The organism is Spirosoma spitsbergense DSM 19989 (assembly GCF_000374085.1).
GTDB lineage: Bacteria > Bacteroidota > Bacteroidia > Cytophagales > Spirosomataceae > Spirosoma > Spirosoma spitsbergense.
On the sequence record NZ_KB893561.1, the window covers coordinates 1 to 57,671 of the forward strand.

Genomic DNA, 57,671 nt, shown 5'->3' on the forward strand with positions numbered 1-57,671 from the left:
TGTCTACTTCCCGGAAAAAATCCTGTATGCGATTTTCATTGGAGGCTAACTTGACTTTGTCGTTCAGATGTTGTGCAATCTCACAAAATTGTGTATTTCTGCTTTTTATGAGCCCAATAATAAACTGAGCGACGAACTTTTTACGGGCTAAATTGGCTACAATTGGTGCTTTATGCAGGAGTGTTGTAATTTGGTCAATGAAGTTCTGCTTCATGGGAAAGGGGGATATTTGGAGCTTGAGAACTACAAAAATCCAACTTTCCCTTTTTCATCCCAATTTTAGCAGGGTACAGTAACCATACACTAAAAACCATACACTTTACCTGTTCATCATCGACTCAATCTCGTCGGCTTCGACCGGAATAGTTGCCATCAGGTCAATATTACCGGATTCCGTTAGCAGCACGTTATTTTCCAGCCGAATGCCTAATTTTTCCTCGCGTATATAAATACCCGGCTCTACCGTAAACACCATCCCCGGTTCCATTTTCCGGTACTTGTTGCCCACATCATGCACGTCGAGACCCAGGAAGTGTGAGGTACCGTGCATAAAATATTTTTTGTATAAAGGGGCATCGGGGTCCTGTTTTTCCACTTCTGCCTTATCCAAAAGGCCCAAACCGATTAGTTCGGACTCCATCACCCGGCCCACTTCCCGGTGGTACTCGTCCCACAGGTTTCCGGGCCGCAGCATCTGGGTGGCTTCCTTCATCACCCGCAATACGGCATCATATACCGCCCGTTGCCGTGGAGAGAATCGACCGTTAACGGGCACTGAGCGAGTCATGTCAGCATTGTAGTTGGCGTACTCCGCGCCAATATCCAGCAGAATAACATCTCCATCCTGGCACTGAGCACTGTTATCGATGTAATGCAGTACGCAGGCATTGGCACCGGAGGCAATAATCGGGCTGTAGGCAGTGCCGCGCGAACGGTTTTTGAGGAATTCGTGCATCATCTCGGCCTCAATCTCATACTCCCAAACACCCGGTTTGATGAATGCCAGCAGTCGGCGAAACATCGTTTCCGTTGTGTCGATGGCCGTTTGAATGAGGGGTAACTCCTGCGGCTGTTTGATAGCCCGCAACTGATGCATGAGCGGAGCCAGCCGTTCCAGCCGGTGGAGCGGGTACCTCTGCCGGAATTCATCTACATACCGGGCATCCTGGGTTTGCACCGCCACGCCCGCCCGGGTATGTTCATTGGTATTCAGGTACACAAAATCTGCCTCATAGACCATCTGGATAAAAATGGTCTCGAACTGATTCATCCAGTAAATCTGCTTCTGCGGGATGCCGGTCACCTGTTCCGCTTCGGCCTTCGTTAGTTTGTGTCCCTCCCAGATTTCAATGAGTTCGCTGGTTTCGCGCAGAAAAAGCAGTTCCCGAAACTTCGGGTCTGGATGTTCAGGAAAAAGTACCAGCCGGGTTTCTTCCTGATCGACACCACTGAGGTAGAAAAGGTCGTTGTTTTGCCGAAAGGTCATCGTACCGTCGGCATTAGTCGGCATGATGTCATTGGCATTGAGTACTACCAGTGATTTTGGTTTCAGCAGTTGAGTAAGACGCTGACGATTGGTAATGAAAAGCTGATTGTCAATGGGCAAATAACGCATGCGTCCGACGGTTGAGGCTGATTTTCTGTTTAATTTTGCAAATAAAGGCAAAAGCCGTAACAGTATCTACGGGTTTTTGTGTTTAGTCTGTCAGCAGCTTTTTGCCGAAAGCCCCTGCTCATTTTCTGCCTAAACCTATTCTGATGCGTCAACTAACTATATTCTTCTGCCTTTTCATTTCGTTTGCAGGGGCCCAGCCTGGTGCGGCCCAGCCCAACACCCCTAAGTACTGGGTGTTGCTTCGTGATAAAGAACAGACATCGACTCCCGCCCTGTCGAAGCAATCCCTTCTTCAGCGCCAACAGCAACAGTTACCGCTGGACGAAACGGACTTGCCGGTATCAACGGCCTATCTGAACCAGTTAAAACAGGCGGGTATCCAGCCCGTTTGCCAGTCGCGCTGGCTGAATGCGGTGTCGGTTCGGCTCACCACAGATCAATACGCACGGGTGTCGGCTTTGCCTTTCGTCGAACAAATTCTGGCCATCGACCCCGCCATTGTTGTTACATCTCTCGGGTTACCGGTCAACCCGCAGATGGCTCCCGTACTGACCCAGATTCAGGCCCCCGACTTTGTTCAGGCTGGTTTGACGGGTCGCTTCGTTAACATTGGCATTATCGATGCCGGTTTTTTCGGGGCCGATTCGGCCAGTGCGCTCAAGCATGTATTTGCCCGCGATGGAGTGAAACGGGTACGGGATTATGTCAATGAAAAGAAGACGCATGGCAACCTGTTCCGCACCCTCGAAACCATGTCCGACTTCCACGGAACGGAGGTCATGGCGGCCATTGCGGGGAACGACCCAACCGAAAATATCCAGTTTGGCATGGCTACGGATGCTACGTTTTACCTGGCCCGCACCGACCAGGGAAACCGCGAGTATCGGGGCGAAGAAGATTACTGGGTATCGGCCATGGAATGGATGGACAGTCTGGGTGTGCGGCTTATAAACACCTCGCTGGGTTACGCAAAGGGCATGAGCAACCCGAAGGAAAATTACGAACCCAGCCAGATGAATGGCCACACGAGCCTCATTAGCCGGGCCGCCCAGATTGCCGCCGACAAAAAAGGCATCCTCATTATTGTATCGGCCGGGAATGAAGGCGAAGACCGGTCGTGGCGCATCATCAGCACTCCCGCCGATGCACAGGGTGTACTCGCCATCGGGGCCACCAACGGGCGGCTTTGGAACCGCATTGGCTACAGCAGCATTGGACCGGAAGAACTCCCGTATCTAAAACCGAATGTATCGTGCTTTTCGCTGTACGGTACGTCCCTGTCGGCACCGGTTATTACGGGCTTTGCCGCCTGTATTATGCAGGCAAACCCCAAACTAACCAATAAACAGGTGATGGACATCATCGAAAAATCGTCGCACCTGTACCCCTACGGCAATAATTACATTGGCTATGGCGTGCCGCAGGCATCGCGGGCACTGGCTCTGCTCCGGAATCAGGATTCACCGGCAACGGCCCGGTCGGTGAAGGCTACCGGCAAAACGCTGACGTTACCCGTTGAGACCACGGAAGCCATCGTTTCGGTCTTCCATAAGAAAGATGCCACGCACGTACTGCAGCAGGAAGCGGGAAAAGTGGCCAACGGCAAACTCACCCTGCGCCGGTCGAATGGGGAAAAACAGACGACGGTCGACTTGAAGAAAGAAGTGATTGAGGTGATTTGGGAGTAAGAACAACCTGACGGCTTATAAATACGCCCCTTTGCTCAGGTAATTTTTTACGTAGTCAGCGATACCATCTTCGAGCGAGAAAAAGTGCTTCTGATACCCGATGGAACGAAGCTTGGACATATTCGCCTGCGTGAAGTACTGGTATTTATCGCGTATATCGACGGGAGTATCGATGAAGTCGATTTGGGGTTCCAGATCGAGGGCGTAAAACGTGTTTTTAGCCAGATCGAGGAAGGTACGGGCTTTGCCACTGCCGAGGTTATAAATGCCGGAGTTCCGCCGGTGGTGCATCAAAAACAGGCAAATGTCTACTACGTCTTTTACGTAAACGAAATCGCGCATTTGCTCCCCATCGGCAAAATCAGGATTGTGCGAACGGAATAACTTCATGCCCCCCGACTGCTTAATCTGATTGTACGCGTGAAAAATCACGGATGCCATTCGCCCTTTGTGGTACTCATTGGGGCCGTATACATTAAAGAATTTCAGGCCCGCCCAGAAGAAGGGTTTCCGCTCCTGCTCCAGCACCCAGTTGTCGAATTCGTTCTTCGAGTCGCCGTACGGATTGAGCGGTTTCAGCTGCGGAATAAGTGACTCATTATCATCATATCCCAGTTCACCCAGGCCGTAGGTAGCGGCCGAAGAAGCATAGACCATGGGTATCTGATACTCGATGCAGCGGTGCCAGATTTGCTTGGAGTATTCAACGTTCAGGTGCTCAAAAATCTCCCGGTCAAACTCGGTCGTATCGGTACGGGCACCGATGTGAAAAATGAACTCTACCTCCTGATAATTCTGGTCGAGCCAGTCGAAGAAAACCTCCCGATCTACCCGTTCCTGAATACGTTTACCGACCAGATTTGCTTCCTTTTCGGGATAAGAAAAATCATCAACGGCAATAATGAAATTGAAGTTTTCCTGATTCAACCTGCTGATTAAACAGCTCCCAATAAAACCGGCGGCTCCCGTAACGATAATCATAAACTGGTGGTCGTAAACGTGTTCGTATTGATAACTAGCTAAGTAACACTTAAAACTAAGTAAAACAGGGTGTAAAGATACAGGTTTTATCTCGGAGAATAGAATAGCGTATTTAGGGATTAAATTGTACATTTCCAATACAAAACACAATACAATTTATCTTCATATATATACATAGACTTTTCTATTTTTACGGAGGGTCATTCCATTCGTATCTTTGTCGCTGAATCTTTCAAACCGGCGTTTCTGGCAACCGCCCCATCTAAACCAGACAAATGGTCTATATCAATCGAATTGAACATTTCAACGCGGCCCACCGGCTTTATAATCCAGCCTGGTCGGAAGAGCGGAACAAAGAAGTTTTTGGCCCCTGTGCGAACATAAACTGGCACGGTCATAATTTTGAACTGATCGTAACGGTCAAAGGGCAACCCGACCCCGATACGGGGTTTGTGATCGACCTGAAATTGCTGGGCGACATCGTCAGGCGGGAAGTTATTGAAAAGGTAGATCATAAAAACCTGAACCTCGATGTCGATTTTATGCACGGTAAAATGGCCAGTTGCGAAATCTTCATCATGGAGATATGGAAGATTCTGGAACGCGCCCTCGAGCCCGTTACGGATGCGCATCTGCACCAGCTTCGGCTATACGAAACCCCGAAGAACTTTGTCGATTATTTTGGCGAGTAACCTTTATTTGTCATTGACGGTCATTAGCTTCGCATTATAAAATGGTCATTGATTGTCAAAGAAAAACGACTGCGCGACGATGGATGACGAGAAGCTAATGACTAAAAATGACGTACTATTTGATAGCTGGTGAACGCTCCGGCGACCTGCACGGTGCTAACCTGATCCGGGCTATTCACGCCCACGACCTACAGGCCCGTTTCCGGGCTTACGGCGGAGACCAGATGGAAGCTGCCGGGGCCACGGTGGTATGCCACTACCGTACCATGGCCTTCATGGGTTTTCTGGAGGTTGTAAAAAACCTGAAAACGATCCGGCGTAACCTGCGCGAATGCCAGGCCGATTTGCTGGCCCATCGGCCCGATGTGCTCATTCTGATCGATTATGCAGGTTTCAACCTGCGCATGGCCCGCTTTGCCAAACGACATGGCATTCCTGTTTTTTATTACATATCGCCCAAAGTGTGGGCCTGGAACCAGCGCCGGGCGTTGACCATCAAAGCAACCGTAGATCGTTTGTTCACCATTCTACCCTTTGAAACCGAATTCTTTGCCCGCTACAACTTTAAGGTCGAATACGTAGGTAACCCGCTGTTCGATGCGCTGGCTGAATTCCGGCCAGACCCGGCCTTCCGGGAAAAGCTGGGCTTATCGGAGCAGCCGGTTATTGCACTCCTGCCCGGTAGCCGTCACCAGGAGATTACAGCCATCCTCCCCGTTATGCTGCGGGTTACCCGGCAATTTCCCGATTATCAGTTTCTGGTGGGCACTGTCAGCAACCTGCCCGCCATGCTCTACGACGATTTTCTGGTCAATTACCCCACCGTGAAACGCGTTGACGACGCAGCTTATGATCTATTGCATCTGGCAACAGCCTCGCTGGTGACGTCGGGAACCGCCACTCTCGAAACCGCCCTGCTGAACGTACCGCAGGTAGTATGCTACAAAACAACGGTAGTTTCCTACGCCATTGCCAAACGGTTGATTGCCGTTCCGTTCATCTCGCTGGTCAATTTGATTGCCGATCGGGAAGTAGTGAAAGAGTTGATTCAGAATGAACTCACCCCGGAACGAATAACGACCGAGTTACGCGCTATTTTACCGGGTCAAACGGGTCGGGAGGAACAACTGGCAGGTTACGCCGAAGTACTGCAAAAAATGGGAGAACCGGGTGCGTCGGAACGGGCGGGAAGGCTAATGGTGGAGGAGTTACGGCAGATAGTTTCATAGCCTTTTCCAGGATGGAAAATCCTGAGTGCGATACGACTGCTGCCGTATCGCTTTCCGCTGTAAAAGCCAGCATACTAAAGCATTATTATTTTATTTCGCATCAACTGCACCTGACCATTTTTCTCCATTTGCTTCAGCAAACGGGATATTACTTCGCGAGAGGTAACTAATTCCTGGGCAATGTCTTCGTGGGTGATAGACAACACGCTGCACTGGCAGCTGGCCACCTTCTTTTGCAGGTAAACCAATAGTCGCTCATCGAGTTTATGGAAAATTACCTCATCTATGGTTTCGAGCAGGTTGTCGAATCGTTTCTGGTAGGTTTGAAAAACAAACTGCTTCCAGGTCGAAAAGCGGCACATCCATTCATCCACTTTCTCAACGGGGATACTGATCATCGTTGTTTCTTCCTCAACAACGGCCGTAATTTCGCTCCGTTTAGTTCCCAGGCAACACGTGAGAGACATAGCACAGGCATCCAATCCCCCCAAATAATACAGTAAGGCTTCACGACCTCCCTGGTCGGGCCGCATGATTTTAACGGAACCCGTAAGAATGATGGGAACGGAACGGATAAACTCGCCGGGTCGAATGAGGTATGACCCAACCGAAGCATTTTTTAACTGACCAGCCTGGGCCAGTTCTTCCAGCAATGTGTACTCAAAACGCCCCTGAAAAATTTCCTGTAGATATTCAACCGATAGTTTCATGTTTCAACAGAGGATCGTTACCCAATAGCAGACGGGTAAACGTTTGGCGTAATAACCGTTTAGGCTTCAGTTAGATTCATAAACGCCATAACTAACCGATGGCAAAAGCAGAAAGGCTCTAAAAACGATTGGCGAGACAGGTGTCTTGCCAATCATTTTTAGAGCCTTTAAACGTTTACTGGCCAGGGTCTGTATCCAGGAAACCGTTGTTGCTTTCGGGAAAACAACAGGCGTATGAGAGCTACTATTTATTAAACTCCCGGTGGTAAGCCGCTTTGTAGAGCTCCTCTTCGGGCAGGCTTTTAAAATAATCGTACGTAATGCGCAGCCCCTCCTCACGAGTTACTTTAGGCTCCCAGTCCAGGATGGCTTTTGCCTTCGTAATGTCAGGCTGACGCTGTTTTGGATCATCGGTAGGCAGGTCTTTAAAAATGAGTTGCTGCTTCGTACCGGTAAGTTTGATAATCTCTTCGCCGAATTCTTTAATGGTAATTTCCGACGGATTCCCCACATTGACCGGATAGGCGTAATCACTGAGCAGCAGCCGATAAATCCCTTCTACCAGATCATCTACGTAGCAAAACGAGCGGGTTTGACTGCCATCGCCAAAAACGGTCAGATCTTCTCCCCGCAATGCCTGTCCAATAAAAGCGGGCAATACCCGGCCATCATTCAGGCGCATACGAGGACCATAGGTGTTAAAAATTCGGACAATGCGGGTTTCCACGCCATGATAGGTATGGTATGCCATGGTCATGGCCTCCTGAAAACGCTTGGCTTCATCGTACACACCACGCGGCCCAACGGGGTTTACATTACCCCAGTACTCTTCATTTTGTGGGTGAACCGTTGGGTCGCCGTACACTTCCGACGTGGAGGCAATCAGCACCCGTGCGCCTTTCACCCGCGCCAGACCCAGGCAGTTGTGGATACCCAGTGAGCCAACTTTCAGGGTTTGGATGGGTATTTTGAGGTAATCGATTGGACTGGCCGGCGAAGCGAAGTGCAGGATGTAATCCAGATTACCCGGTACATGGATAAACTTGGATACGTCGTGATGGTAGAATTCAAAGTTAGGCAGATGAAACAGATGCTCAATGTTACGGATATCGCCCGTAATGAGATTGTCCATCGCTATCACGTGGTATCCTTCTTTAATAAACCGGTCGCAAAGGTGCGATCCCAGGAATCCGGCCCCGCCGGTGATTAGTACTCGTTTCATTTTTTAGGTTTATGGTTTACAGTTTATAGTTTACGGTTTATATCGCTCCGGTGGCCGGGCATAAACTGTAAACCATAAACCGTAAACTGATTTATACTTTCTGCTCGACCGGTGCCAGCACCGCTTCCCGGCCGACGCTGTAGTAGGTATAGTTCTGTTCGCGCATCTGCTCAAGCTCATACACGTTCCGACCGTCGAAAATCACCTTGTTTTTCATCAACAGGTTCATCTTGTCGAAATCAGGTGTGCGGAACAGGGGCCATTCGGTAATGATGAAAAGCGCGTCGGCATCATCCAGAGCCGCGTATTGCGTATGGGCGTAGGCAATGGAATTACCCAGTTGATTACGAACATTGTCCATCGCTTCGGGATCGTAGACGGTAACTTTTGCACCGGCTTCGAGCAGTGCCCGGATATTGTCAAGTGCGGGTGCTTCCCGAATATCATCGGTGTAAGGTTTGAACGCCAGCCCCCAAACGGCAATGGTTTTCCCCTTCAGGTCACCTCCGAAGTGATTCAGAATCAACGGCATCATCTTGATTTTCTGCTCGTAGTTCACTTCCATCACCGATTTCAACACCTTAAAATCATAGTTGAAATCTTTAGCCGTTTTCGCCAGTGCCTGCACATCTTTGGGGAAACAGCTTCCACCGTAGCCAATACCTGCAAACAGGAATCGCTTGCCAATGCGGCTATCCGTACCAATACCCCGCCGAATATCGTCGACATTGGCACCGGCCCGTTCGCACAGGTTGGCAATCTCGTTCATGAACGTGATTTTGGTGGCCAGGAACGCGTTGGCAGCGTACTTGGTCATTTCGGCAGAGCGTTCGTCCATAAAGATAACGGGGTTTCCCTGCCGCACCAGCGGAGCATAGAGTTTATTCATAACGCCCTTTGCCCGCTCCGATTTCGTCCCAATTACCACACGGTCGGGTTTCATAAAATCTTCAACGGCCACACCTTCCCGCAGGAACTCGGGGTTCGAGACCACATCGAAATCAACTTTGGCGTTATCGGCAATGTGCGCATGAACTTTCTCGGCGGTGCCAACGGGTACCGTGCTCTTATCGACAATAACAGCATACTGGCTGAGAATAGGGCCAAGATCGCTGGCTACTTTCAGAATGTATTTCAGGTCGGCAGAGCCATCTTCGCCCGGTGGGGTGGGCAGGGCCAGAAAAATAACTTCCGCGTCTTTAATCCCTTCTTCCAGATTCGTCGTAAATATGAGACGACCTTCTTCTACGTTCCGATGAAACAGGGTTTCCAGTCCTGGTTCGTAGATGGGCACAATTCCATTATTTAGTTTCTCAACTTTTCGCTCGTCAATATCAACACACGTCACCTGGTTACCGGTTTCGGCAAAACACGTACCCGTAACGAGACCCACATATCCAGTTCCAACTACAGCTAATTTCATATCGATCGATTAACTAAGAATTTTACAACAATAATAACAGACGGGCAGACTTATCTGATGTCACAAAAATAGAAGTTTTTTAATAACCCCTTCTACTTACTTATCAATAGTGACTTATCGGTATCTTGTTACTTTATCAATCGAACCGGTTTTACACACGTTAAATTATATTGTACTCACTAAACCAATTGCAGGCGAAAGAATCTAAGTAGTTACGAAAGCCCTGTTTTTCACCACTTTAAACCCCTTGACAGCGAAAAAAAAAAGCTAAAATAGTCAATAGGTTCAGACGGTGAAAAAAGCTGAGTTTAATTGCTTACTTTGTATAAACCACAGATAAGACATTTCATCAGATTACTTTTTTCATGACAAACGAAATTGTAGAAAACCAAGAATTAATAGCCCAATCAGTACATGACCTGGGTGAACGGCTCATTAGGCCCAATATCCGACAATGGGATGAAGATCAGCACTTTCCAGTTGAGTTATTTCAACAGTTAGGGGAGCAGGGGCTAATGGGCATGCTGGTTCCTGTTGAATACGGCGGTACAGGTCTGGGCTATCGTGAATACGTAGCGGCTATTGTTGAACTGTCCCGAATCGACGGGTCGGTTGGTTTATCGATGGCAGCTCATAATTCCCTCTGTACCAATCATATTCTTATGTTCGGTAACGAGGACCAAAAACAAACCTACCTGCCCCGGTTAGCCACCGGCGAATGGCTGGGGGCCTGGGGCCTTACCGAGCCTAACACCGGTTCTGACGCGGGTAATATGCGAACAACGGCGGTTCGGGATGGGGATGGCTGGGTGCTGAATGGGGCTAAAAACTTTATTACGCACGGTAGAAGTGGAAATGTAGCCGTAGTGATTGCACGAACCGGAGAACCAAACGCCCCCCACAATGCCACGGCTTTTATAGTAGAACGGGGAACCCCCGGCTTTACGGGTGGCCGTAAAGAAGACAAATTAGGTATGAGGGCCTCGGAAACAGCGGAGATGTTGTTTCAGGATTGTCGGATTTCAGATGCTCAGCGGCTTGGTAAAGTGGGTGAAGGATTTATTCAATCGCTCAAAATCCTTGATGGTGGCCGGATTTCGATTGCGGCCCTCAGTCTGGGAATTGCCCATGGGGCTTATGATGCAGCCCTGGCGTATGCTAAAGAGCGGGAACAATTCGGAAAACCCATCGCCAGTTTTCAGGGAATCAGCTTCAAACTGGCCGACATGGCTACTGATATTGAAGCGGCTAAACTCCTGACCTATCAGGCTGCTGATTTGAAAGATGCCGGTAAACCCGTGACCAAAGAGTCGGCGATGGCGAAGTTGTTTGCCTCCGAAACAGCCGTTCGAGTGGCCAATGAGTCGGTACAGATTTTTGGTGGCTACGGCTACACGAAAGATTATCCGGCAGAGAAGTTTTATCGGGATGCCAAACTTTGCACTATTGGCGAAGGAACCAGTGAAATTCAGAAACTGGTCATTTCCAGGCAGATATTGAAGTAATAACGAGGGAGGTCAAGAGAAAAGAGGAAGCGAAGGAAAATGGCTTATAGCCATTTTCCTTCGCTTCCTCTTTCTTGTTACTGCTTATTTACTTTACACCGCGCTGCTGCGTCCCTTTATCAGCGCAGCAATACCTAGAATAATCACTGCACCTACAAAAGAAGTTAGGATTTGGTCAAAAATACCACCGTCACGACCAAAAATCAGACCGGCAACAAACCCACCGGCAATACCGAGCAGAATCTGAACGATGAGCGAGAATGAAAACCGCTTAAAAACAAGGTCAGCCAGCCAACCGGCAATGGCGCCTACTAAAATTGACACTAAGATTCCCATATCTGTTGCGAGTAAAATGAAAAGTTGTTTAAGAAACAGCAACCTAACGTCCAATAAGGATACATTGTTTATGTTTTTAGACCAATAACCGCCAGCATCCTGCCTGTTTGCCCATTTTCGGCCCGGTACGAGAAGTAAGTATCATTATTCAACACCGTCGAAAAAGGCGATACGGCTATCTGATTCAGTGGAATTCCAAAGTCGATTAAACAGGCCGCGTTAGCCCCTTTCAAATCAATACAATCCTTTCCTATACTCGACTTAGTTTGTTTGTACGGTGAGGCAAACTGTTCGGCCACCTCCGGCCCAACCTCAAACGAGCATTCGTCTATACAGGTCCCGACATAGGCATAACACGACCCCGCCAACGTACCAAACCGTTGCTGCATCATAGCCAGCGTTTTCGTAACTATCTCTCCTACCGTTCCCCGCCAACCCGCATGGATAGCAGCAACGGCCTGATGAGCATGGTCATAAATCAGGATGGGTACACAATCGGCAACGGTAACACCAATCAGCAAGCCTGGTCGGTTCGTTATCAACGCATCGTAGCCATCGAAACGACCTGCTTCGGTCGCCTGTAACACTTTCGTGCCGTGTACCTGATAGGCAGACGCAAAAGAATGCGTACCGGCACCGATTGCGTCGAAAAATCGCTGTCGGTTTTCAGCTACATTCTCTGGCGTATCCGCCGTGTTGATTCCCAGATTGAGCGAGTCGAACGGGGCCGGACTAATTCCCCCGTGTCGGGTGCTTTCGGTGGCAATGAGGTCAGGGAAATCGGCAAAGATGGAGAGAGCACGGTATAAATTGCTCGCTGCCTGAGTCTGAATGGGCATATAAGTGTAGCTGTAAAGCAAATTTGCGACTTAACAAGCATCATTCCAACTAACCGTTTCCTCAGCCATCCCTATCTTTTTACCATTCATCCAATGTAAAAACCGTTCCGGTAGTTTGCCATACATAGTACCAGCCACCACCTATATCTTTGTTTCACCAATCGGGAAGAACCCGACGGAAAATCGAAACAATCAAAAAAACATAATCACCATGAAAACGCTTATCAAATCCCTCGCATTAGCCCTTTCACTAGCTGTTGTTACCTCATCGGCCACTTTTGCCGAAACCAATCCTGGTGGTAAAACAAAAACAGTGGCTACCTACAAAACCGGTATGTACATGACGCAGGCTGGCAAACTGAGCATTGCCCTCGACAAAGAAAAAGGAGGCACCGTATCAATTAGTCTGAAAAGTGCCGATGGTCGGATACTGTACAACCGGCACCTCAGTAAAAATGACCAGATCTACCGTACCCGTTTGAATTTAAACCAACTGGAAGATGGCGTGTATCAGGTAGAAATTACCAATGGGGTAGAAACCACCACGCAGAGTGTAACCATCTCGACCCAACAACCTGCTACGCCTAACCGGCTTGTCTCAATCAGGTAAACCCTCATTCATAACACTGGAAAAGCCCCTGACGTGGTGCCGGTTTTGAGAAACCGGCACCACGTCAGGGGCTTTTCCAGACCGGGTATTTTTTATTTATCCAGCCCGACGTTCAAGAAATAAAGGAGTGTAGAACAAGTTAAAAGCAATAGCCCTGAAAGGTCGGACGGCCGAAACCGCGAAATCCTGACAGTGATGGTTATTTTCTGACAATTCTATCAAGATGACACCCCGCAGGGACTTAGCAAACAAACTTGTCCTGGGCCCCAAATGAAGTTATATCATCAGGCCCAAAAATTTGTCTGTAATTTTGCCAAACAAGATTATCAGTACGTTCCCCTACCATTATTATATTACTAACTCCAATCATGGTGAAGTTTATTCTGCTTCTAACACTGCTCGTAAGCAGGTCACTGTTTTTTAGCGATACGCACCTGAGCAAACAAAATCCAATAGACGGGAAGTCAGCTTCAGGAGCGGACTTTTGGTCGAAAAAAGACTCAACCGTCTATAAGTCGGAAGATCTACGTATTCAGAAGTTCTCCGATCATGTTTACGTTCATACATCCTTTTTGAATACCGATAGTTTTGGACGGGTAGCCTGCAACGGAATGATTATCATTAATGGCAATGAGGCCGTTATTTTTGATACGCCCGCCGATAATAAAAGCTCGGAAGAACTGATTCAGTACGTAACCGGGGTGCTCAAAACAAAAGTGAACGCCCTCATTCCTACCCACTTTCATGCCGATTGTGTGGGTGGTCTGGAAACGTTCAGTGAGCATAACATTCCTGCTTACGCATCCAATAAAACGATAGCACTCCTGAAAAGTAAGGGACAAAAATTCACTAAACCCATGAAGGGATTTGATGGCACCCTTACCCTACCCGTTGGCGATAAAAAAGTATACGCGGAATATTTCGGTGAAGGGCATACAAAGGATAATGTAATCGGCTATTTTCCGGACGGTAACGCGCTATTCGGGGGTTGTTTGATAAAAGAAGTGGGCGCAACGAAAGGAAATCTGGAGGATGCCAACGTAGTTGCCTGGCCGGGTACGGTAAGTAAGCTCAAACAAAAACATCCCCAGGCAAAAATTGTCGTTCCGGGGCATGGCAAATCAGGCGGAACGGAACTACTGGAGTATACGATCCATCTATTTCAGTAAAAGCACCAACCATAATTATTTGGTAAGCTCAAGCCCCAAATTGGTCCATTAAAAGCTACCCTTTATGCTCTCGTCCCGCCACCTTATTTTTATGGAAGTGGCCCGTTTACTAAGCTTCACCAAAGCCAGTCAGACCTTGTTTATCAGTCAGTCGGCCATTAGTAAGCATGTAAAATCGCTGGAGTATTTTTACAAAACAGGCCTGTTCGAGCGGCATGGCAACCACATCAGCCTAACCAAAACAGGGCAGGCACTATACAATAAGCTACTGGAGGCAAGCCAGTTACAGGAATCACTGCACCAGGAAATTCAGCAGATCAACGAAACCTTCCGGCCACCCACCAAACTGGCTATTGGTGCCAGTACAACCATTAGTTTATACGTGCTGCCCTCCGTGTTGTCTGCTTACCTTCGGCAGTACCCCAACCTTCAGATCAATGTGCTCAATCGAAACTCGGACAACATTCAGAACGCCCTGCTGGCACACGAGATCGACGTGGGCATTGTAGAGGGATTGACGCAGGTAAACACGCTGACCTATAGCCCTTTTATGACCGACGATGTGCTGGCGGTATGTTCGGGAAAAAGCCCCTTACGCGGGCGAGCGCTTATTGTTGCCGACCTGCCCACCATTCCGGTGGCTCTGCGCGAAAATGGGTCCGGTACGCTGGCGGTTATTGACGATGAACTGGATAAAAGAGGAATCAGTCTGGCCTCATTACCTGTATTGATCCGACTGGGCGGTACCGAGGCCCTGAAAAATTTCGTTTTGGCCGATACCTGCCTGGCGTTCCTGCCCAAACGAGCTATCATCAAAGAACTGGCAGCGGGCGAACTAGTTGAAGTGCCCATTCGGGACTTGACCTTACGACGCACGTTTTACTTTATCCAGCGCAAAGGAACGGAGAGTAACCAACTGGTCAACACCTTTATTCAGTTTACAAAGCGTCATTATTCCAACAGGGAATAACTCATATCAAAATGCTATTTGCTTCATGCGTTGATTACCGGGACTTTTCGGAAAAATACAACCATGAACACCCTCGCCACTTCATCACTGCTGGAAGACCTGCACTGTTCGCACTGCGGCTCCATTCATAACGCGCTCGTGCGCCAGACCTTGTCGACCTGCTGTCAGGCCCCGCTACTGTGTCAGTACGGGCTGGATACGGACACGTTATCTCAATCGGCGCTACAGAATCGGCCCAAATCCATGTGGCGATATGAAGAGTTTTTGCCCGTTATTCAGCCCGAGAACCAACTCACACTGGGCGAAGGGTTTACACCCATTTTACCGTTGAACCGACTGGCGGCCAAAGCGGGCTTCGCTCAACTCAGCCTGAAAGACGAAGGCCTGAATCCAACCGGGTCATTTAAGGCACGGGGACTTTGCATGGCCATTGCCAAAGCGAAGGAAAACGGTGAGCGGGCCTGTATTATTCCCACTGCCGGCAACGCTGGCGTAGCTATGGCGGCCTATTGCGCCAGAGCGGGTCTGGAAGCGATTGTAGTGATGCCCTCCCATACGCCCGACGCGTTCAAGGAAATGTGTATCGGTTATGGTGCCACGTTGATTTTGGTCGATGGACTCATCAACGATTGTGCCGCTAAAGCGCATGAACTGAATCGGGATGGGCGTTATTTCGACGTTTCGACCCTGAAAGAACCGTACCGGCTGGAAGGAAAAAAAACGATGGGCTACGAAATAGCCGAACAGTTGAACTGGCAACTGCCAGACGTAATCATGTACCCAACGGGGGGCGGAACCGGGCTAATTGGTATCTGGAAGGCGTTTCATGAACTGAAAGCACTGGGATGGCTGAGTCCCGAACAGCGGCTGCCCCGCATGGTAGCGGTGCAGGCCGAAAACTGCGCGCCCATTGTAACGACCTGGCAGGGAAAGCAACTCAACAGCAAACAATACGTGGGTAAAGCCACCCTGGCCAATGGTCTGGCTGTGCCGCGCCCCATTGGCGAGCCGCTGATGCTGAACGTACTCCGCGAATCGGGCGGAACGGCCATTGCTGTTTCGGAAGACGATATGCTGGACGGGGTCAGCGAACTCAGCCGACACGAAGGCCTGTTTGTGGCCCCAGAAGGGGGTGCAATCTGGTCCGCAACCAGGAAACTACTGCACCAGAACTGGCTCCAGCCGCATGAACATGTACTACTGCTGAATACGGGAGCAGGCCTGAACTACCTGGAAAACCTGAAAGGAAAATGGCGTGACTAATCAAAAAAAACTCTAGCCATCAACTCATTCGCTAATCAAACGACTGTCCGTTCGTTGCCCCTGTCGACTTTTGAATCCCTGTACGGGTGAGTAGCCCTGCGTTTGTTTGCCGTAATACCCCGTGCCATCGTACGGGCGGAGGGAAGGATCCTCTTTGCAGACATCCGTACAGGTGCCCCCGTGCTCATGACCACAGGTTTCGCAAAGTGTAATGTGGTTATTACAAACCGGGCTGGCGCAATTTATCATCCGACTGGTGGGAGTACTACACCGGTAGCAGGTCGATACCGTAACCGGGTTTATGTGATTGACCGGTACGGTTACGCGGTTATCGAATACATAGCATTCGCCATCAAAATCTTCGCCCCCCGTTTCCAGCCCGTAGCGGATAATACCCCCGTGAAGCTGATATACATTTTCGAAACCCTGCGCCAGCAGGTAGGCCGATGCTTTTTCACATTTGATACCGCCCGTGCAGTAGGTAACTATTTTTTTGCCCGTGCCGCGCAGGTGATCCAGTTCGGCCATGTGTTCGGGAAGTTCGCGGAGGTTCTCCATGTCGAACGTAATGGCATTTTTGAACTTTCCGACCTCGTGCTCGTAATTGGATCGCATATCGACCAGTACCACATCGGGGTCATCTTTGAGTTGCCGAAATGCGTCGGGTTCAAGATGGATACCCGTTTGCCGGAGCGGATCGACAGGGAGTTCAGAATGCACAATTTCCGATTTTACCCGAACGTGTAATTTTTGAAAGGTATGCTGGTCCGTTCCGTCTACCTTAAATTCGACCCCCGCAAAACGGGGATCGGCCCGGAGCGTATCCATGTAGGCGTCGCAATCGGCGGTGAGCCCCGATACAGTTCCGTTCAGCCCTTCGGGTGCAACGATGATACGGCCCAGCAAATTGAGCCGCAGACACAGCAGATGATGGTCCTCCCGGTATTGATCCGGGTTTTCGATGGGTGAGTAAATATAGTATAAAAGGACGCGGTACGGTTTCATGGCTTCAACAGTAAAATCGGATGGCCAATGCAACGCAGACAGCCGGTCCGAAACACAATTTCGATGACAAAATTAAGCAAAATGGGCGTGAAAACGTTGTGATTACAGACATACCGGCGCAGCCAGCGATGATATGCTAGCCATTTAAACACACTCAATCAGCACTCAGTATGCACATTGCGATTACGGGAAACATTGGCGCGGGTAAAACGACGCTGGCCGAATTACTGGCGGCCCACTATGGCTGGGAGGTGCTGTTTGAAGCCGTAGAGGGAAATCCTTACCTGGCCGATTTTTACGAAGACATGCCCCGCTGGTCGTTCAACCTGCAAATCTATTTCCTGAACAGTCGCTTCGCGCAGATGAAAAAGATTATCAGCCGACTGCAACTCGAACACGCAACAACGCTGGTTCAGGATCGAACCATCTACGAGGATGCGGCCATTTTTGCCCGAAACCTTAAACAGAGCGGCTTCATGACCGAACGCGATTTTGATACCTATCAGGATTTGTTTACGAACATGATGAGCATCGTGCGGCCACCCGACCTGATGATTTATCTGCGGGCCAGCCTGCCCAAACTTCGCCAGCAGATTCAGAAACGGGGTCGGTCCTTCGAGCAGGCTATAGCCGATCAATACCTGACAAATCTGAACAAACTCTACGAAGAATTTGCCGATTCCTACGCACTGGGGGCCCTCCTGATTCTGGACATGGATATCCTGGATTATGCCAGTCGGCCTCAGGATTTCAGGGAAGTTATCCGGCTGGTAGACATGCACCTACGATCGAATGAATAGCGCAGACTCAGGCTAGTTTCCACCGCTTGCTCAATTCCTGAGCCAGTGATTTTAGTTGGCTCAGGGAGAGTGGCTTTGTCAGGAACTGATTAGCCCCTAACGCCAGTGAGCGTGAATGTTCGGCTTCGGTAGCTGAGGTGGTAAGCATCACAACGGGCAGGTGCTCGTACTTGGGTAAACTGCGCAATTCTTTAAGCGTCTCAAAGCCGTTTTTAAGCGGCATGTTGATGTCCAATAGAATCAGGCGGGGTAGTTCGGTGCACTCATCCAGTTTGGGGAGTAGTTCAACACCATCATTGAGTATCATAACGCGAATGGGAGGCTGGCCACTCTCAAATGCGGAGCGTATAAATAGCTGATCGTCTTCGTCGTCATCAACGACCCAAACTGTTGAGGTAGTCATTTGTGGTAAACTGGTAGGATGACAATCTTTGGACAGGAACGAAAAGCTTCACAGCAATACTACTGGATAAAAATTTCCTATCCAAGTACTTACCTTTTAGTGCGACACCTATCTACTTGTGTCTCAAGAGAAACAGATTCGAATTTTTCCGGGAGAAGTCTACGGAGCAGCGTCCTACCTTATTTTTACAACTGGAAAATAGAACAGGCAGCCTTTTACTTTGTTTCCACTAATAAAATAACGCCTGAATGACTATGAACCAGACAATACTTGTAGCCGATGACGATGATGAAGACTTCCTGCTGCTGAACAATCATATTCGAAAATGCCATCAGCACATGATCCTGACGTACGTGCCAACCGGCGAAGAAGTAATCAAAAAATTACAGACCCTTCCGCTTCCCAACCTTATCATACTAGATGCCAAAATGCCCCTGATGAATGGCTATGAAACGGTAACGTTAATACGCGCTTCACCAAACTACCAGCATATCCCTATTTTGATCTGGTCCGGCTCACTCTCCAATGATGATATCATACATTTTTACCAGGCTGGAGCTAATTCGGTGATACTCAAACAGAGTATGCTCGAACAGATCGACATATTCTGTAAGTACTGGGTGGAGCTGGTTGAGTTACCCATTATGCAGTGACCGTGCCATCAGCCAGATAAATTTCTCTCAAAAGATACAGTGGAAAAAACATGAAAACTACCTACGAATGGCTGCTCCATAACATGGGCAATGAGGCCAATTACCTAACAATCCTGAACGTGCAGCAAACGAACGAATCCGGTATATCCCGGATCGACGTAATGGCCCGCACTAAAAACTTTAAGGTAATAAGCCTGATTATCAGCCCTGGAGATATAGATAACGGGTCAGACCATACGTTGGTAGACACAGCGAAAGAATCGATTTCGGGCAGCTACTTTTTTGACAATGAGCAATCCGTGATTACGTATTTATCGGAAGGCCAGACAGACGATAGGGGTACAACCGGATCAGGTATCCGGGTAATATTACTGGAGCCAGCCGATGGAACGGGAGAGATCGCCTTTCCACCAAAGCGGTAGAGAGTGGCTTAAAAAAAGAGCGCCCAGCCCAATCCTGCCGTCAGCAACAGGGTAATGAACAGTACAGTAAACCAGGTGATGGCGTTCAGCAGGCTGAAGGAAGAAGTGTTTGCGAGTTTCATCGTATTGATAATGGACAAATACACATTTGTGACTGACAGAATGACGTTTTGACGCTACTATGCACATACGTCACATATATAGGTCAGGATTTCAGTACTGTAACTTTTTTTTATATAAAAATAACAGGAAAAGAGTTTTTGCCCTATTTTCACAAAAAGGCGTACGGAAAGGTGAATTATGGAGATAAAACCCATCAACATGTTTGGGGATTAACTCTATTTTTCTCCTTTTTCCCCGGAAAGAGGCATCTATAAATTAAGAGGAAATTTACCGGTGCAGGCCAAACTTCCGGGTGTAGTCGACTTAACATTAGCGTGTGAGTGATTCGTTTACACAGTACCATGGAAGAACCTTTCCAATTCGCTGTACATCCTGGCCACCAGTTAATTGGTAAGGCACTGGCCAATTAATTACTACTGTCTTCGGTTAACTTTTTCCATGTTGCGGTACCGACAATACACCTGACTCAACACGAGTGTAGTATGATACCCCACTTGCCGTGTAGAAAATCATATACAAAACATTTTCTATCAAAATAATTGTATTAATTCTTTTTATTTACCAATTTTGTCCTACTTGTTGCTATGGCAATAGACAATATTGCTTTTTTCAATTCAGGTTGTATTCAATGGGAAAGGCTGGTCGCTCTACGACCAGCCTTTTTTTACGCTTTATTAGTCTTCTAAACCGCATAGCTTGTACCTTTGCGGCTTCAATCGACCGCGTTACCTGATGCCGCTGATTGCCCCGTCAAGTTATGAGCCGCCTGCCCGTTTATGGAATGGCCACCTGCAAACCATTATTCCCTCGCTATTTCGCAAGGTATCGGTTCCCTACGTCCGGGAACGTATCGACACGCCGGATGATGACTTCCTCGACCTGGACTGGGCTTATTCGAATGATGAATCGAAGGCTAGTCATTCATCATTAAAATCATTAGTAATCCTTACCCACGGCCTTGAGGGCAGTTCTACCAGTCCCTATCTGGCGGGCATGGTGCAACACCTGACCCAACAGGGATTCACCTGTCTGGCCTGGCACTACCGCTCGTGCAGCGGGCAGATGAACCGGCAACAGCGATTTTACCACGTCGGTGAAACGGGCGATCTGGATTTAGTCGTTCAATACGCGCTTGCCAAAGGGTATCAAACAATTTACCTTGTCGGGTTCAGCGCGGGGGGTAACGTAACGCTTAAATACCTGGGCGAAAAAGGGAAAGCCGTTCAAAGTGCGCTGAAAAAAGCCGTTGTCTTTTCGGTACCTGTCGATTTGATGGGGTCATCCCGGCGGCTCGAACAATGGGATAGCCTGGTGTATAACTACCGGTTTAGCCGGACGCTGAAACGAAAAGTACTGGAAAAAGCGGCTGTCATGCCAGGCGTTTTCCCGACGGAAGCCATCCGGAAAGCCCGCAACGTTCGGGAATTCGATAATTCGTTTACGGCACCCATGAATGGCTTTCGGGATGTAACGGACTATTATACACAGAGTAGTTCGCTACCGTTTATTCCGGCCATTACCATTCCTACGCTGGTCGTAAATGCTAAGAACGACCCTTTTTTGTCGCCAGAGTGCTTTCCGGAAGCTCTGGCGCGGGAACTACCCAATGTATGGATGGAGTTTTCTGCGCAGGGTGGTCATTGCGGTTTTCCTTCGCGCACGGGAGGTATTCAGGGAACGTACTGGTCAGAAGAACGGACCGTGGCGTTCTTTAAGGCCAGTGTATAACAAGTACGATTACCTGTTTACATGTCAGGTACACTGTTAACTAAAAGTAAGCGAATGGGTTGCCCGGAGTGGCGGCTATTCAACATAACAACAATATGACTACCACAGAACCAACCCCCGGCCAGCGTGCCGTACCACCGGCTGAACAGCCCTATTACGTCATTGATTTCGACAGCACCTTCACGAAGGTAGAAGCACTTGATATACTGGGTGAAATTTCGCTCGCGGGTCGGCCCGAACGGGATGATGTTCTCCACCAGATAAAAACCATTACCGACCGGGGTATGTCGGGCGAAATATCCTTTACGGAGTCACTGAACCTACGGCTGGATTTGCTAAAAGCGCACCGCAACCATCTGCCTGCCCTAATCGAAAGCCTGATGGGGAAAATATCCGATTCGTTTCAACGCAATAAAGAATTTCTGACCGAACACGCCGATCACATCTATATCGTATCGAACGGGTTCCGGGAGTTTATTTTACCCATTGTAACGTCGCTGGGCATTCAGGCAGAACACGTCTTTGCCAATACTTTTCTGTACGATGAGAACGGAGCGGTCATTGGTTTCGACCCGCAAAATCCCCTGTCGGCCAATGGGGGCAAATCGCAGGTCATTCGGGATCTGAACCTGGGTGGCGAAGTGTATGTCATCGGCGATGGCTATACCGATTACGAAATCCGGGCATCCGGGCTGGCCAACCGCTTTTATGCCTTTACCGAGAATGTTCTGCGACCCAGCGTCGTTGAAAAAGCCGACCACGTAGCGCACTCACTCGACGATTTTTTGTACCAGAACAACCTGAGCCGGAGTCAGTCGTATCCTAAAAGCCGGATTAAAGTGCTGTTGCTGGAGAATGTGCATCCGGTAGCCGTTCAGCTTTTTGAACAGGAAGGCTTTAAGGTGGAGATTAGGAAAGAGGCACTGGATGAGGACGAACTCATTGAAGCCATCCGTGATGTGTCCATTCTGGGTATCCGCTCTAAAACGAACATAACGGCCCGCGTTTTGGAAAATGCCAATAAGCTGATGGCTGTTGGTGCGTTCTGCATCGGTACGAACCAGATCGACCTGGACACCTGTACGCAGAAAGGGATTGCCGTATTCAATGCCCCCTACAGCAATACGCGCTCGGTGGTAGAGCTGGCCATCGGCGAAATCATCATGCTCATCCGCAGCATTGTGCCCAAAAGTAATCTGATGCATAACGGTGGGTGGGATAAATCGGCCAAGAACAGCTTTGAAGTGCGCGGTAAAAAACTGGGTTTGGTAGGGTATGGCAACATTGGTACGCAACTATCGGTCGTGGCCGAAGCCTTGGGCATGGAGGTATATTTCTATGATATTGTTGACAAGCTGGCGCTGGGCAACGCCCGGAAATGCAAATCGCTGGACGACCTGCTGGCCGTAGCCGATATCATTAGCCTGCATACCGATGGCCGTAAGGAAAACAAGAATCTGTTTAGCTACCGCGAGTTTTCGCTCATGAAAAACGGGGTTATCTTTCTGAACTTATCACGGGGGCACATCGTCGATATTCCCGCGCTGGTCGATGCCATTGAGCGGGGAAAAATTGCGGGCGCGGGCGTCGACGTATTCCCGCTGGAGCCGAAAACGAATAATGAAGAGTTTTCGAGTGCCCTGCGCAAACTTCCCAACGTGATTCTGACGCCCCATATTGGCGGCAGTACGGAGGAAGCCCAGGTAAATATTGGCAACTTTGTGCCGGGCAAACTACTCGAATACATCAATAATGGCAGCACGTACGGCAGCGTAAACTTCCCCGAACTACAACTGCCCATGCTGAAAGGGGCGCACCGCCTGCTGCACATCCACGCCAACGTGCCGGGCATTCTGGCCAAAATGAACGCCATTTTTGCCAACTATCATATCAACATTCATGGTCAGTACCTCAAAACCAATGAACAGATTGGCTACGTGATTACGGATGTGGCTAAAGAATATGCACATGAAGTGGTGGAAGAACTAAAAGGCATTGACAACACAATTAAGTTTAGACTACTTTTTTAATTGCAAATGAGTGAATGGGCGAATGAGTGACTAACCGGCGCATGCAGGTCTAGTGCCGAAGTCATTCACTCATTCACTCACTCATTCCTTCACTCATTCAATAATGAAAAACACCTACTTTACACCCGGCCCGGCCGAACTCTACCCAACTATTCACCAGCACCTGCAACGGGCAATGGACGAACAGATTGGCTCGATTTCGCACCGGAGCAAGCAGTTTCGTGACCTATACCGGTTTATGGATGAGCAGTTACGCACCCTGCTGGCCATTCCCGATACACACGGCATTTTCATTACCGGCTCGGCCTCGGAAGTGTGGGAGCGGATGCTGCTGAACTGTGTAGAGCACGAAAGTTTTCACCTCGTCAATGGCTCCTTCTCGCAGAAATTCTACGACTACGCCAATGCGCTGCACAAACATGCTCATGTACTCGAAAAGCCGTTTGGCGAAGGGTTCGACGCGGCCGAGATTCAGGTGCCGGACTATGCCGAGGTCGTTTGTGTAACGCATAACGAAACATCGTCGGGGGTGCAGATGAAACCATCCGAAATTCATAAACTCAAGCGGAAGAATCCGAAAAAGCTGTTCTGTGTCGATATAGTCTCCTCAGCTCCCTACCCCGACCTGGATTTCAGCCTGATTGATTCGACTTTTTTCTCCGTACAGAAAGCATTCGGTATGCCTGCCGGCATGGGAATCTGGATTGCCAGTGAGGCCTGCCTGGCCAAAGCCGAGCGATTACAAAAGAACGATACGCTCACCATTGGGGCGCATCATACGCTTCCTGCGCTCTGGAAACACTACAAAGACTTCGAAACCCCCGCAACCCCAAACGTGCTGTACATCTATCTACTGGGCAAGATTGCGGAGGATTTCAACAAAATCGGGATCGATACCATCCGGAGGCAAACCGAAGAGAAAGCGCGGATGCTGTATAAATTCATTGAGTCGTCGGACGCCTATGAGCCCTTCGTGAAGCAGGAGCGGCATCGGTCACAAACGGTTATCGTAGCCACTACACAAAAACCCTCTTCCGACGTTATTGCGATCGGGAAAGCCGCTAATATGCTTGTTGGAAGCGGGTATGGGAAGTTTAAAGAATCACAAATCAGGATTGCCAATTTCCCGGCGGTATCGCCCGAACAGGTAAACGAACTGATAAATCAGTTGAACAAAATTTACTAGTACACGAACTGTCTTCATCATGGCACCTTCCTCTACATAAGGAAGGTGCTTTTTTTTTTCATCGTTCCCAGCGACTGTAATTTGCCGGTAAACCTTATGAGGATATTATCGTTAATTAAATGATGGTTTTAATGTATAAACTTAACGGTAATGAAAACGACAATTACGGTCATACTCTTCTCAATGGGACTTTCGGTGGTGAGTCTGGCGCAGAGCAGTACTGATTCAACGAACCAGAATAAACCGCTTATTAACGAGCAGACAAAACAGGACATTCGCCAAACGGCAAATCAGGCTAGTGATAAACTGGAGAATGAAGTAGGAAAATCCATAAGCTATCAGGATGCCAATCAGTTAAACTGGTTCCAGCCCGGCAACATTTTCATTGGCGCTGGTCCTGGTTTTGGCGCCAGCAATGGTCAGGTTTACTTTGATATAAATACGCGCATTGGTTATTTTTTTCAGCCTGGCTTTATGGCTGGCCTTCGCTACGACTCAGACCGGCTCCTGGCTAAAAGTTATCATGCCCGGCAATTTGGCGCGTTTGCCCGCTATTATCCCTTTCGGACCCGTATCAGTAGTTTTGTAGGGGCTAGTCTGAACAGCGGCCGTGAGTTTTCGGACAATATCCCAGCCGATACCAAATCCAAATACACCAGCGTAGGGCTTGAGTTAGGAATAATGGCCTGGATTGCGCACCGCCTGGGTGCCGAACTATCCTTTGAAAGTAATTTCTACAACAAAATAGACCCGGCCGTTAGCCGGGGTAAAGGGGGACGACTGAAACTTGGCGTTAATTATTATTTCGGTACAGTTGGAAAAAAGAAAGCAAAACTAGCTCGGTAATCAACACCCAGTCGTGCTCGGGGCTATGATGGGTAAGTTCTATAGTCAGGGAGTTGTTCGATTAGTTCTACTGTCAAGTCTTACCCCAGGCACCCTATCCAAAACGCATTAACCCCGGATGGCCTGAAAAACCAGTGGATGCGTTCGGAAAATCCCGCATCAGGAATCAGGCGGTTAATTCACCAACGGTTAACAATACGAGCGGAATTAATTTGAAAAATTTCTGCCCGGTTTGAGTATTAAACATAGTGAGCACGACGGTATTAGTCCGTATCCTATTAAATATTCATTAAACAGTTCTGTTTGAATAGTAGCCCGATAATCTCCTCATCGGTGCAGACCGACAAACTATTTTGGATAGCGGTGGTTTCTATTACAGCAATTCTCACCTTATCAATAGATACGATGGAACACATGACCACCTTAACCAAAATAATGGAAGAACTTCGGCAGAAGGGATATACCCACGAGTTCGGCCCCAGAAAGGACTATCTGGAAGAAAAAAGTACCGATACCAAGTTGAAAAGTGATGAGTTCGCGGTCGATCAGTTTTATCGTTTTGAGGGAGAATCGGATCCGGGCGATGAGATGACACTGTATGCGATTACGGCCTCAAACGGCATGAAAGGGGTTTTTGTAGCCGCGCAGGGTACGTATTCCAATGAAGTATCGCCCGAACTGATGGCCAAACTGGATGTGAGCGACCGCCACAATGTCAACACTGATGGAGCCGTTCAGCCGCTGAATAGATAGTAGCGTGTTGCAATAGTCTTTTCGCTGATATTTGCAAGAAAAATCCCAGAAAATTTGACATATTTCGGGATTTTTCTTATCTTTGCGCCCTTTATAAAAAACGCAGCGTTCTTTTCCCTGCTACTATATCATGAAGTTATCCGAGTTTAAATTTGATTTGCCCGAAAGCCTTATTGCTAAATACCCGGTTGAACGGGGTGAATCACGGCTGATGGTTGTTGACCGTAAAGCCAAAACGATTGAACACAAGAAGTTTTCGGATATCCTGAGTTACTTCGACGATGGCGATGTAATGATCACTAATAATACCAAGGTTTTTCCGGCGCGGCTGTACGGTAATAAAGAAAAAACAGGGGCTAAAATTGAAGTGTTTCTCCTGCGCGAGTTGAATCGCGAGATGAAACTGTGGGATGTTCTGGTTGATCCAGCCCGTAAAATTCGGGTTGGCAACAAACTTTACTTCGGGGATAGTGATCTGGTAGCCGAGGTTATTGATAATACCACATCGCGGGGCCGCACCATCCGGTTCTTATTCGACGGTAATCACGACGAGTTTATGAAGGCGGTGGACGAACTGGGCGAAACCCCCATTCCCCGCGCCATGAACCGCGAGGCCGAAGAGGCCGACCGCGAAGATTACCAGACCGTTTTTGCCCAGCACGTCGGGGCGGTAGCCGCACCTACAGCCGGATTGCACTTCACCAAAGCCATGATGAAGCGGATGGAGATCAAAGGTGTTCACTTTGCTCCTATCACGTTGCACGTTGGTTTAGGAACGTTCCGTCAGGTGGATGTAGAAGACCTGACCAAGCACAAAACCGACTCCGAAAACTTCCAGATTTTACCGGAATCAGCCCAGACGGTTAATAAAGCACTCGATGCCGGCAAACGGGTATGTGCCATTGGTACAACCTCACTCAAAGCCATTGAGTCATCGGTGTCCGCCAACAGTCGTCTGAAGCCGATTGACGGCTGGACGGACCGGTTTATTTTCCCACCTTACGAGTTTAAGATTGCCAACTCACTGTTGACGAGTTTGCACCTGCCTGAGTCGATCCTGATTATGATGACCTCCGCCTTTGGTGGTCACGAACTCATTAAGGAAGCCTACCAGGTAGCCATCAAAGAAAAATACCGGTTCTTTAGCTACGGCGACGCCATGCTGATTATTTAAGGCAGGCAGTTGGTCGGTCGGTTAGTTGATTAGTACTTTTGAGGGGCTTTGCAGCCCCTCTTTTTTTATGACTGATTCACTAACCAACGGGCCCACTGACCAACTATTTGCCATCATTGTGGCGGGGGGAAGCGGTAGCCGCATGCAATCCAGCGTACCGAAGCAATTTCTGCTGTTGAAGGATAAACCCATTCTTCAGCACACCATCGAGCAGTTTATGGCGGTTTTACCCGCTCAGCAGATTGTTCTCGTCCTTCCTGCCGCCGAACAGTTTACCTGGGCTATTCTTTGTGAAGAGCATATGTTTAACCCTCCTATCCAGCTCGTTGATGGGGGTGCTACCCGCTTCCAGTCGGTGCGAAATGGCTTGCAGTCCATTCAGGCTGCTGCCGGTATTGTAGCTGTACACGATGGTGTACGGCCTTTTGTAACGCCCGCCATCATCCGGAATAGTTTCGACACAGCCGCCCGAACGGGATCAGCCGTAACCTGTGTAGCGGTAAAGGATTCGGTGCGGGTTATTGGTCCAGATGGGGTTAGTCAGGCGGTGAATCGTAGTCAGTATCGCCTGGTGCAAACACCCCAAACGTTTGCGCTTCATGCCTTCCGCCAGGCTTTTCAGGTAGAGGAACAGCCTTTTTTTACCGATTGTGCCAGTGTTATGGAGTACGCAGGATTCCCGATTACACTCATTGAGGGCGCCTACGAGAACATTAAAATCACGACGCCGGATGATTTGCGGTAATCCGTTCGGTTACCCCGATGTTGGCACAACGCACGATTTCATCCAGCAGGCGGGTCAGGTGTTCCGGTGTCGTGAGGGGATTCATGAGCGAAACCCGTAGATAGACCCGTCCGCGAATGGTGGTCTGAACGATATAGAACGCTCCTTGGGTAACCAGCCGCGTCCAGATTTGGGTGTTTAACTGGTCCAGCTGCTGCGCGTCCACTTCCGCCCCCACATACCGGAAGCAGACGATGTTTGCCTGCGGCTCAACGGCCAGCTCAAAATCCGGGCGACTACGCAGTTGTTCTGTCAGGTTTTCGGCCAGCTCATACAGTGTTTCGACGTTGGCTGTGAAAATCCGGGGGCCGTAGGTACGCAGAAGGGTATACACGTTCGCGCTCATCATGAGTTTGGTGCACTCGAACGCCCGTTTACCGGAGTTGAACCAGTCTTTTGCTTCGGCATCGGCCCACAAATACTGCGCTTTCTGCTGGAAGGTCCGGTACGAATCGGCATCGTGCCGGTACAGCACTGCCGTTATCAGTGCCGGTGTCATCATCATTTTATGAAAGTCGACCACTACCGAATCGGCCCGCTCGATACCCCGAACAAGATGCCGGTAGGTTTCGGAAAGAGCCGCTACGGCACCGTGGGCACCATCGGCGTGGAACCAGAGCGTGTGTTTTTCGCAAAAGTCGGCAATGGCGGTCAGGTCGTCGTAGGAACCAGTCGACGTCGAACAACAACTACCAACAACGGCAAAAACGACCAGCCCTTTTGCCTTGGCCCGTTCATAGTACATCTCCAGCAGATCTGTCCGCATCTGAAAACGGTCGTTGGTCGGAATCCTGATGATGCCCTCCGTACCCAGCCCCATAATTCGGGCGGCCCGGTCGACGCAGTAATGTGCCTCTTCAGACACCATAATGGCCAGACGGCTAGTCGTTCCCTCTTCCCAAACGTCGGCAGGAGCCCGAATGGCGCGGGCGGTGAGCAGGGCAGTCAGGTTAGCCAGTGTGCCACCGGAGGTAAGCAGTCCACCAGCTTCGTTGCCCAGGATCAGTTGTTCGGCCAGCCATTGGGTTACGATACGCTCCAGTGCATTGGCGGTCATGCCCATCTCGTACACGGCCATACCCTGATTGAGCAGCCCCGTCATCAGGCCGGTCAGAGCCGCCAGGGGCAATGGTGGGCTAACCTGGTGGCCCATGCACTGCGGATGATGCAGATGAATAGACCGTTGCAGCATCGTAGCCAGCAGAGGAATCGGATCGATATTGGTCGGTTGGGCAAAATCAGCCTGCCAATACGCCAGTTGTTCTTCCGGCAGCTGGTAATTCAGTACGGGTCCGGTACCGGCTTCGGCAGTCGCTAAATGGTCGGCCAGCAGATCGACCAAAGCGTGTCCCTGCTGCCGAAAGGCATCGGCCGAATAAGCTTCCTTGAGGAGCGTGTTCATCAGATTTTCAGTTTAAACAAAGCACGCAATTCTTTTTGACACCCGGAAATCTTTATTTTTGAGCTACTCATTCGTCCAGATGCGCCCTCGTCTCCCCGCCCACGCCTACGCCAACGGCATTCTTGCCGGCGACCGACTGCTGCTCAGTCAGGCCATTACGCTGGTGGAAAGCCGACGGGCCGACGATCAGGAAATTGCCCGGCAGGTGCTGAACGCTGTCTTACCCAGAACGGGCCAATCCGTCCGAATCGGGATTACCGGCGTGCCGGGAGTTGGCAAAAGCACCTTTATCGAAGCATTCGGCACATACCTGACCCAGTTGGGCCACCGGCTGGCAGTACTGACCATTGACCCTACCAGCCAGCGCTCGGGGGGAAGTTTGCTGGGCGATAAAACCCGGATGGACACGCTTTCCATGAATCCCAATGCCTACATTCGACCCTCGCCGGCGGGCGATTCGCTGGGGGGCGTGGCACAGCGCACCCGCGAATCGATTCTCCTCTGCGAAGCCGCCGGATTCGACATTATTCTGGTAGAAACGGTAGGCGTCGGGCAGTCGGAAACGGTCGTGCATGGCATGGTCGATTTCTTCCTGCTGCTGATGCTGGCCGGTGCGGGGGATGAGTTGCAGGGCATGAAGCGAGGCATCATGGAACTGGCTGACGCGCTGGTCATTACCAAAGCCGATGGCCATAATCTGGCTACCGCCAACCGCGCCCGGATGGAATACCAGAATGCGCTGCACCTGTTTCCGCCTACCGGAACGGGCTGGTTTCCACCCGTTCTGACCTGCTCGGCCCTGCCTGATGCCAGCGGGAAACCCGTCGGCATAACGGAGGTATGGCACATGATTCGCGAACACCAGCAACTCACTACCCAAAACGACTATCGGAACCACCGGAGGCAGCAACAGCAGCTAACCTGGTTCAGAGCGTTGGTGCAGCAGCGACTTGAAAGCCAGTTTTATGCCCGGCCGGGTATACATGACCAGCTGGCGACTCTTGATGAACAGGTGCTGGCCGGAACGCTTCTGCCTGCGCCCGCCGTTGAACAGTTGTTTGGTCCGGCAAAGACCAGCCGATAGAGTCGCTATTTTCCTTGCGTTATGTTCAAATTACTCGTACTGATACTTTCTTTTTCAGTGGCATATCCGGCCTTCGCCCAGCGCGATACCACCATCATCATCAGCGCGTCGGCGGGGTTGCAGTTCGACCAGAAACGGCTGGTTATCAAACCCAACACCCGCCTGAAAATCCTCTTTCAAAACAAAGACGACATGGCCCATAACCTGGTGGTAACGCGGCCCAACTCCCGGCTTCGGGTGGTGGAGTTTGCACTGGCACTGGGCGACAAGGGAACTGCGCAGAATCACGTTCCCGTTATGGACGACGTACTGGCCCACACCCGAAGCGTAGACCCCGGCACTACCGATTCGCTGGTCGTTACCCTGACCGAAGGCGCTTTTCCATTCGTGTGTACCTATCCGGGACATGGCTATGTTATGTACGGGGTGATTTATGCTACAAGTACGCCCAAAAAGCTACCCCCACCGGAACAGGACACTAACCTGCCTAATCCATCCCGCGTGGCTGAGGCAGGTCATCAGCATAAGGCCAGTGAATCAGGGCATCCCTATTCCCTGACGCTCCCGGCCGTTTGCCGAACCTTTATGCCCGACTGCGGCCCGGCGGCCATTGCCGTCGGGTTGCCCGGACCATCCGGGCAGGAAAGCGGTCAGTCCTATGTTTTTGATGCCGGCCAGTGCCGGATGCGTTATGCCTGGTCGGGTGGGTTTGTCGATAACACTGAGCAATGGGATGGCAAAGGGCAGCGGTTCACCAAAGTTGTCGGTGATATCTATTTTCGGGATACGGGCGGGTTTCCCTGGCGCGTCGGTTTCGGCACGCAGCCGCCACCCCGGTTTAAAGGGTATCGGTTAGTGAACCGGTACCCCGAATTCCGGTACGTCGTCAATGGCGTGGAGATTCGGGAACTCGTCAAATCGCTGCCCACCGGGCGGGGTCTTGTCCGTACGTTTACGCTCGGCCCCGGCAACGCGGCCATTACTTTTCTGGCAACCGCCCAGCCGGGCATTCGTCTAAAACCATCCGTCGGGAAGTTGACGAATGGAGAAATCAGACTACCCGCCGGAACCCGTCGGTTTACCCTAACAATGGAAAAGGATGGCTAATTTTTGAGGAGAACCTCTACCATACGTCCTATCTCATACGTCATACTCCTATGCTTGCTTCCCTCCTCCTGTCTTCTTTCCTGCTCACGACTTCCCCGGCCGATACCATTTCGGATTATTATACTGTAGAAACCATCCCTACGCCCCCCGGCCTGGTGGCCGAAACGGGTGGACTATCATTTTTACCCGATGGTCGCATGGCGGCCTGTTTCCACCGGGGCGAGGTGATGTTGTATAATCCTAAAACCAAAAGCTGGAAACTCTTTGCCGAAGGGCTGCACGACCCGCTGGGTGTGGTGGCCATCAGCAACCGCAAACTGCTGGTGATCCAACGGCCCGAACTGACCCGGATAACCGACGTAAACGGGGATGGGGTGGCGGATACCTACGAGACCGTTACTGACCAGTATGGTATGTCGGGTAATTACCACGAGTTTGCCTTTGGCCCCGTGCGCGATGCCAAAGGCAATCTGTACATCAGTCTGAACACGGCCTCCAGCGGAGCGGGCATCCGCGACGAAGTACGGGGCACATACGATTCGCTGGGTCGACAGGGGCGGATGTACTCCTGCGTACCGTACCGGGGATGGATCATGCAAATTACTCCCGATGGCAAGGTAAGGCCCTACGCCAGTGGTTTCCGGTCGCCCAACGGTATGGGGTTCGATGCGCAGGGGCGCCTGTTCGTGACCGATAATCAGGGCGACTGGCTCGGAACCAGTAAACTATACCACGTAGAAGAGGGCAAGTTTTACGGGCACCCGGCCAGCCTGGTGTGGCGTCCCGGCTTCCCGGACATCGACCCGCTAACCCTGCCCGTCAGGTCGCTGGACAGCATGCGCACGGTAGAAAGTATCGCTTTTCCACACGAACTGATGGCGCACTCACCAACCCAGGTAGTGCTGGATAACACCAATGGTAAATTCGGTCCCTTTGCGGGGCAATTGTTTGTGGGCGAGATGGACTTTGCTCATTTACTACGCGTGCTACCCGACGAAGTAGACGGTCAGATTCAGGGCGCGTGTATTCCGTTTTTCAGTAAAGGCGGGGCAAACGGAACGGCCATGCGAATTGGCAACAACCGGCTCGCCTTCTCGCCCGATGGCAGTTTGTACCTCGGCCAGACGGACCACGGCTGGCTGGGCGAACGGGGCATTCAGCGCATTAGCTACAAGCCAGGCAAAATCCCACTCGATATTATGGCAATGAAACTAACGCCATCGGGTTTCGACCTGACGTTTACCCAGCCAGTCGATGAAGTAACCGCCCGCGATTTGGCCAACTATCACTTCCGCCGTTACTATTACGAGTACCACCAGGCTTATGGCTCTCCACAAATGGATGTGCAGACGGTACCGGTTACGTCCGTTCAGCTTTCAGCCAACCGCAAAACGGTATCACTTACACTGCCGACGTTAACGGAAAACCGTATCTACGAACTGACCCTGAGTAACTTATCAACCAATAACGGGTACAAAAAGCTAATGAACCCGCTAATCTGCTATACGCTGAACCGGCTGGCAAACTAGTAAAAAAAGAGACTGGCCGGATTCCGCAAAAGTAATAGTACTTCTGTGGAATCCGGCCAGTTTAACCAGATGCATACCTCGTTAAAACCTAGGCATTGCCCAGCGTACGAACGGGTTCGTTGGCACGGGTTGCCGGTACACTCTCGTCGCTGACACTCGCGTCTGTTTCAGCTGCGGCCTCTTCATCGTCGCCCAAAGCGGCTTCTGCTTCGGCTTCAACCACGTCGCCCGGTACATCCGTATCATTGCTGTCCGCTACATTGGATGGTAAATCGTTAACCAGGGTTTGGTCATTCAACTGCCCCAGGGCCGGGTGGATACCCATCGTATTATGCATTTGTTGAGCTGCATTGGACTCGGTGCTTTCTTTGCGGGAATTGCTACTTACGCTCATAACGTTATGTGTTTAAGTGTTTAGTGAATTAATGTTTCGTAAATAAAGATCAATAAGAAGGTTTGTTGTTTAGATCCGTACCGGTTTCGGCGATTTCCTCGTTGCGTTCATCTTCCGTCTTCTCGGGTTCCTCCTCCGGCGAATCATTTTGTTTTTTGGCGGCTTCCTGGGCTTTTGGAACAGGCACCTTATCGGCCGATGCGTAATCGTCGGGGCCGTGTGTTGTAACGGATACCATGGCCGTGTCCGTTTTAGCGGAATCGGCAACGGCACTATTCATACCCTCTTCCGTAACTTCCATGGTGCTGTTGGCAGTATCTCCCCGACGAAGCAGCCCTTCTTCGCTGTCCATATCGGTACTACCGATGCCGCGAATGTTACGGCCATCCTGGCCACCACGTACCTGAATACTGTCCAGCCCGTTGGCAGAGTTTTCCTGTTCGTATCGGTGTTTGTTGTCTTCGGCCCGGCGGTCGATATCCGTATCGTCGGAACCAAAAGGACCTTCTGTCCGGCCCGTTATCTCGGCACCATCTTTTTCTATACCTTTCTGTTCTTCGTCTTTCATAGTGTTGAGTCTGTTACTTTGTAGGATAACTATGTGTGCAACAAAAAGTTTGGGTCTGGATGACCCTGGTCCGATTCAATATGATACCGAATAATACATTTCAATACGTTAAAGTTTATTTTTTAAACTAAAATCTAGTGTTCTACGCTATTTTTTGTTTACTTTAAAATCTAATTTCGATCTTGAGACTAGTATATCTTCCTGTATGTACTGATTGATTGGGTTAGTAAGTAGTATTTATTGGATAAAGCTTCTTGCAGAAAGCGGACTGATGCTATCGGTCCGCTTTTTTTAATAAAGCTCATTCGTGTCCTTTTGACAGACACTTACTGTCCGATTTCTGACAGCTCACGCACCTTATTGTCAATAAAACCCTCTTTCCATACAATCAGGGTCCATTTTCGCTGTCCGTGCGGTAAAATGAATAAAGTGCATCCACTATTTATTATGAAAATGCCCCGAAACATAACCCCATCCCGCCATCCCGCTGGACATAGACCATGAATCCGGTGCAGCGTTTGCGGAATGAGTAACAAAATGGGCGTGGCAGGATGAAGAAAAACCCCCATCGTGCCACGCCCTATTCTCTGATTTCTTACTGAATTTTAGCCAGCCACAGCGATGCATTGATGTGTAATGCCGGATGTGACGTGTAGCCCGATGGAACATCGCCCGACCAGCCGTTGAACAAACTATCGTTGGTATCGCCCGTACCGTCGTCGGCGGGGGAACTGTCGCCGATGAACACCACCCGACCACTACCGTAGGTTGATAACAACGCCATAACGCTCGTAGTGCTGCCGACCGTGCTGCTCATGCGCCAGAATAAGCCCTGTACGTTGGTATTGTTTGCCGGATAGAGCGTGGCGGTAGTGCCGTTATAAAAAGCCAGTTTCGACGCTGTACCGGCTACGCCACCCAATACCTTTTGAGCATTTGTATTTGTGCCTGTATACACCTTTGTGGTTGGCTTCTCGCTGATGTCTACGTAGTCGATCACAAAACCGAATGGTTTGTTGTTGTTAACCCCATTGTTCGCCATCAGGTCGTTCCAGACGCGGGGCGAATCGGCACCGTCGCCATCCCGGTCGGAGGGATTGTAGCCGTTCGGGTCGGTGCCCGTCAGCGACGGAGCCGTGTGGTCGGCCACCATCATCAGGCCACCACCGCTGGCAACAAAGTTCATGATCGCCGTTTTTTCGGCTGCCGAAAACAGGCGGTTCGGTTCAACGACGACGTAGACGTTGTAATTGCTCAAATCCTGGGCGTTGGACGTATTGCCGTACGTAATAGCCGTGCCGACGGGGAGTGTTTCAACAAAATTGCCGCGCTTAACCAGTTCAATGGCCCAGGAAGAAATGCCTCCTTTCCAATAGGTTTCCGACGTACTCGAAGTGATACCTGTGTAAGAAGGCGTTGGCGTCCGCTGGGCTTTCGTTTCTACCGTTGTACCGCCCGTATAAGTCGGTACGTTTTCGGTTCCGTCGGCATCAATCTGCCAGTCGGCACTACCCGCGTTCTCGTAATGACTGGCATCGAACAGAAACTTCTTACCCGTTGGCGGGGGCGTGGTTCCTCCTCCACTATTGTCGTTAATAACGATATCGTCAATATTGATGCGGTTGGTCGAACCGGATAGTTTACGAATTTCCAGCCGAACGGTCCCCGTCACGTTTAGCGTAAACGTCTGCGTTTGCAGGGTAGTCGTGGTAGAGATGTTAGCCCCGTTTTGGGTCCAGCTACTACCCCCGTTGGTTGAATACCACAGGCTCCACTGGCTCGACGCGTCGGAACTATACGTCCCGTGTTTAATGGTTACGGTGCTGATGCCCGACGTCACATCGAACAGCATGGTCAGTTTACCCGTGTTGCGGATACGCGCCGACCAGGCCCCTGCTTTCAGGTCGCCACTCAGATTGCCGACTAACCCATCGTACAGGTTCCAGGAGCCAGAGGGCAGCGTAACATTATCGCCACTGGCCGAACCAGTCGGCGACACATCGTAGGCCGTTTTGGGGCTGGTAGACCCCACTTCAAACCCTTCTGACAGGGATACGGCCGCTGCTGCCCGGGCAGAACCCATGACCGCTCCGTTACCGACGCTGGGGGTTAACTCATTGAGCGAATGGCAACCGACTAACAACGAGCCAGCCACAGCGACGGCCACATACAGGCGTCTGAACTTACCGAATTGAAACATGAGGTTATTAGATGTTGGCAGATGAGTGAAAAACCATGCAAAAGAGCGTTATTTCTTCGTCGCTTCAACCGAAATGAAACATTATTTTATCGTTACCAAACGATGCAGGATTGTCGTACACTATACGCCCTCGGCCGGGTAACTTTTTCCCGGCGTATAAGCACAAAAGCGTACATTTATTACGCACATTGAGCCTTTCGCTGTTCAGGCTGTATTACCACAACATCCGCATGAGTTACTATCAACGCTGCCTCCATCCATGCCTAATCATGATGGTGCTGAGCACAACGTTGCTGGCACAAACGACCCTGTCCACAAGGCCGCTCAGTGTTACGGCCGCTTGTCCGGGTACTACGGTTGCCGTTTCGTTCAGTCTGACTGGATCTATAAGTACCAGTGCAACTTATACGGTACAGCTTTCGGATGGTGGTGATTATAGAGACATCCCGACAAAGCCACGTCTTGTAAATTATGAATCAATCGTTAGGGCCACAATTCCTACGGATCTGCCTACAGATAGAACCTATTCGGTTAGGGTACGGGCTACCAGTCCAGACATACTTGGTAGTCCCAGCCCGACTAAACTAGTTATAAAAGGGAAGAGACTAATACCGGCTCCTCCATCAGTTGATTCGCTTATATTGACTTGCGATGGCTTCTCCACGAAGGATTATGATCGATTTGTCACCGTAAACCTAAGACTGGCAACCGGAGCTACACCAAGACTGTATCGGGATGAAACATCTGACGACTTTTCGGAGTACGCCGAGTATCCTCAGTGTACTAATTCTGTTCCAGACAGTGTAGCGTGTAAAACTATGGCTACCATGTACGTCTATAAAGCCTACTACTATGTAGAGAAATATGTCTATCCGCTCGATGAAAAAATCTATTATGTATCAGAACTTGTAGATGGTTGTGAAAGTGAGCGGGTACCAACCAAGGTGAGAATACTTTGGCGACCAAGCATTGGCCCCACGCCCGTTAATCAAAATAAGCCAAGTGAGGGAAATTATCACTATGGTCATTTAACGTATTGCCAGGGTCAACAGGCTTATCCGTTAAATGTCAATGGGCATACTCCTCCGCCTGAGAACTACCATGTTGTCTATTACAATAATGCGCCAATTAGTCTTCAGGATCTACTGTCAGGTGGCACATTAATACCACCTGTTCCAGATACCCGTGTGCCCAATCGGCTAGCCTACTCTTTCAGCCTCGTTCCAATTGATAGTAAGAAAGGGTGTCCATTGATATACAACAACCCGAATGACCTTTTTTCTGCGACTAGTCTTTTAGTAACGGTTGATCCGCAACCTGCCAAACCAACCGCCCTAACCAGTATAATCAGTTATTACCAGGGTCAGGCATCGACCCCGCTGAGTGCCACAACGACTGATTCCACCGCAACCCTGGTCTGGTATGGTACCAACGCTACGGGGGGCACTGGTTTAACCATGGCTCCTCAGCCACCAACCAGTCAGGCTGGGCAGTTTACCTATTACGTAGCCCAGAAAGCAGGAACGTGCGAAAGTGAGCGGGTGCCCATACAAGTAAGGATCAATCCGCTGTTGAGTGTGGATGACCCTTCATTAGCAGATGCCATAGCCATTTTCCCTAACCCGGCAATTTCGTCGCTTACGGTGCGTATTAGTGGGCTATCTGCGCGACAACCGGCTCAATTAGACCTGATCGACCTCAATGGTCAGATAGTTCTGCACCAGGAAACGCAGCGTGAAACCTCAATTTTGACCCTGGACGATTACCCAAAAGGTAGTTATCTGCTACTGATTAAGGTTGATAATCGTCGGGCTTCCAGGCGGGTCATGAAGCTGTAAAATGAGCAGGATGCATCCTGCCATTAGGGCTAGTTTATTAGCTGACTGTCAAGCTACCGTATGAGAACCGACGGCTAAATAAAGCAGGTTATTATACCGGATTTCCAGCGCCATGGCCCGTTTCCAGCGCAGCCAGTCTTTTCGCCAACCGGTTGCTTTTTCTATCTCCGGCTGAAATTCAGCAACAACCTGTCGTCTCAGTTTCCAATAAACCGGTTGTCGTTTTGCGCAGGAATGAATGAGTCCTGTTTTCATAGTTTAACCGGTGTTGGACCGGCTATCTGTCAGCCTTAAGTAAAAATAGAATGTTCGGCTGTCAATTGCAATCATACATTCTATTCCATCATCTCCTCACACGAGTAAAGCAGGATCGCTTTATCCATCCGGTTACTACGTCCATGTCCCTATTAGCTTGAACAGGAAACCAAATTCCCTTGCCCGGTTGTTTGCTGTTTATTGGGTAAATTTGCCCACTAATTAAATCGCGGGGCTTTGAACCCCGGCAGATATGAGCAAACACGGACGCATTCTGGTCGCCATGAGTGGCGGCATTGATTCTTCGCTGGCAGCGGTGATGCTGCACGAAGAAGGGTACGAGGTCATCGGCATGACCATGAAAACCTGGGACTATGCCTCATCGGGCGGTACCAAAAAAGAAACGGGCTGCTGCTCCCTCGACAGCATTAACGACGCCCGCAACATCGCCGTTAATCTCGGCTTCCCGCATTACATTCTCGACATCCGCGAAGAGTTTGGCGATGCCGTTATCGACTACTTCACGGGGGAGTACATCGAAGGGCGCACGCCCAACCCCTGCGTTATGTGTAATACGCACATCAAGTGGGATGCCCTCCTGCGCCGGGCCGACCGGCTGGATTGTGAATCCATCGCTACGGGTCACTACGCTCACATCCGGCACGAAACAAATGGAGCAGATCCAGCGGGTAGGTACGTTCTCTCGAAGGGGATCGATACGCTGAAAGACCAGTCATATGTACTTTGGGGGGTGTCGCAGGAGAGTTTGAGCCGCACGAAACTACCGCTGGGACACCTGCGAAAATCCGACATCCGCGATATGGCCACAGAACGCGGCTTTATGGAACTGGTCACCAAATCGGAATCGTACGAAATCTGTTTCGTGCCCGACAACGACTACCGGGGATTTCTGAAACGACGAATGCCCAGTCTGGAATCCGACGTGGCCGGGGGCAACTTTATCATGGAAGGCACCGGCAAAGTAATGGGCCAGCATCAGGGCTACCCATTTTATACTATCGGTCAGCGCAAAGGACTGGGCATGGCGTTTGGGCAACCAATGTTTGTGACCGAGATTCGCAAAGATACCAACGAGGTGGTGCTGGGCCTAGATAAGGACCTTTATCGCGATGGCATGGTGGTCAGCAAACTCAATCTGCAAAAATACGATGCCATCAACGGGCCTCTGGAAACCGTTACGAAGGTTCGGTACAAAGACCCCGGCACCCCGGCAACCATCACCCAGTTGGGGGATAAAATTGAGGTACTTTTCAAGGAAGGCGTGTCGGCCATTGCACCGGGACAAGCAGCCGTTTTTTACGAAGGCGACGATGTTATTGGCGGTGGCTGGATTATGAAAAGTTTCCGTCAGTCCGACAACTGGCAAAATGACGATTTGGCCGTACATACAGAGCCACAATCGACTATTATCCCAGTTACTGTTTAACGAAAAAGTGCCCTTGAACAGGACGATGCCTCTATTGACAAAGCTGATACGTAGAGCCACTGACCGGCGGATTATCAGCTTTGTCAATGTATTTTTGATTACCCTTTTCTCCTGACAGGCAGACCAGCCAGCGATAATTTATCGTTTAGAAAAAAACACGACAGCCCACTTTACCGAAAATTTAACTATCCCATGCGGAAACTCATTTACCTAATCGCCTTGTCTCTTGGCCTTCCCCTATGCCTTTCGGCACAAACGGCACCATCCAGTACGGCACCGTCCGGTGGGGCACCATCCGGTGGGGCCGCACCCAAAGGCCACCCAAACCCCAGCGGTCCCGGATGGAAACCGTTGTTTGCGAGCGACCTGTCCGATGCTCATTTCCCGGCAGGGGTCTGGAGTATGGATGATGGTGGTATAATAACCGCCACGGCTGACAAAACTCTCTGGACGGCCATACCCTACGAAGATTTTGTGCTGGATTTGTTTTTCAAAACTGCCGAAGGGACAAATAGTGGGGTAGTTATTCACGCGAGTGATACGACCAACTGGATTCCAAATTCTGTAGAGATTCAGATTGCCGACGATTACGCCAAACAATGGGCCGAATCGCCAAAAAACTGGCAGTGTGGCGCCTTTTTCGGCCATCAGGCTCCAACCAAACATGGAATCGTGAAGAAACCCGACGAGTGGAACCGGTACACCATTACCAGTCTGGGCAAAATGATTTACGTTGTGCTGAACAACCAACTCATAAACACCATAAATCTGGAGCAATTCACCTCGGCCAAAACGAATCCCGATGGTTCGAAGGTCCCCGAATGGCTCAGTAAACCACCCGCCAGCCTACCCATTAAAGGCTACATTGGCTTGCAGGGCAAACACGCGGGCGCGCCCATCTATTTCCGAAATCTGAAGATAAAAGCATTGTAGCTTTTGTTAATCCGCTGCCATGCAACCCGAACCCCAAACCCGTCACAGCCGCGTGCTGCCTGAACTACGCTTCTCGCTCAACCTACTTTATGTAGGGCGATTGTTACTGGGTATGAATGCCACAGCCTTAGTTGATGACAATGCACTGACTGAACTGGACGAGCGCATAGAAACGATAACGGACGAGCTGGTAGCCACCGAATTACTGCACGAAGCGGCTCTGCTAGCCGGTGACAGTTTGCCCAACATACCACCCAACAGTGAATTTTAGGCCGTAATCCGTTTCTTTGCAGTCTCATTCGATACGACACGTAAGGCCGCCTGTCTAACGGCTTTTCCTATTTCTTATGGCTGATACGCCTTCTGAACACGTTAATCCCTGGGCGGCCCCTTCCTGGGCGGCCCTCTTCGATATGGACGGGGTGCTGATTGCCAACACCGACTTTCATATTAACGCCTGGCTCCGGTTTGCCCAACAGCATGGTTTTTCCCTGACGAAAGACCAGTACGTGGAAAATATCAACGGGCGCGTTTCCGCCGATGCAATGGCGTACGTGTTCGGGCAACCCATTTCGGCGGGTGAACTCATCACACTGACCGAAGAAAAGGAAGCGATTTACCGAGAACTTTACCGTCCGCACCTCCAGCCGACACCCGGCCTGATGGCTTTTTTAAACGAGCTAAAAGAACAGCATATACCGGCAGCCGTGGGCACATCGGCCCCGGAAAGTAATGTCCGGTTCACGCTCGACGGGTTGTCCCTTCGCCCCTGTTTCAAGGCGATAGTCGATGCCAGCATGATTCAGCACGGCAAGCCCGACCCGGAAATCTACCTGACAGCCGCCCGCATGACAGGTGTTGAACCGACACGCTGTATCGTATTTGAAGATGCCCTGTCGGGTATTGAAGCAGGTTTACGAGCGGGCATGGCTGTAGTAGCTCTGGCTACGACGCACACCCGCGAGGAATTAGCCGACACGGGTGCCGCCCTGATTATAGATGATTTTACCGGGTTAACGGTACAGAATGTTTATCAATTAATCACCCGGTCGTAACCGGCTGCCCCACCCAGATTATATACCTTTGTTGAAAAATAGCAGCATCAATCGTTACTTGTTTGGCTTATTCATCTGACACCCCCATCATTCCGGCCCGCGAGGGCTTTTTCTTTCCGGCCGAGTGGCACCCGCACGTAGCTACCTGGCTGAGCTGGCCCCATACCGAAGCATCCTGGACCCGCGAACGGCAGGAACTCATGTTTCCGGCTTACATCGACTTTATCAAAGCCATTGCCGAAAGCGAACACGTTTGTATCAACGCCCATAACGAAACGGTGATGCAGGCCGCTAAACTGCGTCTGCTACTGGCCGACGTCGATATGAGCCGCATCACGCTCCTGCCCCACCCCACCAACGACTCGTGGTGCCGCGACCACGGCCCGGCATTTCTGATTAATCCCTCAACGAAGAAGCGGATTATTGTGAACTGGGGCTACAATGCCTGGGGCAACAAATACCCGCCCTACGACCGGGATGACCTAATTCCCATTGAAATTGCGCATTACCGACATCTTGAATACGTAACCCCTGGAATTGTCATGGAAGGCGGCTCGGTGGAGTTCAACGGCGCGGGTACGGTGCTGACCAGTCGGGCCTGTCTGCTCAACCAGAACAGAAACAGCCACCTCACGCAGGCCAATATTGAGCAGTACCTGTGCGATTACTACGGCGTTCAGCAGGTGCTTTGGGTAGAGGAAGGCATCGTGGGCGATGACACCGACGGACACATCGACGACACGGTTCGCTTTGTCAGTGAAGACACGGTCATTGCCGCTTACGAATCAAACAAGAACGACGACAATTACCCGTTTTTACAGGAAATTCACCACGAATTGAAACAGATGCGGTTGCTGAACGGCAAGCAATTGACCATTGTAGAACTGCCAATGCCCGACCCCGTCTGGAGCGATGGGTTACGCCTTCCGGCTTCGTACGCTAATTTCCTGATTACCAACGGTGCCGTGATTGTACCCACCTTCCGTTGTGCCAAAGACCAGCAGGCACTGGACATCATTGGCACCTGTTTTCCTGACCGTAAAATCGTTGGCATCGACTCCACCGACATCGTCTGGGGCCTCGGCAGTTTCCACTGCCTGAGTCAGCAGGAACCAACTCTTTAAAGGAGTGAGTATTTAGGAGTGAGGAGGCTGACGCAACTATTACTTTCGCGCCAGTCTCCTCACTCCTAAATACTCACTCCTACCTCCAAAACTATGTACGATAACAAAACATTTCGCTCCGTTACCAATACCAGCAATGGCGAGGTGAGTGGCGATACGTTTTTTCACTACCATCAACAGGCTAACATTGTCTGGGCTGAGTACGCTGGCGGCAGCATCCGGAAAGGGTTCCTGATTGCTACAGTACAGCCGGATAACAGGCTGGATATGCGCTATCAACACGTTAACATTCAGGGCGAGTTGATGACGGGCATCTGCCAGTCTACCCCCGAATGGCTGGCCGACGGGCGCATCCGGCTGCATGAGCAATGGCAATGGACCAGCGGCAATTACTCAACGGGGGAGTCCGTTGTGGAGGAAGTTTGACCAGTATGCAGCCAGCCAACGGTATCGTTCCCGTCGTGAACGGTGAAATACGGCCGATGTGCCAATAAGCTCATCTGTAGTGTCGTTTCCTATACAACGCGAATGTTTTTATCCGTGAATCTGTTCTCCCAGTATTTTAAAATCTCTTTTGTTAGACGCTATGCGCCATTGTATAGGCGGTTTTTTATTGGCTCTTTTTGTAACAGCCTGTAAAACAACCGCACCGGTTGTTGTTAAGCAAACCCCTCCAGAACCAGTTCTGCTGTCTCTGGGTACCAAAACCTTCACGACCGATGATTTTTTTCAATCGTTTACCAAAAATCAACTTTCGGCGGATTCATCCCTGCGAACCGATATCAACGATTACTTTACGTTATATACTAATCTGAAACTGAAAGTGCTGGTTGCCGAAGCCGAAGGCCGGGATACAACGGAGGCTTTTCGGGAAGAGATGACAACCTACCGCAAGCAGCTGGCACAGGCCTATTTAACGGATAAACCACTGATCGAATCCCTGGCTTCGGAAGCCTTTCAGCGTATGCAGCAGGAAGTCAACGTATCGCATATTTTGATTCCGGTGGCCGAGTACGCCCTGCCTGCCGATACGCTCGCGGCTTTCAAACAGGCATTAGCAGTAAGAAAGCAGGCACAGAACGGAACTGATTTCGCCAAACTGGCCCTCGATTATTCGAAGGATGCCACAACGGCCCAAAAAGGTGGCAGCCTAGGCTACACAACCGCCTTTGGCCTTATCTACCCGCTCGAAACGGCCGCTTACACAACGCCCGTTGGAGCCATTTCGCAGCCGGTTCGTACCCGATTCGGGTATCATCTTGTTAAAGTCAACAGTCGCCGACCGAGTCGGGGTCGGGTACGCGTAGCGCACATACTGGTGCGCCTGAGTCCCGATGCCGACGAAGCGGGTCAGCAGATAGCCCGGCAGCGAATTGACGCGATTTACGCCCGTTTGCAAAAAGGAGAATCGTTTGAGGTGGTTTGCCGTGACGTGTCCGACGATGCTACCTCCCGAAATAACGGGGGTGTTTTGCCCCCCTTCGAGCCGGGACGCTGGGTTCCTGCCTTTGAGGATACCGCCTTCGCGCTCACCGCCCCCGGCGACTACTCAGCCCCCGTACGGACAAATTACGGCTGGCACATTATTAAACTTATCGAACGCAAGCCGCTGGATTCCTATGCGACGATGGCCCCCTCCCTGCGCCAGCGCGTTACAACCGATAGCCGGGCCGATTTGGTACGGCAAGCCACCGTGCAGCGGTTGAAAAGTGTCTACCCGGTACGGGAGAACACGGCCATGCTGGAAACGGCATTCACCAAAGCCGACAGTAGTTTACTGCGCGGCCAATGGCGGCATACGGAACCACTGGATGCCGCCTTGCATGGCAAACAGATGGTCATGATCGCGGAGAAACCTTACACCGTCAACCAGTTTTTCGAGTACGTACAGCAACGCCAGCAGCCACAGCGAAATCCAGCGCTGGCCTCCTCCCCGGCCAGCACGTCCACCAGTAATGCCCTGACAGGCTCCCCGGCCGTAGCCATGCATCGGTTGTTCAACCGGTTTGTAGGTGACCAGTTGCTGGCTACTGAAGAAGCGAACCTGGACAAAAAATTCCCGGAGTTCCGGGCACTGATGAATGAAATCCGCGATGGGGTTCTGCTCTCACAGGTGATGGAAGAAAACGTGTGGGAACGGTCGATGGCCGACTCGACGGGTCAGCGTCAATACTTCGAGCAGCACAAAGCAGATTATCAATTCCCGGAGCGGGCCGTGGCTACCATTCTGACGGCTTCCACCGACAGTCTGCTGAAACAGGCGACACTGGCCCTGAACAGTAAACCTCCTTACCAACTCCGGCGGTCGGCGGGGTCACTGCCTTTCACCAAAAACCAGACTACCTTAACTCCCGAGCAACGCGAAATCCTGGTCGAGCTGCTGGCCGTGATGGGGCAAAATCCCGGCTATGTCGTGGAAGTGTCCGGCTCACACGATCCCACCGAGCGCGACTCTATTTCGGCAGGACGCATCCGAACGGTGGTGAACTACCTGCAAAAAAGTGGCGTCCCCCTCATTCGTATTATGGAGAAAGATTACCAGGGTGCGCGACCCGGCGTTCGGGCCGATGCCCAGCGTAATGTAACCTTCCAGTATTTCAGCAATGCCAGAGAGGATGTTGTCAAGGCCATTAACAGCAAACAGACGGCACCGTCGATTTTATCCATTAAAGAGGGTGCGTTTGCCCAGGGAGACAACCCTTATATCGACGCTATCGACCGCTGGAAAGTAGGTACAACTACCCTGCACAAGGATGGCAGGGCGATAGCCGTTATTATTAACCGTCTCGAACCGGCACGAGCCAAAACATTTGCCGAAGTACGGGGCACGGTCATTAATGCGTATCAGACAATACTCGAAAAACAATGGCTGGAGCGGCTTCGGCAAACCTACCCGGTAAAAGTCAATGCTGCCGAAATGCAGAAATTAGCGAAATAAGTGCCTCTTTTCAGTACACTTCATTCGGGCATGCGTTCGATAGAAGTACCACTTAAAATTTCTTAAAACACGAACCACATACCGTTCTGTGCGTATCTTTGAAACTATGAAAAAAGTAATTGGTCATTTGCTTATTGTCCTGACTGGCTGGTTTCTAACCACGCCCTCCTTCGGTCAGGGACAGGGAATTAGCCTCAACAAAATAATTGCCAAAGTAGATAACTACTACGTGCTACACTCGGATCTGGAGGAAGCCACGCAATCCTACATTGGACAGGGACAGAAAGCCCCTCAGAAGTGTCAGTTGCTGGAAAGCCTGGTTATCAACAAAATGATGCTGGCCAAAGCCGATATTGACTCTGTGGTGGTAGACGACAAGATTGTGGATAGCGAACTCGATACGCGGATGCAGTACATGGCACAGCAATTTGGGTCGGAAAAGAACATCGTCGAAGCATACGGCAAAAGCCTGGAAATGCTCAAAAGCGAACTGCGCCAACAGGTGAAAGAGCAGAAGATTGTGCAGAAAATGCAGCAGAAAATTACGGCCGACGTGAAGGTGACTCCCCGCGATGTTCGTAAGTTTTTTGACGCTATTCCCAGAGATAGTCTACCCTACATGCCCGCCGAAGTAGAAGTGGGCCAGATTGTCCGGATTGCCAAAGCGACCAAAGAGCAGAAAGAGGCCCTCCGGCAACGGCTGCTCGATTATAAAAAGCGCGTAGAGGCAGGTGAAGATTTTGGGGCGTTAGCCAAGCAGTATTCCGAAGACGTGAGTTCTGCCGAAAAAAATGGTGACCTCGGTTTCGCCAAGCGCGGGATGATGGTGGCGCCCTTTGAGGGGGCAGCCCTCAAACTAAAGCCCAACGAAATGTCGGACGTTGTAGAATCGGACTTCGGTTTACACCTGATTCAGTTGATTGAAACCCGTGGTGCCGAGTACCACGCCCGCCACATCCTGCTCCGTCCCGATTACAACCGCCTGGATATGAGCGGCCCAACGCATTACCTGGACAGTTTGCGGACGCAGATTCAAATCGATTCACTGAAGTTTGAAAAGGCAGCCCACGATTACTCCGACGATAAAAATACCGCCGATGCGGGTGGTTTGCTTCGCGACCCACAGTCGGGTGGTACTCGGCTCGCCATGGACGGCAGTATGGAATACGCGATGTTCCAGATGCTCGATACCATGAAAGTAGGTAGTATTTCGCCACCACTGCCCTACCGGACAGAAGATGGCAAAAGCGGGGTACGGTTGTTGTACTTCAAAAGTAAGGTTGCCCCTCACACCGCCGATTTTTCGAAGGATTTTGAGAAACTACAAACCATTGTACTCCAGAACAAGAAGAACCGGGCCATTGACGACTGGTTCCGAAAGTCGGTTTCTGACGTGTACATAACGGTTGACCCTGAATTCCATGATTGTAAAATATTTGGCTCTACAAAAGGCAGTGCCTCTACACTCAGCGGGGGAGGAAATGAATGATAAATTATGAATGATGAATAAGGTTACTCTCTATTCGTCATTCGTAATCACAGCGGCAATTCGGCCTTCATTCATCATTGCATAATTCATCATTTATAATTCAAAAAACCTGTGCCTTACACATCTGATGTTGCCGCTGCGGAAGCCCTCACCCGCTCATACGAAAAGCTAAAAAATGAAATCGCCAAAGTCGTTATCGGTCAGGACGAAACAGTTCGACTACTGTTGACAGCCATTTTCTGCCAGGGGCACTGCCTGCTGGTGGGTGTTCCGGGCCTGGCCAAAACCCTCTTGATTCAAACCATTGCCGGGGCGCTGGACCTCGATTTCAACCGGATTCAGTTCACACCCGACCTGATGCCATCGGATATTCTGGGTTCTGAAACGCTCGACCAGGAACGTAACTTCAAATTCATCAAAGGACCCATTTTCGCCAATATCATTCTGGCGGATGAGATTAACCGGACTCCGCCCAAAACCCAGGCGGCCCTGCTGGAAGCTATGCAGGAATACTCCGTTACCATCGCCGGGCAGAAGTATAGCCTGGGTCGTCCTTTTTTCGTACTGGCCACCCAAAACCCGATTGAGCAGGAAGGAACCTACCCCCTGCCCGAAGCGCAGTTGGACCGTTTTATGTTCAATATTTACCTGGATTATCCGTCCTACGCGTCTGAGCTGGATATTGTTAAAAGCACGACATCCGACCAGCGGTATGAGGTACAACGCGTAGTTACGGGCGAAGAGATCCGGGAATTCCAGCACCTGGTACGCCGGGTACCGGTGGTTGACAATGTGATTGAGTATGCCGTGAAACTGGTGCATAAAACCCGCCCCAACACCGAAATGGCGTCGGCTGATGCCAATCAGTATCTGGAATGGGGCGCAGGTCCCCGGGCTTCGCAGGCACTCATTCTGGCGGCCAAGTGCAATGCGCTTCTGGTTGGTAAATACTCCCCCGATATTGAAGATGTAAAAGCCGTGGCGATGCCTATTCTTCGCCACCGTGTGGTACGGAACTTTAAAGCGGAGGCCGAAGGCATTTCGGTTGAGCAGTTAATCAAACGGATGATGTAAAAATAGTTGTCCAGTTAGTGATTCGGTGCGTGGCTGACGTGAGCATAACACGTTCGTCAGCCACGCACCGAATCACTAACTGGACGAGTTACTTTTCCCCAGAAAATCATCTCCCTCTCTCCCCGTCGAGTCATCATCGACGCCGGTAGGTTTGACCTCTTCGGTGTCTTCGCCCACCAAAAAATCTGGCCCGGCAGCCGTTTCATCCCGGTCGCTATCCTGTGTTTTTTCGTCTTCCTTCATCGCGTATTAGCTGGTTGTTTTAGCCATAACCCACCTGCGAAGGACTTGGTTATCGCAACTCAACTTTTCAGGTACCAAACAGGTGCATCAACCAGCGTTACGTGTACCAACTGCCCTACCTGCACATCATTTCGGCTGGTGAACAACCGTACCGATACGTACCGCGACAGGTCAACATCCAGTTCAAAATTACTTCCCCTAAAATACACGGCCCGAACAGTACCCGGTGTGCCCGCATCGCTGAGGGTAATCTGTTCAGGCCGCAGGCAAACCAGCGCATCCGGGCTGCCGGAAACGGGCAGGTCAAACAAGGATACGTGTTTCGCTTTGATAATCGTGACCGGCCCCGTCATGCGGGCGGCATAAGCCGTAACGGGCCGATGGTATAGGTCGGCCGGTGCTCCCAACTGAATCAGTTTTCCATCCCGCAGAATGCCCAGCATGTCGGCAATAGACAGCGCATCGGTTGTATCGTGCGTCACAAACAGGCAGGACGTTTGCACTACTCCGTCGGGCTGATGCCGGACCAGATCGAACAATAGATCACGTACCAGCAGTCGATTGGGTAGATCGAGATGACTGAACGGCTCGTCCAGCAGCAGCACCGCCGGTTTATCGGCAATGGCCCGGGCAATTGCCGTCCGTTGCTTTTCGCCCCCCGATACCTGCCGGGGCAACCGCTCCTGAACGTCGGTCAGGCGACACAGTTTCAGCAGTTCGTTGACCCGGAAATTACGGTAGCTTTTTTCGAAGAAGCGAAGCGCATAGGCAATATTCTCCCGCACCGACACATTCGGCATCAGTTGATACTCCTGATGCACCAACCGGATAGCCTCGTGCCCCGGCACCAGTTTCTCCGATGGTCCCAACACGCGCTCATCATTGAACTGAACCTCACCTGTATCGGCATCGGCCAGCCCTGCCAGCAAATTCAGCAGCGTACTTTTCCCCGATCCACTAGCCCCCACCAGGGCCACAATCTGCCCGGGCCGTAGCGAAATAGATACATTCCGCACGGCTTTTACGTCGCCCGGAAAGGATTTGGTGAGTTTAGTGGCGTTGAGCATGCTTGCGTATAAAACCAGCCCTATAAGGTTTTTAAAACTTTACAGGGCTGAGTAGCTGAGTATCAAAAAATAAAACTGGTACTTAAAAACTCCGACTTATGCTCACCCACAATCTCGTTCAGAATAGCCTTATTGGCAGCCGTATCTTTCGTCGCCACGGCCGACCGGATGGAGAACGAGCGCAGGGCATCTTCTACCGAAAGCGTTCCTTCGGCGGAGTCTTTGCGACCGGTAAACGGAAACGTATCGGGTCCGCGCTGGCATTGGGCGTTGATATTGACGCGGCTGACGAGGTTAACGAGCGGATCGATAAGTGCGGCAATTTTAGTTGTGTCGGTGCCGAAGATACTCGCCTGCATGCCGTGATCGTCCGTGATAAGGTACTCAATAAACTCCTCGGTATCGTCGTACACGACAACCGGAATAACGGGACCGAACTGTTCTTCCCGGTATAGTCTCATCCCTTCTTTTACCGGATAAACGACGGCGGGTTTGAATAGAGATGCCACCGTCTTACCCCCATCTTCATTCACTACCGATGCCCCACCGGCTTCGGCATCGGCAATGATATCGGTCAGATAGTTCGTTTTGGTCGGTTCGGGGAGGGGCGTAATCTGGACACCGGCCTGCCAGGGCATACCAGGTTTCAGTTTACTAACTTCGGGGCTAAACTTCGCCAAAAACCTGTCAACGATGGAGCGATGCGCCCAGATAATCTTGATGGCGGTACACCGCTGCCCATTAAACGAAAGTGAACCAAGCAGGCACTCGCTCACGGCCACATCGAGGTCGGCATCCGGCAGGATGATGGCTGCGTTTTTCGCATCAAGACTCATGATTGACCGCAGCCGATTTAGTTTGGGATGAAATCGCTGCAATTCATCGGCTACTTTGCTGGAGCCAATCAGCGTCAGCACGTTTACTTTGCCCGACTGCATAACGGGCGGCACTACGTTGGCCCCCCGGCCGTACAATGAATTCACCACCCCTTTTGGGAAGCTGGTCCGAAACGCTTCGAGCAACGGATAATGTAGTAGCGAACCGTGTTTGGGGGTCTTGAAGAGAATCGTGTTTCCCATCAGAATGGCCGGCATGAGCGTTGTATACGTCTCATTGAGCGGGTAATTGAACGGCCCCATGGCAAGCACAACACCCAATGGTGACCGCCGTATTTGCCCGATAATACCCTCCTCGATTCGGAAACGTGATGAGTTCCGGTCCATGTTCTTAAGGGTGTCGACGGTATCATAAATGTATTTTACGGTCCGGTCGAACTCTTTAGTCGCGTCGGCAAGATTCTTACCGATTTCCCACATAATCAGGTTGATAACCAGTTTCCGTTGCTCCAGCATTTTTCCGATGAAGGTTTCCATGCAGCCAATTCGGTCGGCAATTCTCATCTGTGGCCACTCTCCCCGGCCATTATCGTAGGCCGCTACGGCGGCATTCAGGGCTTCTATCGCCTGTTCCGGACCAGTAACCGGGAAACTACCGACTAACTGCCGCTGCAACGTACCAGTGGCATCGGGCAGGCAAATGGGAGAGTATACGTCGGAGGTAGGACCATCCCAGGAACGCATTTCGCCATTGAGCAGGTATTCACGTTGGTGGATGGGGTCGATACGGTATTCGGCAGGAATTTGATCCATGCCAGCCGGAAAGAGACTGTTAAGTTGTGCGTTGTTCATGAAGTAAACTAGTTGTAAGTAACAGCGGTAAACGTCGCGATTTAGCCAACGAAATCCTATCCGCTACCAACAATATTGGCTGACTTTCGCAGGAAATCAGCCAATATTTTGCAAATGCAACAACCAGTTTTTAAAGCCGGAGGTCAACAAGGTTTCGATCAAAAATAGATTTAACATCGAATACGATAGATTTCTCATCCCTCTTCAACCAATTGACATCCAGTTCGAGGAACTGTTTGTGCGCTACCGTCAGAATAATACCATCGTATTTATCAACCCCTATATCATGGATCAACTCAATGCCGTACTCCTGCTGCACCTCCTGTGCTGATGCCCAGGGATCATATACGTCTACGGTAAGGCCAAAATCTTTTAACTCGTGGTAAATGTCAATCACTTTTGTGTTGCGGGTATCGGGGCAATTTTCTTTAAACGTAAACCCCAGAATAAGAATACGGCTCTGTTGAATCTGCGCCCCATTTGCAATCAATTGTTTCAGGGTTTTTTTTGCGATAAACACCCCCATTCCATCATTCACCAAACGCCCCGACGATATTACCTGCGGGTAGTAGCCCAGACTTTGTGCTTTATGAACCAGGTAATAAGGATCGACGCCTATGCAGTGTCCACCAACTAAACCGGGTTTAAATTTTAAGAAATTCCACTTAGTAGCGGCCGCGTCAAGTACATCGTTCGTATCAATCCCCATTTTATCAAATATCAGTGCCAGTTCGTTCACGAACGAAATATTAATGTCGCGCTGGGCATTTTCTATAGCTTTAGCTGCTTCTGCTACTTTAATGGATGGAGCCTTGTAAGTACCTGCTTCAATGATGGAGCGGTATAACTGATCGATACGTTCCGCAATTTCATCCGTAGACCCCGACGTGATTTTTATGATCTTCGTTAACGTTCTTTCTTTATCACCGGGGCTGATTCGTTCGGGTGAGTAGCCACAGAAAAAGTCTTTATTGTAGCTTAGCTTACTCCATTTTTCCAGAACAGGGACGCAATCTTCTTCCGTACACCCCGGATATACCGTTGATTCGTAGATAACAATGTCTCCTTTTTTCAGCAACTTCCCAACGGAAGCGGATGCGCCGAGGAGATAACTTAAGTCGGGTTTTTTATAGGCGTCAATGGGCGTGGGTACGGTGATGATGAAGACGATACAGTCCTTCAAATCGTACACATCGCTGGTAAACGACAGGAACGACGACTCATCCATCTGCTCTTTACTCATCTCCAGCGTAGCATCGTACCCATCCATCAACTCCCGTACGCGCCCTTCGTCGATGTCGAAACCCACAACCGGGTATGCCCGCCCGAACGCCACCGCTAGCGGCAACCCCACGTACCCCAACCCAACGATACCGATGGATACTTTTTCCCGGTCAGCCATGCAAAAAACAAGTAATAAAGACGGCGTAATTTAGTCATACACCAATCCGCAACATACGAATTACGCGCATGTCGCCCGAATTGGCTATTATTGTAAACGAATACGTTCCGGATTTCACCAGCGGCATATGGTGTTTAATTCGTTTACGAAGTCACCGTACGTCCGGCTAGCCGCTGTAACAAGTTTCCATTTCCAGTGTCTAGCGAGTGCCCAAAAACTCATCTGAATGACAAAAATTAGTCTTATCGCTGCCGTTGCCCAAAACAAGGTTATCGGCCGTAACAACGACCTTCCCTGGCACCTACCCGACGACTCTGCGTATTTTAAACGTAAAACCAGCCATCACCCTATTGTGATGGGCCGCAAATCACTAGATGCCCTGGGAAAACCATTACCCAACCGCACGAATATTGTGCTAACCCGCAATCAGGATTTTAGTGCCGACGGCGTAACCATTGTGCATACGCTGGATGAGGCCGTAGCGAGGGCCAAAGCGATTAACCAGAAAGAAATTTTCATTATCGGGGGAGCCGAAATTTATAGCATGGCTCTGCCTATAGCCACAACCCTCTATCTAACCGAAATTCAGCAGGCATACGAAGGCGATGCTTATTTCCCGGATTTTGACAAAAATGAGTGGCAGGAAGTCAGTCGCCAGCCGCATTCAGCCGATGAGCGGCACGCCGTGGCTTTCGACTTTGTAGAGTATGAACGCAGACCCTGAACGGTAGCGTTTAAACGTATTATCGACTGCCCACAAAGAATCGGGTTTGCGGTTAGGCGTTTGCCGGTAATGTCAGTACGAATTCGGTAAACTGCCCTTCTTCACTTGTCACGGTTAGGAATCCATTATGCCCCTTCTTCACGATATCATAGCTGAGCGACAGGCCCAGACCAGTACCCTGCCCGGTAGGTTTGGTGGTGAAGAACGGCTGAAAAATCTTTTGCCTGATGGCCTTTGGAATACCAATTCCATTATCGCGGATTGTTATGCTTAGCTGATCTGCTTCTCGGCTTGTTTTGACCGACACTTCCGGATAATAGTCGGAGGGGGCTTGTTGCTGGCGTTTCTGTACGGCGTAAAATGCGTTATTGAACAGATTCAGGAAAACCTGCCCTATTTCCTGCGGTACCAGCATTACCGGACTCAATCCAGCGTCGAACTGGGTGGTTAGTTTCACCTCAATAGACTTATCTCTGGACCGAACACCATGGTAAGCCAGTTTCAAATATTCTTCAGTCAGCAGGTTTATATCCGTACGCTCTTTCTGTCCCCCACTGGGCCGGGCATGCTCTAGCATCCCTTTAATAATGGCCGAAGCCCGATTTCCGTGCTGGTTTATTTTTTGAAGATTCTGCTGCACATCGCCTAACAAGTCATTTTCCAGTTCCTCATCGCGTACCGCATTCTGGCGATTCTCCATCAACTCGGTGACTAATTCTGAACTGACTTCCGAAAAATTATTGACAAAATTTAGTGGATTTTGAATTTCATGCGCAATACCAGCTGTAAGCTCGCCCAGAGAAGCCATCTTCTCGGCCTGGATAAGTTGCGTTTGGGTTGTTTTCAATTGGGTCAATGTTAGTTGAAGGGCTTCTTTCTGCTCACTCAACTGCCGATTAGCCAGTTGCTTTGACCGGTTATTACGGGTTAGGATGAGCGAAAAAGCTACTAAAAGGGCTATGCAGCCAATTAAGACCAACGCAAATTGTTGCTGACGCCGACCCTCCTGATCGCGCAGTTCCTGCTCTTTCGTTAACAATTTAATCTGAGCTTCTTTCTTGAGCAGACTCTGCTGGTACTGCAACGAAGCCAGACGCCGAGTGGTAGCTTCGGCAGTCAGGCTGTCCTTGTAAACACTGTATTGTAAGTAATACCGATAGGCCTGCGCATAATCACCCTCTTTGGCAAACGCCTTACTCAACTCCTGGCTAGAGTCACGAAGTTTCTTCCGCGCCGTGATTTGTTGCGCTACTGGCGAATTGCCACCACCAGAACGAATGAGGGTATCGAGCCAGCGATCAACGAAATCGGGCCTGATATGCGCTTTACGGCTCAAGTCTGGCGTTTGCGGTTGAACAGGCAGAGAAGCCTGGTAATCGGCGGGATTAGTTGAAAAGGTCCGTTTATCGTGTATTCGTCGCTCCATCGGCGAAGTTGCTTCGGGAGGAAGCGCTGTGGACTCTTTGCTTTTGGCAAGCTTCGCGCCACTAATACGCATGGAAACATCCAGTGCGTCCATAACAGCAGTAAATACTGAAACCGAAGCAGGGTACTTCTTAGCATTACCATTCAGTATGCGCCCTACCTGACTCATGGCCCAGCCCGCGTCGCGCAAATCACGGATTTGAATCGCTATCCCTTTGGCTTCCTGCGAAAGAATAGCCGCCTGATCGGGTCGTTGTTGTTGTAGTCGTATGTTGGCTAACTGACACAATGCTACTACCTGACCAGGCAAGTAAGCCAGTTTACGGGCCGAACTAAGGAGCGTGTCGGCTGCCTCAACAGAGTTGATATTCCTCCTTAGTGCTCCTTTCAGGCGGCTGATCTCCTCATTTCCTGAAGGTCGTACTGGTTGCCCCGATGTGCTGTCTGGCTGTATGGACTGTGCCCATGCATGAAGTACGTTCAGTTGTAAAAACAATACGAGACAGGCGCTAACGCCAACGTAAAAAAGTTGCTTCATAGGTGGTTACTCAACAAACCATACACTTCCTATTTTTTATCTCCTGAAACCAGTAGCCGTGCTTACGCAATTCAATACAAGTATACCCCGAAAATACGTAAACCGTACGCGGGTGGCCCAGCCAAAAGTTCGGAACTCCCGGCCGGGCCACCCGCGTACGGTTTGGCTTTATCTTAGGTACTTACTTCAGGCTCATTACCGCCTGCTTATACTTAGCCGTGCGGGCATCCTGAATGACACCTTTCCAGTTCAGGCCAAAGCCAAAATCGTACGCATTCCCGTCCGAATCACGATACGGAGTCATGTCGCGGGGCACGTCTTCGGCCTGGGCTTCTACGGTTTTCATATCGGCGGGCATCTGCATGGGGAGTAAGGCAGAGGGTTCGTGCTCACCCGTCAGGATGTCCAGCAATGCCTGGTCCTGTACCCCGAAATGGGCCAGAATCGCGTTCGATTCCTTTTCAAACTCACCAACAACCGTCGGGTTCGATACCTGTAGCGCTACAATGACGGGCTTGCCATTCATTTTGGCGTAGGTTTCCGTTACCATACCCAGATCGGCCGTGTTAACTGTTTTCGCCGTTTTACCCGAGTAGGTACGGTTTGTGAACGTCTCCAGCGGATCGCCACCGGCAATACTTGGGTCGCGGGTGCCCTGAGCGGTATAGTCGCCGTACTGTAAACTAACCGGAACGTAGCCCCTACCGCCCGCTTTGGCATCGGGAATGCTGTACCCGCCCCCCGAATCCGGACTGCGGACAAACACCAGCGCGTAATCGGCTTCGGCCGGGTTGTCGGTTACGGTGAAGTATTTTTTTACGATGGTCAGGTTAACCGGATACTCCAGTTTTTCGGGCATATCCATTCCCAGAAAGTTACGACCCGCAGGCGTAAATCGTTTGGGTATATACACCGTTTTGCCTCTGGTGAGCGGCAGGGCGTTGGCTTTATTCTTTAGCATCACCACCGATTCCAGTTGGGCCTGATACCCGGCATTCATGAAATCGGCGTTACCCACCGTTTTTTGTGACGCCTGCGGGTCCAGGTACGGATTTTCAAACAGCCCGGTACGGATTATATTTTTGAGCAGCCGAACCGCCGATTGCTCAAAACGGGTACGCATGAATTTTTCCCCGTGTTCGGTAACACCCATCTGATAAGCCGCAATTACCGGCCCTGATTCATTATTGCCACCAAACTGGTCTACCCCATTCATCAGGATTTTGTAGTGTCGCTGCGGAATTGTCAACTTCTCGACTCCCCACGATTTCCCGGTCAGAAACACATCTACCGCCGTTTCGTCGGCCGTAATAAGCCAATCGGTACAAACAACGCCATCATACTTGTATTGCGTACGAAGCAGGTCGTGAATGATGTATTTGTTGTAGCTGTTACCCACGTTTTCGCCGTATTTTTTGTCCTGATTAAACGAAATGGTGTAGTACGGCATCACGGCCGAAGCCATCCCGGTTTTACCGTTCAGTTTAAAGGCACCATTGATAAAAGGCAGCAAATGGGTCATCATGTTATTGCCGGGATATACCGCGTATTTACCATAGCCGTAGTGCGCATCACGCCCACCCTCGCCAGAGCCGCCCCCCGGCCAGTGCTTCACCATCGCATTGACGCTGTTGTAGCCCCAGCCACCCGTAATTTCGCGGGCACCGGTTGAAGTCTGGAACCCGTCGATGTACGCACGGGCCATGTCGGTAGCCAGTTTGGGGTCCTCGCCGAAGGTGCCGCTTACGCGATTCCAGCGCGGGTCGGTGGCAATGTCGACTTGGGGGGAAAGGGCCGTAGCGATGCCCAAGGCCCGGTATTCGGTAGCCGCAATCTGACCAAATTTCTGTACCAGATCGGGGTTGAACGTAGCGGCCAGCCCCAGCGAACCGGGCCACATCGAAATAGTCCCGCCGGAACCAGCGTTAAATTCGGCATCGGCCCGGGTGCCATGCCGGGGGTCGGAGCTGCTGTTTATGGGAATACCC

Annotated in this window: 52 protein-coding genes and 1 pseudogene (1 of these 53 running past the window's edge); 32 read left to right on the forward strand and 21 right to left on the reverse strand. The window is 50.5% G+C overall.

Annotation, left to right across the window (positions count from 1 at the left end; translation table 11 throughout):
* Together B157_RS39425 and B157_RS0120930 are read right to left on the reverse strand one after the other, a co-directional pair.
* Positions 1–214 (reverse strand): annotated as a pseudogene (locus B157_RS39425) (IS4 family transposase); the annotation flags it as partial.
* 105 nt (positions 215–319) lie between these two features.
* Positions 320–1,615, reverse strand: coding sequence for an aminopeptidase P N-terminal domain-containing protein (locus B157_RS0120930; protein ID WP_020605263.1), 1,296 nt, complete (start codon positions 1,613–1,615; stop codon positions 320–322).
* 143 nt (positions 1,616–1,758) lie between these two features.
* On the opposite strand from B157_RS0120930, the gene B157_RS0120940 reads away from it, so the two are divergent.
* Positions 1,759–3,303 (forward strand): S8 family serine peptidase, encoded by a 1,545-nt coding sequence (locus tag B157_RS0120940; RefSeq protein WP_020605265.1) that lies wholly within the window; start codon positions 1,759–1,761, stop codon positions 3,301–3,303.
* Between the two features lie 15 nt (positions 3,304–3,318).
* Here B157_RS0120940 and rfaD read toward each other — a convergent pair whose 3' ends face one another.
* Positions 3,319–4,284: an ADP-glyceromanno-heptose 6-epimerase gene (rfaD, locus tag B157_RS0120945; protein ID WP_020605266.1), complete on the reverse strand. Its 966-nt coding sequence runs from the start codon at positions 4,282–4,284 to the stop codon at positions 3,319–3,321.
* A gap of 275 nt (positions 4,285–4,559) precedes the next feature.
* Between rfaD and B157_RS0120950 the strand changes: the two genes are divergently transcribed.
* Both B157_RS0120950 and lpxB read left to right on the forward strand, forming a co-directional pair.
* Complete coding sequence (locus tag B157_RS0120950; protein ID WP_020605267.1) at positions 4,560–4,976, forward strand: 6-pyruvoyl trahydropterin synthase family protein; 417 nt, start codon at positions 4,560–4,562, stop codon at positions 4,974–4,976.
* 107 nt (positions 4,977–5,083) lie between these two features.
* Positions 5,084–6,205, forward strand: a complete 1,122-nt coding sequence (lpxB, locus tag B157_RS0120955; protein ID WP_020605268.1) for a lipid-A-disaccharide synthase — start codon at positions 5,084–5,086, stop codon at positions 6,203–6,205.
* A 74-nt stretch (positions 6,206–6,279) separates the two neighbouring features.
* On the opposite strand, the gene B157_RS0120960 is transcribed toward lpxB, so the two are convergent.
* The 3 genes from B157_RS0120960 to B157_RS0120970 all read right to left on the reverse strand — a co-directional run bounded on the left by B157_RS0120960 (position 6,280) and on the right by B157_RS0120970 (position 9,560).
* The gene (locus B157_RS0120960) at positions 6,280–6,915 is read right to left on the reverse strand and encodes a Crp/Fnr family transcriptional regulator (RefSeq protein ID WP_020605269.1); all 636 of its coding nucleotides are present in this window, start codon (positions 6,913–6,915) and stop codon (positions 6,280–6,282) included.
* 244 nt (positions 6,916–7,159) lie between these two features.
* The gene (locus tag B157_RS0120965) at positions 7,160–8,137 is read right to left on the reverse strand and encodes a UDP-glucuronic acid decarboxylase family protein (protein WP_020605270.1); all 978 of its coding nucleotides are present in this window, start codon (positions 8,135–8,137) and stop codon (positions 7,160–7,162) included.
* A gap of 91 nt (positions 8,138–8,228) precedes the next feature.
* Positions 8,229–9,560 (reverse strand): UDP-glucose dehydrogenase family protein, encoded by a 1,332-nt coding sequence (locus tag B157_RS0120970; RefSeq protein ID WP_020605271.1) that lies wholly within the window; start codon positions 9,558–9,560, stop codon positions 8,229–8,231.
* Between the two features lie 365 nt (positions 9,561–9,925).
* Between B157_RS0120970 and B157_RS0120975 the strand changes: the two genes are divergently transcribed.
* The gene (locus B157_RS0120975) at positions 9,926–11,065 is read left to right on the forward strand and encodes an acyl-CoA dehydrogenase family protein (protein WP_020605272.1); all 1,140 of its coding nucleotides are present in this window, start codon (positions 9,926–9,928) and stop codon (positions 11,063–11,065) included.
* Between the two features lie 93 nt (positions 11,066–11,158).
* Here B157_RS0120975 and B157_RS0120980 read toward each other — a convergent pair whose 3' ends face one another.
* A complete protein-coding gene (locus tag B157_RS0120980) occupies positions 11,159–11,401 on the reverse strand; it encodes a GlsB/YeaQ/YmgE family stress response membrane protein (protein ID WP_020605273.1) in 243 nt (80 codons plus the stop codon).
* 68 nt (positions 11,402–11,469) lie between these two features.
* Positions 11,470–12,240, reverse strand: a complete 771-nt coding sequence (gene pgeF / locus B157_RS0120985) for a peptidoglycan editing factor PgeF (RefSeq protein ID WP_020605274.1) — start codon at positions 12,238–12,240, stop codon at positions 11,470–11,472.
* A gap of 211 nt (positions 12,241–12,451) precedes the next feature.
* Between pgeF and B157_RS0120990 the strand changes: the two genes are divergently transcribed.
* The 4 genes from B157_RS0120990 to B157_RS0121005 all read left to right on the forward strand — a co-directional run bounded on the left by B157_RS0120990 (position 12,452) and on the right by B157_RS0121005 (position 16,252).
* Entirely contained in the window at positions 12,452–12,850 is a 399-nt protein-coding gene (locus B157_RS0120990) for a T9SS type A sorting domain-containing protein (protein ID WP_020605275.1), read from the forward strand.
* A 368-nt stretch (positions 12,851–13,218) separates the two neighbouring features.
* Positions 13,219–14,019 (forward strand): subclass B1 metallo-beta-lactamase, encoded by an 801-nt coding sequence (bla, locus tag B157_RS0120995; RefSeq protein ID WP_020605276.1) that lies wholly within the window; start codon positions 13,219–13,221, stop codon positions 14,017–14,019.
* A gap of 64 nt (positions 14,020–14,083) precedes the next feature.
* A complete protein-coding gene (locus B157_RS0121000; RefSeq protein WP_020605277.1) occupies positions 14,084–14,989 on the forward strand; it encodes a LysR substrate-binding domain-containing protein in 906 nt (301 codons plus the stop codon).
* A 63-nt stretch (positions 14,990–15,052) separates the two neighbouring features.
* Positions 15,053–16,252: a threonine synthase gene (locus tag B157_RS0121005; protein WP_169521770.1), complete on the forward strand. Its 1,200-nt coding sequence runs from the start codon at positions 15,053–15,055 to the stop codon at positions 16,250–16,252.
* A gap of 24 nt (positions 16,253–16,276) precedes the next feature.
* Here B157_RS0121005 and trhO read toward each other — a convergent pair whose 3' ends face one another.
* A complete protein-coding gene (gene trhO / locus B157_RS0121010) occupies positions 16,277–17,257 on the reverse strand; it encodes an oxygen-dependent tRNA uridine(34) hydroxylase TrhO (RefSeq protein ID WP_020605279.1) in 981 nt (326 codons plus the stop codon).
* 170 nt (positions 17,258–17,427) lie between these two features.
* Here trhO and B157_RS0121020 point away from each other — a divergent pair, with 170 nt between their 5' ends.
* The gene (locus tag B157_RS0121020; RefSeq protein ID WP_020605281.1) at positions 17,428–18,057 is read left to right on the forward strand and encodes a deoxynucleoside kinase; all 630 of its coding nucleotides are present in this window, start codon (positions 17,428–17,430) and stop codon (positions 18,055–18,057) included.
* Between the two features lie 7 nt (positions 18,058–18,064).
* On the opposite strand, the gene B157_RS0121025 is transcribed toward B157_RS0121020, so the two are convergent.
* A complete protein-coding gene (locus B157_RS0121025) occupies positions 18,065–18,460 on the reverse strand; it encodes a response regulator (RefSeq protein ID WP_020605282.1) in 396 nt (131 codons plus the stop codon).
* Positions 18,461–18,714: 254 nt separating this feature from the next.
* Here B157_RS0121025 and B157_RS0121030 point away from each other — a divergent pair, with 254 nt between their 5' ends.
* From B157_RS0121030 to B157_RS0121075, 9 genes are all read left to right on the forward strand, one after another.
* Positions 18,715–19,113 carry a response regulator gene (locus B157_RS0121030; RefSeq protein ID WP_020605283.1) on the forward strand — a complete coding sequence of 133 codons (399 nt, stop codon included), beginning with the start codon at positions 18,715–18,717 and terminating at the stop codon, positions 19,111–19,113.
* Positions 19,114–19,163: 50 nt separating this feature from the next.
* Positions 19,164–19,535, forward strand: a complete 372-nt coding sequence (locus B157_RS0121035) for a hypothetical protein (RefSeq protein ID WP_020605284.1) — start codon at positions 19,164–19,166, stop codon at positions 19,533–19,535.
* An 855-nt stretch (positions 19,536–20,390) separates the two neighbouring features.
* On the forward strand, positions 20,391–21,386 hold the full coding sequence (locus tag B157_RS0121045) for a YheT family hydrolase (protein WP_020605286.1): 996 nt from the start codon (positions 20,391–20,393) through the stop codon (positions 21,384–21,386).
* A gap of 95 nt (positions 21,387–21,481) precedes the next feature.
* Positions 21,482–23,416 carry a phosphoglycerate dehydrogenase gene (gene serA, locus B157_RS0121050; RefSeq protein ID WP_020605287.1) on the forward strand — a complete coding sequence of 645 codons (1,935 nt, stop codon included), beginning with the start codon at positions 21,482–21,484 and terminating at the stop codon, positions 23,414–23,416.
* Positions 23,417–23,519: 103 nt separating this feature from the next.
* Positions 23,520–24,602, forward strand: a complete 1,083-nt coding sequence (locus B157_RS0121055; protein WP_020605288.1) for an aminotransferase class V-fold PLP-dependent enzyme — start codon at positions 23,520–23,522, stop codon at positions 24,600–24,602.
* A gap of 150 nt (positions 24,603–24,752) precedes the next feature.
* Positions 24,753–25,448, forward strand: a complete 696-nt coding sequence (locus tag B157_RS0121060) for a hypothetical protein (RefSeq protein ID WP_026308857.1) — start codon at positions 24,753–24,755, stop codon at positions 25,446–25,448.
* A gap of 405 nt (positions 25,449–25,853) precedes the next feature.
* The gene (locus B157_RS0121065; protein WP_026308858.1) at positions 25,854–26,201 is read left to right on the forward strand and encodes a hypothetical protein; all 348 of its coding nucleotides are present in this window, start codon (positions 25,854–25,856) and stop codon (positions 26,199–26,201) included.
* Between the two features lie 130 nt (positions 26,202–26,331).
* Positions 26,332–27,375, forward strand: coding sequence for a tRNA preQ1(34) S-adenosylmethionine ribosyltransferase-isomerase QueA (gene queA, locus B157_RS0121070; RefSeq protein ID WP_020605291.1), 1,044 nt, complete (start codon positions 26,332–26,334; stop codon positions 27,373–27,375).
* A 67-nt stretch (positions 27,376–27,442) separates the two neighbouring features.
* Positions 27,443–28,120, forward strand: a complete 678-nt coding sequence (locus tag B157_RS0121075) for a 2-C-methyl-D-erythritol 4-phosphate cytidylyltransferase (RefSeq protein ID WP_020605292.1) — start codon at positions 27,443–27,445, stop codon at positions 28,118–28,120.
* On the opposite strand, the gene B157_RS35835 is transcribed toward B157_RS0121075, so the two are convergent.
* Complete coding sequence (locus B157_RS35835; protein WP_020605293.1) at positions 28,095–29,561, reverse strand: pyridoxal phosphate-dependent decarboxylase family protein; 1,467 nt, start codon at positions 29,559–29,561, stop codon at positions 28,095–28,097. The genes B157_RS0121075 and B157_RS35835 overlap by 26 nt on opposite strands.
* A gap of 79 nt (positions 29,562–29,640) precedes the next feature.
* Between B157_RS35835 and meaB the strand changes: the two genes are divergently transcribed.
* From meaB to B157_RS0121095, 3 genes are read left to right on the forward strand one after another with little or no spacing between them, the layout of a single operon-like run.
* The gene (gene meaB / locus B157_RS0121085) at positions 29,641–30,645 is read left to right on the forward strand and encodes a methylmalonyl Co-A mutase-associated GTPase MeaB (protein WP_020605294.1); all 1,005 of its coding nucleotides are present in this window, start codon (positions 29,641–29,643) and stop codon (positions 30,643–30,645) included.
* 21 nt (positions 30,646–30,666) lie between these two features.
* Positions 30,667–31,752, forward strand: coding sequence for a plastocyanin/azurin family copper-binding protein (locus B157_RS0121090; RefSeq protein WP_020605295.1), 1,086 nt, complete (start codon positions 30,667–30,669; stop codon positions 31,750–31,752).
* Between the two features lie 50 nt (positions 31,753–31,802).
* Entirely contained in the window at positions 31,803–33,281 is a 1,479-nt protein-coding gene (locus B157_RS0121095) for a PQQ-dependent sugar dehydrogenase (RefSeq protein ID WP_020605296.1), read from the forward strand.
* Between the two features lie 88 nt (positions 33,282–33,369).
* Here B157_RS0121095 and B157_RS0121100 read toward each other — a convergent pair whose 3' ends face one another.
* The 3 genes from B157_RS0121100 to B157_RS0121115 form a co-directional block, all read right to left on the reverse strand.
* Positions 33,370–33,675: a hypothetical protein gene (locus B157_RS0121100; RefSeq protein ID WP_020605297.1), complete on the reverse strand. Its 306-nt coding sequence runs from the start codon at positions 33,673–33,675 to the stop codon at positions 33,370–33,372.
* A gap of 49 nt (positions 33,676–33,724) precedes the next feature.
* A complete protein-coding gene (locus B157_RS0121105; RefSeq protein ID WP_020605298.1) occupies positions 33,725–34,243 on the reverse strand; it encodes a hypothetical protein in 519 nt (172 codons plus the stop codon).
* A gap of 595 nt (positions 34,244–34,838) precedes the next feature.
* Positions 34,839–36,443, reverse strand: coding sequence for a hypothetical protein (locus B157_RS0121115; protein ID WP_020605300.1), 1,605 nt, complete (start codon positions 36,441–36,443; stop codon positions 34,839–34,841).
* Between the two features lie 827 nt (positions 36,444–37,270).
* Between B157_RS0121115 and B157_RS39080 the strand changes: the two genes are divergently transcribed.
* On the forward strand, positions 37,271–38,281 hold the full coding sequence (locus B157_RS39080) for a T9SS type A sorting domain-containing protein (protein WP_169521772.1): 1,011 nt from the start codon (positions 37,271–37,273) through the stop codon (positions 38,279–38,281).
* 48 nt (positions 38,282–38,329) lie between these two features.
* Here the strand turns inward: B157_RS39080 and B157_RS0121125 are convergent, their stop codons facing one another.
* Positions 38,330–38,536, reverse strand: a complete 207-nt coding sequence (locus tag B157_RS0121125) for a hypothetical protein (RefSeq protein ID WP_020605302.1) — start codon at positions 38,534–38,536, stop codon at positions 38,330–38,332.
* Positions 38,537–38,789: 253 nt separating this feature from the next.
* On the opposite strand from B157_RS0121125, the gene mnmA reads away from it, so the two are divergent.
* The 9 genes from mnmA to B157_RS0121170 all read left to right on the forward strand — a co-directional run bounded on the left by mnmA (position 38,790) and on the right by B157_RS0121170 (position 48,596).
* Positions 38,790–39,983 (forward strand): tRNA 2-thiouridine(34) synthase MnmA, encoded by a 1,194-nt coding sequence (mnmA, locus tag B157_RS0121130; protein WP_020605303.1) that lies wholly within the window; start codon positions 38,790–38,792, stop codon positions 39,981–39,983.
* 192 nt (positions 39,984–40,175) lie between these two features.
* Positions 40,176–40,916: a 3-keto-disaccharide hydrolase gene (locus tag B157_RS0121135; RefSeq protein ID WP_020605304.1), complete on the forward strand. Its 741-nt coding sequence runs from the start codon at positions 40,176–40,178 to the stop codon at positions 40,914–40,916.
* 19 nt (positions 40,917–40,935) lie between these two features.
* Entirely contained in the window at positions 40,936–41,187 is a 252-nt protein-coding gene (locus B157_RS0121140) for a hypothetical protein (RefSeq protein ID WP_020605305.1), read from the forward strand.
* A gap of 76 nt (positions 41,188–41,263) precedes the next feature.
* Positions 41,264–41,971 carry an HAD family hydrolase gene (locus tag B157_RS0121145; protein ID WP_020605306.1) on the forward strand — a complete coding sequence of 236 codons (708 nt, stop codon included), beginning with the start codon at positions 41,264–41,266 and terminating at the stop codon, positions 41,969–41,971.
* A gap of 62 nt (positions 41,972–42,033) precedes the next feature.
* A complete protein-coding gene (locus B157_RS0121150; RefSeq protein WP_020605307.1) occupies positions 42,034–43,095 on the forward strand; it encodes an agmatine deiminase family protein in 1,062 nt (353 codons plus the stop codon).
* Between the two features lie 93 nt (positions 43,096–43,188).
* Positions 43,189–43,521: an avidin-fold protein gene (locus B157_RS0121155; RefSeq protein ID WP_020605308.1), complete on the forward strand. Its 333-nt coding sequence runs from the start codon at positions 43,189–43,191 to the stop codon at positions 43,519–43,521.
* A 160-nt stretch (positions 43,522–43,681) separates the two neighbouring features.
* A complete protein-coding gene (locus B157_RS0121160; RefSeq protein WP_020605309.1) occupies positions 43,682–46,033 on the forward strand; it encodes a peptidylprolyl isomerase in 2,352 nt (783 codons plus the stop codon).
* 106 nt (positions 46,034–46,139) lie between these two features.
* The gene (locus B157_RS0121165) at positions 46,140–47,522 is read left to right on the forward strand and encodes a peptidylprolyl isomerase (protein ID WP_020605310.1); all 1,383 of its coding nucleotides are present in this window, start codon (positions 46,140–46,142) and stop codon (positions 47,520–47,522) included.
* 111 nt (positions 47,523–47,633) lie between these two features.
* Positions 47,634–48,596 carry an AAA family ATPase gene (locus B157_RS0121170; RefSeq protein WP_020605311.1) on the forward strand — a complete coding sequence of 321 codons (963 nt, stop codon included), beginning with the start codon at positions 47,634–47,636 and terminating at the stop codon, positions 48,594–48,596.
* 75 nt (positions 48,597–48,671) lie between these two features.
* Here B157_RS0121170 and B157_RS39085 read toward each other — a convergent pair whose 3' ends face one another.
* From B157_RS39085 to B157_RS0121190, 4 genes are all read right to left on the reverse strand, one after another.
* Positions 48,672–48,839 (reverse strand): hypothetical protein, encoded by a 168-nt coding sequence (locus B157_RS39085; RefSeq protein ID WP_020605312.1) that lies wholly within the window; start codon positions 48,837–48,839, stop codon positions 48,672–48,674.
* Positions 48,840–48,898: 59 nt separating this feature from the next.
* The gene (locus B157_RS0121180; RefSeq protein WP_020605313.1) at positions 48,899–49,906 is read right to left on the reverse strand and encodes an ABC transporter ATP-binding protein; all 1,008 of its coding nucleotides are present in this window, start codon (positions 49,904–49,906) and stop codon (positions 48,899–48,901) included.
* Between the two features lie 62 nt (positions 49,907–49,968).
* Positions 49,969–51,594 (reverse strand): NADP-dependent glyceraldehyde-3-phosphate dehydrogenase, encoded by a 1,626-nt coding sequence (locus tag B157_RS0121185; RefSeq protein ID WP_026308860.1) that lies wholly within the window; start codon positions 51,592–51,594, stop codon positions 49,969–49,971.
* A 130-nt stretch (positions 51,595–51,724) separates the two neighbouring features.
* A complete protein-coding gene (locus B157_RS0121190; RefSeq protein ID WP_020605315.1) occupies positions 51,725–52,996 on the reverse strand; it encodes a nucleotide sugar dehydrogenase in 1,272 nt (423 codons plus the stop codon).
* A gap of 226 nt (positions 52,997–53,222) precedes the next feature.
* Between B157_RS0121190 and B157_RS0121200 the strand changes: the two genes are divergently transcribed.
* Entirely contained in the window at positions 53,223–53,720 is a 498-nt protein-coding gene (locus tag B157_RS0121200; RefSeq protein ID WP_020605317.1) for a dihydrofolate reductase, read from the forward strand.
* Positions 53,721–53,772: 52 nt separating this feature from the next.
* Here the strand turns inward: B157_RS0121200 and B157_RS0121205 are convergent, their stop codons facing one another.
* Both B157_RS0121205 and B157_RS0121210 read right to left on the reverse strand, forming a co-directional pair.
* Complete coding sequence (locus tag B157_RS0121205) at positions 53,773–55,683, reverse strand: sensor histidine kinase (RefSeq protein WP_026308861.1); 1,911 nt, start codon at positions 55,681–55,683, stop codon at positions 53,773–53,775.
* 181 nt (positions 55,684–55,864) lie between these two features.
* Positions 55,865–57,671, reverse strand: the 3' portion of a protein-coding gene (locus B157_RS0121210) for a glycoside hydrolase family 3 protein (RefSeq protein WP_020605318.1). 533 nt of this gene lie beyond the right edge of the window; 1,807 of the gene's 2,340 nt are visible here — the last part of the coding sequence; the start codon falls outside the window, past its right edge; the stop codon is at positions 55,865–55,867.

Bases quoted from the DNA above. Each gene is read 5' to 3' on its own strand.
- B157_RS0120930 (WP_020605263.1), bottom strand. From the start codon at position 1,615: ATGCGTTATTTGCCCATTGACAATCAGCTTTTCATTACCAATCGTCAG.
- B157_RS0120940 (WP_020605265.1), top strand. From the start codon at position 1,759: ATGCGTCAACTAACTATATTCTTCTGCCTTTTCATTTCGTTTGCAGGG.
- rfaD (WP_020605266.1), bottom strand. From the start codon at position 4,284: ATGATTATCGTTACGGGAGCCGCCGGTTTTATTGGGAGCTGTTTAATC.
- B157_RS0120950 (WP_020605267.1), top strand. From the start codon at position 4,560: ATGGTCTATATCAATCGAATTGAACATTTCAACGCGGCCCACCGGCTT.
- lpxB (WP_020605268.1), top strand. From the start codon at position 5,084: ATGACGTACTATTTGATAGCTGGTGAACGCTCCGGCGACCTGCACGGT.
- B157_RS0120960 (WP_020605269.1), bottom strand. From the start codon at position 6,915: ATGAAACTATCGGTTGAATATCTACAGGAAATTTTTCAGGGGCGTTTT.
- B157_RS0120965 (WP_020605270.1), bottom strand. From the start codon at position 8,137: ATGAAACGAGTACTAATCACCGGCGGGGCCGGATTCCTGGGATCGCAC.
- B157_RS0120970 (WP_020605271.1), bottom strand. From the start codon at position 9,560: ATGAAATTAGCTGTAGTTGGAACTGGATATGTGGGTCTCGTTACGGGT.
- B157_RS0120975 (WP_020605272.1), top strand. From the start codon at position 9,926: ATGACAAACGAAATTGTAGAAAACCAAGAATTAATAGCCCAATCAGTA.
- B157_RS0120980 (WP_020605273.1), bottom strand. From the start codon at position 11,401: ATGGGAATCTTAGTGTCAATTTTAGTAGGCGCCATTGCCGGTTGGCTG.
- pgeF (WP_020605274.1), bottom strand. From the start codon at position 12,240: ATGCCCATTCAGACTCAGGCAGCGAGCAATTTATACCGTGCTCTCTCC.
- B157_RS0120990 (WP_020605275.1), top strand. From the start codon at position 12,452: ATGAAAACGCTTATCAAATCCCTCGCATTAGCCCTTTCACTAGCTGTT.
- bla (WP_020605276.1), top strand. From the start codon at position 13,219: ATGGTGAAGTTTATTCTGCTTCTAACACTGCTCGTAAGCAGGTCACTG.
- B157_RS0121000 (WP_020605277.1), top strand. From the start codon at position 14,084: ATGCTCTCGTCCCGCCACCTTATTTTTATGGAAGTGGCCCGTTTACTA.
- B157_RS0121005 (WP_169521770.1), top strand. From the start codon at position 15,053: ATGAACACCCTCGCCACTTCATCACTGCTGGAAGACCTGCACTGTTCG.
- trhO (WP_020605279.1), bottom strand. From the start codon at position 17,257: ATGAAACCGTACCGCGTCCTTTTATACTATATTTACTCACCCATCGAA.
- B157_RS0121020 (WP_020605281.1), top strand. From the start codon at position 17,428: ATGCACATTGCGATTACGGGAAACATTGGCGCGGGTAAAACGACGCTG.
- B157_RS0121025 (WP_020605282.1), bottom strand. From the start codon at position 18,460: ATGACTACCTCAACAGTTTGGGTCGTTGATGACGACGAAGACGATCAG.
- B157_RS0121030 (WP_020605283.1), top strand. From the start codon at position 18,715: ATGAACCAGACAATACTTGTAGCCGATGACGATGATGAAGACTTCCTG.
- B157_RS0121035 (WP_020605284.1), top strand. From the start codon at position 19,164: ATGAAAACTACCTACGAATGGCTGCTCCATAACATGGGCAATGAGGCC.
- B157_RS0121045 (WP_020605286.1), top strand. From the start codon at position 20,391: ATGCCGCTGATTGCCCCGTCAAGTTATGAGCCGCCTGCCCGTTTATGG.
- serA (WP_020605287.1), top strand. From the start codon at position 21,482: ATGACTACCACAGAACCAACCCCCGGCCAGCGTGCCGTACCACCGGCT.
- B157_RS0121055 (WP_020605288.1), top strand. From the start codon at position 23,520: ATGAAAAACACCTACTTTACACCCGGCCCGGCCGAACTCTACCCAACT.
- B157_RS0121060 (WP_026308857.1), top strand. From the start codon at position 24,753: ATGAAAACGACAATTACGGTCATACTCTTCTCAATGGGACTTTCGGTG.
- B157_RS0121065 (WP_026308858.1), top strand. From the start codon at position 25,854: ATGGAACACATGACCACCTTAACCAAAATAATGGAAGAACTTCGGCAG.
- queA (WP_020605291.1), top strand. From the start codon at position 26,332: ATGAAGTTATCCGAGTTTAAATTTGATTTGCCCGAAAGCCTTATTGCT.
- B157_RS0121075 (WP_020605292.1), top strand. From the start codon at position 27,443: ATGACTGATTCACTAACCAACGGGCCCACTGACCAACTATTTGCCATC.
- B157_RS35835 (WP_020605293.1), bottom strand. From the start codon at position 29,561: ATGAACACGCTCCTCAAGGAAGCTTATTCGGCCGATGCCTTTCGGCAG.
- meaB (WP_020605294.1), top strand. From the start codon at position 29,641: ATGCGCCCTCGTCTCCCCGCCCACGCCTACGCCAACGGCATTCTTGCC.
- B157_RS0121090 (WP_020605295.1), top strand. From the start codon at position 30,667: ATGTTCAAATTACTCGTACTGATACTTTCTTTTTCAGTGGCATATCCG.
- B157_RS0121095 (WP_020605296.1), top strand. From the start codon at position 31,803: ATGCTTGCTTCCCTCCTCCTGTCTTCTTTCCTGCTCACGACTTCCCCG.
- B157_RS0121100 (WP_020605297.1), bottom strand. From the start codon at position 33,675: ATGAGCGTAAGTAGCAATTCCCGCAAAGAAAGCACCGAGTCCAATGCA.
- B157_RS0121105 (WP_020605298.1), bottom strand. From the start codon at position 34,243: ATGAAAGACGAAGAACAGAAAGGTATAGAAAAAGATGGTGCCGAGATA.
- B157_RS0121115 (WP_020605300.1), bottom strand. From the start codon at position 36,443: ATGTTTCAATTCGGTAAGTTCAGACGCCTGTATGTGGCCGTCGCTGTG.
- B157_RS39080 (WP_169521772.1), top strand. From the start codon at position 37,271: ATGTACGTCTATAAAGCCTACTACTATGTAGAGAAATATGTCTATCCG.
- B157_RS0121125 (WP_020605302.1), bottom strand. From the start codon at position 38,536: ATGAAAACAGGACTCATTCATTCCTGCGCAAAACGACAACCGGTTTAT.
- mnmA (WP_020605303.1), top strand. From the start codon at position 38,790: ATGAGCAAACACGGACGCATTCTGGTCGCCATGAGTGGCGGCATTGAT.
- B157_RS0121135 (WP_020605304.1), top strand. From the start codon at position 40,176: ATGCGGAAACTCATTTACCTAATCGCCTTGTCTCTTGGCCTTCCCCTA.
- B157_RS0121140 (WP_020605305.1), top strand. From the start codon at position 40,936: ATGCAACCCGAACCCCAAACCCGTCACAGCCGCGTGCTGCCTGAACTA.
- B157_RS0121145 (WP_020605306.1), top strand. From the start codon at position 41,264: ATGGCTGATACGCCTTCTGAACACGTTAATCCCTGGGCGGCCCCTTCC.
- B157_RS0121155 (WP_020605308.1), top strand. From the start codon at position 43,189: ATGTACGATAACAAAACATTTCGCTCCGTTACCAATACCAGCAATGGC.
- B157_RS0121160 (WP_020605309.1), top strand. From the start codon at position 43,682: ATGCGCCATTGTATAGGCGGTTTTTTATTGGCTCTTTTTGTAACAGCC.
- B157_RS0121165 (WP_020605310.1), top strand. From the start codon at position 46,140: ATGAAAAAAGTAATTGGTCATTTGCTTATTGTCCTGACTGGCTGGTTT.
- B157_RS39085 (WP_020605312.1), bottom strand. From the start codon at position 48,839: ATGAAGGAAGACGAAAAAACACAGGATAGCGACCGGGATGAAACGGCT.
- B157_RS0121180 (WP_020605313.1), bottom strand. From the start codon at position 49,906: ATGCTCAACGCCACTAAACTCACCAAATCCTTTCCGGGCGACGTAAAA.
- B157_RS0121185 (WP_026308860.1), bottom strand. From the start codon at position 51,594: ATGAACAACGCACAACTTAACAGTCTCTTTCCGGCTGGCATGGATCAA.
- B157_RS0121190 (WP_020605315.1), bottom strand. From the start codon at position 52,996: ATGGCTGACCGGGAAAAAGTATCCATCGGTATCGTTGGGTTGGGGTAC.
- B157_RS0121200 (WP_020605317.1), top strand. From the start codon at position 53,223: ATGACAAAAATTAGTCTTATCGCTGCCGTTGCCCAAAACAAGGTTATC.
- B157_RS0121205 (WP_026308861.1), bottom strand. From the start codon at position 55,683: ATGAAGCAACTTTTTTACGTTGGCGTTAGCGCCTGTCTCGTATTGTTT.